General features: G+C 70.9%; 51 protein-coding genes (1 of these 51 running past the window's edge). 13 read left to right on the top strand and 38 right to left on the bottom strand.

Translation table 11 applies throughout. From position 1 onward, the window contains the following. A protein-coding gene (locus ABD340_RS12010) for a long-chain-fatty-acid--CoA ligase (protein ID WP_344588873.1) crosses the window boundary here: on the top strand, positions 1 to 911 show its 3' portion. It extends 631 nt beyond the left edge of the window; only the last 911 of its 1,542 coding nucleotides appear in the window; its start codon lies beyond the left edge, outside the window; the stop codon is at positions 909 to 911. A 37-nt stretch (positions 912 to 948) separates the two neighbouring features. On the opposite strand, the gene ABD340_RS12005 is transcribed toward ABD340_RS12010, so the two are convergent. The 7 genes from ABD340_RS12005 to ABD340_RS11975 form a co-directional block, all read right to left on the bottom strand. Then, positions 949 to 3,084, bottom strand: coding sequence for a glycosyltransferase family protein (locus tag ABD340_RS12005; protein WP_344588872.1), 2,136 nt, complete (start codon positions 3,082 to 3,084; stop codon positions 949 to 951). A 147-nt stretch (positions 3,085 to 3,231) separates the two neighbouring features. Next, positions 3,232 to 4,479: a cytochrome P450 gene (locus ABD340_RS12000; protein WP_344588871.1), complete on the bottom strand. Its 1,248-nt coding sequence runs from the start codon at positions 4,477 to 4,479 to the stop codon at positions 3,232 to 3,234. A 112-nt stretch (positions 4,480 to 4,591) separates the two neighbouring features. Further along, positions 4,592 to 5,488, bottom strand: coding sequence for an alpha/beta fold hydrolase (locus ABD340_RS11995; protein WP_344588870.1), 897 nt, complete (start codon positions 5,486 to 5,488; stop codon positions 4,592 to 4,594). A 73-nt stretch (positions 5,489 to 5,561) separates the two neighbouring features. Next, positions 5,562 to 6,827 carry a class I SAM-dependent methyltransferase gene (locus ABD340_RS11990; protein ID WP_344588869.1) on the bottom strand — a complete coding sequence of 422 codons (1,266 nt, stop codon included), beginning with the start codon at positions 6,825 to 6,827 and terminating at the stop codon, positions 5,562 to 5,564. A gap of 101 nt (positions 6,828 to 6,928) precedes the next feature. Continuing rightward, complete coding sequence (locus ABD340_RS11985) at positions 6,929 to 8,296, bottom strand: FAD-binding oxidoreductase (RefSeq protein ID WP_344588867.1); 1,368 nt, start codon at positions 8,294 to 8,296, stop codon at positions 6,929 to 6,931. A 770-nt stretch (positions 8,297 to 9,066) separates the two neighbouring features. After that, positions 9,067 to 9,579, bottom strand: a complete 513-nt coding sequence (locus tag ABD340_RS11980) for a DUF1707 and DUF4870 domain-containing protein (protein ID WP_344588866.1) — start codon at positions 9,577 to 9,579, stop codon at positions 9,067 to 9,069. A gap of 148 nt (positions 9,580 to 9,727) precedes the next feature. After that, on the bottom strand, positions 9,728 to 10,669 hold the full coding sequence (locus ABD340_RS11975) for a polysaccharide deacetylase family protein (RefSeq protein WP_344588865.1): 942 nt from the start codon (positions 10,667 to 10,669) through the stop codon (positions 9,728 to 9,730). A 189-nt stretch (positions 10,670 to 10,858) separates the two neighbouring features. On the opposite strand from ABD340_RS11975, the gene ABD340_RS11970 reads away from it, so the two are divergent. Further along, positions 10,859 to 11,230, top strand: a complete 372-nt coding sequence (locus tag ABD340_RS11970; RefSeq protein ID WP_344589603.1) for a hypothetical protein — start codon at positions 10,859 to 10,861, stop codon at positions 11,228 to 11,230. A gap of 372 nt (positions 11,231 to 11,602) precedes the next feature. Here ABD340_RS11970 and ABD340_RS11965 read toward each other — a convergent pair whose 3' ends face one another. The 14 genes from ABD340_RS11965 to ABD340_RS11900 form a co-directional block, all read right to left on the bottom strand. Next, a complete protein-coding gene (locus ABD340_RS11965) occupies positions 11,603 to 12,667 on the bottom strand; it encodes a DUF4192 domain-containing protein (protein WP_344588864.1) in 1,065 nt (354 codons plus the stop codon). An 80-nt stretch (positions 12,668 to 12,747) separates the two neighbouring features. Then, positions 12,748 to 13,284 (bottom strand): hypothetical protein, encoded by a 537-nt coding sequence (locus ABD340_RS11960; RefSeq protein WP_344588863.1) that lies wholly within the window; start codon positions 13,282 to 13,284, stop codon positions 12,748 to 12,750. A 10-nt stretch (positions 13,285 to 13,294) separates the two neighbouring features. Further along, positions 13,295 to 13,936 (bottom strand): hypothetical protein, encoded by a 642-nt coding sequence (locus ABD340_RS11955; RefSeq protein WP_344588861.1) that lies wholly within the window; start codon positions 13,934 to 13,936, stop codon positions 13,295 to 13,297. Positions 13,937 to 13,955: 19 nt separating this feature from the next. Next, positions 13,956 to 14,462 carry a hypothetical protein gene (locus ABD340_RS11950; protein WP_344588860.1) on the bottom strand — a complete coding sequence of 169 codons (507 nt, stop codon included), beginning with the start codon at positions 14,460 to 14,462 and terminating at the stop codon, positions 13,956 to 13,958. 8 nt (positions 14,463 to 14,470) lie between these two features. Beyond that, positions 14,471 to 15,043: a hypothetical protein gene (locus tag ABD340_RS11945; RefSeq protein WP_344588858.1), complete on the bottom strand. Its 573-nt coding sequence runs from the start codon at positions 15,041 to 15,043 to the stop codon at positions 14,471 to 14,473. Next, positions 15,040 to 16,290: an MCE family protein gene (locus ABD340_RS11940; RefSeq protein ID WP_344588856.1), complete on the bottom strand. Its 1,251-nt coding sequence runs from the start codon at positions 16,288 to 16,290 to the stop codon at positions 15,040 to 15,042. The genes ABD340_RS11945 and ABD340_RS11940 overlap by 4 nt, the downstream gene beginning before the upstream one ends. Continuing rightward, positions 16,290 to 17,543, bottom strand: a complete 1,254-nt coding sequence (locus ABD340_RS11935) for an MCE family protein (RefSeq protein ID WP_344588855.1) — start codon at positions 17,541 to 17,543, stop codon at positions 16,290 to 16,292. The genes ABD340_RS11940 and ABD340_RS11935 overlap by 1 nt, the downstream gene beginning before the upstream one ends. Further along, positions 17,540 to 18,790, bottom strand: a complete 1,251-nt coding sequence (locus ABD340_RS11930; protein ID WP_344588854.1) for an MCE family protein — start codon at positions 18,788 to 18,790, stop codon at positions 17,540 to 17,542. Before ABD340_RS11930 ends, ABD340_RS11935 begins: the two co-directional genes overlap by 4 nt. Continuing rightward, positions 18,787 to 19,998, bottom strand: a complete 1,212-nt coding sequence (locus ABD340_RS11925) for an MCE family protein (RefSeq protein ID WP_344588853.1) — start codon at positions 19,996 to 19,998, stop codon at positions 18,787 to 18,789. Before ABD340_RS11925 ends, ABD340_RS11930 begins: the two co-directional genes overlap by 4 nt. Then, a complete protein-coding gene (locus ABD340_RS11920) occupies positions 19,995 to 21,047 on the bottom strand; it encodes an MCE family protein (RefSeq protein WP_344588851.1) in 1,053 nt (350 codons plus the stop codon). Before ABD340_RS11920 ends, ABD340_RS11925 begins: the two co-directional genes overlap by 4 nt. Further along, on the bottom strand, positions 21,044 to 22,324 hold the full coding sequence (locus ABD340_RS11915; RefSeq protein WP_344588850.1) for an MCE family protein: 1,281 nt from the start codon (positions 22,322 to 22,324) through the stop codon (positions 21,044 to 21,046). Before ABD340_RS11915 ends, ABD340_RS11920 begins: the two co-directional genes overlap by 4 nt. Before the next feature lie 21 nt (positions 22,325 to 22,345). After that, positions 22,346 to 23,182: an MlaE family ABC transporter permease gene (locus ABD340_RS11910; RefSeq protein WP_344588849.1), complete on the bottom strand. Its 837-nt coding sequence runs from the start codon at positions 23,180 to 23,182 to the stop codon at positions 22,346 to 22,348. 3 nt (positions 23,183 to 23,185) lie between these two features. Continuing rightward, entirely contained in the window at positions 23,186 to 23,971 is a 786-nt protein-coding gene (locus ABD340_RS11905) for an MlaE family ABC transporter permease (RefSeq protein ID WP_344588848.1), read from the bottom strand. A gap of 37 nt (positions 23,972 to 24,008) precedes the next feature. Beyond that, positions 24,009 to 24,989 carry an ABC transporter ATP-binding protein gene (locus ABD340_RS11900; RefSeq protein ID WP_344588847.1) on the bottom strand — a complete coding sequence of 327 codons (981 nt, stop codon included), beginning with the start codon at positions 24,987 to 24,989 and terminating at the stop codon, positions 24,009 to 24,011. Between the two features lie 558 nt (positions 24,990 to 25,547). Here ABD340_RS11900 and ABD340_RS11895 point away from each other — a divergent pair. Beyond that, positions 25,548 to 26,600 (top strand): methyltransferase domain-containing protein, encoded by a 1,053-nt coding sequence (locus ABD340_RS11895; protein ID WP_344588846.1) that lies wholly within the window; start codon positions 25,548 to 25,550, stop codon positions 26,598 to 26,600. 5 nt (positions 26,601 to 26,605) lie between these two features. Here ABD340_RS11895 and ABD340_RS11890 read toward each other — a convergent pair whose 3' ends face one another. The 4 genes from ABD340_RS11890 to ABD340_RS11875 form a co-directional block, all read right to left on the bottom strand. Continuing rightward, the gene (locus tag ABD340_RS11890; protein WP_344588845.1) at positions 26,606 to 27,166 is read right to left on the bottom strand and encodes a Uma2 family endonuclease; all 561 of its coding nucleotides are present in this window, start codon (positions 27,164 to 27,166) and stop codon (positions 26,606 to 26,608) included. Between the two features lie 138 nt (positions 27,167 to 27,304). Beyond that, entirely contained in the window at positions 27,305 to 28,093 is a 789-nt protein-coding gene (locus ABD340_RS11885) for a VOC family protein (protein WP_344588844.1), read from the bottom strand. Between the two features lie 88 nt (positions 28,094 to 28,181). Then, positions 28,182 to 28,583 carry a DUF4440 domain-containing protein gene (locus ABD340_RS11880; protein WP_344588843.1) on the bottom strand — a complete coding sequence of 134 codons (402 nt, stop codon included), beginning with the start codon at positions 28,581 to 28,583 and terminating at the stop codon, positions 28,182 to 28,184. After that, on the bottom strand, positions 28,580 to 29,449 hold the full coding sequence (locus ABD340_RS11875) for an SDR family oxidoreductase (protein WP_344588842.1): 870 nt from the start codon (positions 29,447 to 29,449) through the stop codon (positions 28,580 to 28,582). The genes ABD340_RS11880 and ABD340_RS11875 overlap by 4 nt, the downstream gene beginning before the upstream one ends. Before the next feature lie 69 nt (positions 29,450 to 29,518). Between ABD340_RS11875 and ABD340_RS11870 the strand changes: the two genes are divergently transcribed. Together ABD340_RS11870 and ABD340_RS11865 are read left to right on the top strand one after the other, a co-directional pair. Beyond that, positions 29,519 to 30,478, top strand: a complete 960-nt coding sequence (locus tag ABD340_RS11870; protein ID WP_344588840.1) for an AraC family transcriptional regulator — start codon at positions 29,519 to 29,521, stop codon at positions 30,476 to 30,478. Between the two features lie 454 nt (positions 30,479 to 30,932). After that, on the top strand, positions 30,933 to 31,604 hold the full coding sequence (locus ABD340_RS11865; protein WP_344588839.1) for a hypothetical protein: 672 nt from the start codon (positions 30,933 to 30,935) through the stop codon (positions 31,602 to 31,604). A gap of 153 nt (positions 31,605 to 31,757) precedes the next feature. Here ABD340_RS11865 and ABD340_RS11860 read toward each other — a convergent pair whose 3' ends face one another. Both ABD340_RS11860 and ABD340_RS11855 read right to left on the bottom strand, forming a co-directional pair. Continuing rightward, positions 31,758 to 33,806, bottom strand: a complete 2,049-nt coding sequence (locus ABD340_RS11860; RefSeq protein ID WP_344588837.1) for a DUF6801 domain-containing protein — start codon at positions 33,804 to 33,806, stop codon at positions 31,758 to 31,760. 303 nt (positions 33,807 to 34,109) lie between these two features. Further along, positions 34,110 to 34,727: a hypothetical protein gene (locus ABD340_RS11855; protein WP_344588836.1), complete on the bottom strand. Its 618-nt coding sequence runs from the start codon at positions 34,725 to 34,727 to the stop codon at positions 34,110 to 34,112. 631 nt (positions 34,728 to 35,358) lie between these two features. Here ABD340_RS11855 and ABD340_RS11850 point away from each other — a divergent pair. The 3 genes from ABD340_RS11850 (at position 35,359) to ABD340_RS11840 (ending at position 39,518) form a co-directional block, all read left to right on the top strand. Beyond that, positions 35,359 to 36,570, top strand: a complete 1,212-nt coding sequence (locus ABD340_RS11850) for a PucR-like N-terminal domain-containing protein (protein WP_344588835.1) — start codon at positions 35,359 to 35,361, stop codon at positions 36,568 to 36,570. Between the two features lie 253 nt (positions 36,571 to 36,823). Continuing rightward, on the top strand, positions 36,824 to 38,245 hold the full coding sequence (locus tag ABD340_RS11845; protein WP_344588834.1) for a PucR-like N-terminal domain-containing protein: 1,422 nt from the start codon (positions 36,824 to 36,826) through the stop codon (positions 38,243 to 38,245). Positions 38,246 to 38,372: 127 nt separating this feature from the next. Next, positions 38,373 to 39,518, top strand: a complete 1,146-nt coding sequence (locus ABD340_RS11840) for a hypothetical protein (RefSeq protein ID WP_344588833.1) — start codon at positions 38,373 to 38,375, stop codon at positions 39,516 to 39,518. A 97-nt stretch (positions 39,519 to 39,615) separates the two neighbouring features. Here the strand turns inward: ABD340_RS11840 and ABD340_RS11835 are convergent, their stop codons facing one another. Further along, positions 39,616 to 40,113 carry a phosphoribosyltransferase gene (locus ABD340_RS11835; protein ID WP_344588832.1) on the bottom strand — a complete coding sequence of 166 codons (498 nt, stop codon included), beginning with the start codon at positions 40,111 to 40,113 and terminating at the stop codon, positions 39,616 to 39,618. Positions 40,114 to 40,257: 144 nt separating this feature from the next. Here ABD340_RS11835 and ABD340_RS11830 point away from each other — a divergent pair, with 144 nt between their 5' ends. Further along, entirely contained in the window at positions 40,258 to 42,375 is a 2,118-nt protein-coding gene (locus tag ABD340_RS11830) for an ATP-dependent DNA helicase (protein WP_344588830.1), read from the top strand. 20 nt (positions 42,376 to 42,395) lie between these two features. Here the strand turns inward: ABD340_RS11830 and ABD340_RS11825 are convergent, their stop codons facing one another. Together ABD340_RS11825 and ABD340_RS11820 are read right to left on the bottom strand one after the other, a co-directional pair. After that, positions 42,396 to 42,839, bottom strand: coding sequence for a pyridoxamine 5'-phosphate oxidase family protein (locus ABD340_RS11825; protein ID WP_344588829.1), 444 nt, complete (start codon positions 42,837 to 42,839; stop codon positions 42,396 to 42,398). Positions 42,840 to 42,935: 96 nt separating this feature from the next. Continuing rightward, positions 42,936 to 44,147: a pyridoxal phosphate-dependent aminotransferase gene (locus ABD340_RS11820; RefSeq protein WP_344588828.1), complete on the bottom strand. Its 1,212-nt coding sequence runs from the start codon at positions 44,145 to 44,147 to the stop codon at positions 42,936 to 42,938. 144 nt (positions 44,148 to 44,291) lie between these two features. Between ABD340_RS11820 and ABD340_RS11815 the strand changes: the two genes are divergently transcribed. After that, the gene (locus ABD340_RS11815; protein WP_344588827.1) at positions 44,292 to 45,017 is read left to right on the top strand and encodes a TetR/AcrR family transcriptional regulator; all 726 of its coding nucleotides are present in this window, start codon (positions 44,292 to 44,294) and stop codon (positions 45,015 to 45,017) included. Continuing rightward, positions 45,014 to 46,060, top strand: a complete 1,047-nt coding sequence (locus tag ABD340_RS11810) for an AurF N-oxygenase family protein (protein WP_344588826.1) — start codon at positions 45,014 to 45,016, stop codon at positions 46,058 to 46,060. Before ABD340_RS11815 ends, ABD340_RS11810 begins: the two co-directional genes overlap by 4 nt. Here ABD340_RS11810 and ABD340_RS11805 read toward each other — a convergent pair. From ABD340_RS11805 to ctaD, 6 genes are all read right to left on the bottom strand, one after another. Beyond that, positions 46,042 to 47,370, bottom strand: coding sequence for an ABC transporter substrate-binding protein (locus tag ABD340_RS11805; RefSeq protein WP_344588825.1), 1,329 nt, complete (start codon positions 47,368 to 47,370; stop codon positions 46,042 to 46,044). The genes ABD340_RS11810 and ABD340_RS11805 overlap by 19 nt on opposite strands. After that, the gene (locus ABD340_RS11800; RefSeq protein WP_344588824.1) at positions 47,351 to 47,749 is read right to left on the bottom strand and encodes a DUF742 domain-containing protein; all 399 of its coding nucleotides are present in this window, start codon (positions 47,747 to 47,749) and stop codon (positions 47,351 to 47,353) included. The genes ABD340_RS11805 and ABD340_RS11800 overlap by 20 nt, the downstream gene beginning before the upstream one ends. Beyond that, a complete protein-coding gene (locus ABD340_RS11795; RefSeq protein ID WP_344588823.1) occupies positions 47,749 to 50,229 on the bottom strand; it encodes a sensor histidine kinase in 2,481 nt (826 codons plus the stop codon). The genes ABD340_RS11800 and ABD340_RS11795 overlap by 1 nt, the downstream gene beginning before the upstream one ends. A 166-nt stretch (positions 50,230 to 50,395) precedes the next feature. Continuing rightward, positions 50,396 to 51,535, bottom strand: coding sequence for a PP2C family protein-serine/threonine phosphatase (locus tag ABD340_RS11790; RefSeq protein ID WP_344588822.1), 1,140 nt, complete (start codon positions 51,533 to 51,535; stop codon positions 50,396 to 50,398). 145 nt (positions 51,536 to 51,680) lie between these two features. Next, a complete protein-coding gene (locus ABD340_RS11785) occupies positions 51,681 to 52,358 on the bottom strand; it encodes an SAM-dependent methyltransferase (RefSeq protein ID WP_344588821.1) in 678 nt (225 codons plus the stop codon). A gap of 75 nt (positions 52,359 to 52,433) precedes the next feature. Further along, on the bottom strand, positions 52,434 to 54,077 hold the full coding sequence (gene ctaD / locus ABD340_RS11780) for an aa3-type cytochrome oxidase subunit I (protein WP_344588820.1): 1,644 nt from the start codon (positions 54,075 to 54,077) through the stop codon (positions 52,434 to 52,436). A 99-nt stretch (positions 54,078 to 54,176) separates the two neighbouring features. Here ctaD and ABD340_RS11775 point away from each other — a divergent pair, with 99 nt between their 5' ends. Then, on the top strand, positions 54,177 to 54,677 hold the full coding sequence (locus tag ABD340_RS11775; RefSeq protein WP_344588819.1) for a 2-thiouracil desulfurase family protein: 501 nt from the start codon (positions 54,177 to 54,179) through the stop codon (positions 54,675 to 54,677). Here ABD340_RS11775 and ABD340_RS11770 read toward each other — a convergent pair. Next, positions 54,667 to 55,347, bottom strand: coding sequence for a hypothetical protein (locus ABD340_RS11770; RefSeq protein ID WP_344588818.1), 681 nt, complete (start codon positions 55,345 to 55,347; stop codon positions 54,667 to 54,669). The genes ABD340_RS11775 and ABD340_RS11770 overlap by 11 nt on opposite strands. Positions 55,348 to 55,383: 36 nt before the next feature. Between ABD340_RS11770 and ABD340_RS11765 the strand changes: the two genes are divergently transcribed. Continuing rightward, positions 55,384 to 56,046, top strand: coding sequence for an NUDIX hydrolase (locus tag ABD340_RS11765; RefSeq protein ID WP_344588817.1), 663 nt, complete (start codon positions 55,384 to 55,386; stop codon positions 56,044 to 56,046). Between the two features lie 11 nt (positions 56,047 to 56,057). Here the strand turns inward: ABD340_RS11765 and ABD340_RS11760 are convergent, their stop codons facing one another. Continuing rightward, on the bottom strand, positions 56,058 to 56,540 hold the full coding sequence (locus ABD340_RS11760) for a pyridoxamine 5'-phosphate oxidase family protein (RefSeq protein WP_344588816.1): 483 nt from the start codon (positions 56,538 to 56,540) through the stop codon (positions 56,058 to 56,060). Between the last annotated feature and the right edge of the window lie 108 nt (positions 56,541 to 56,648).

Below are 56,648 nucleotides of genomic sequence, written 5' to 3'. Positions count from 1 at the left end.
ACGACGTGCTGCTCGTGACGCTGCCGATGTTCCACGCGTTCGGGCAGTCCTGCGTGATGAACGTGGGCCTGCGGCGCGGCGCCACGCTGGTGCTGCAGCCGCGCTTCGAGGCGGCGGAGGCGCTCAGGCTGATGGCCCGGGAGAAGGTCACGCTCTTCGCCGGGGTGCCGACGATGTACTGGGCGCTGCTGTCGGACCCGGGCACCGTCCCGGCCGAGGAGGCGGCGGCCGCCCTGCACACCTGCGTGTCCGGCGGGGCGTCGCTGCCGCTGGAGGTGCTGAACGGCTGCGAGGCCAAGTTCGGCGTCAAGATCCTGGAGGGCTACGGGCTGTCGGAGACCTCGCCGGTGGCCTCGTTCAACCAGCTGGACCGTCCGACCAAGCCGGGCTCGATCGGCACCCCGATCTGGGGCGTGGACATGAAGCTGATCGACGACGAGTGGAAGACGGTCGAGGGCGAGGGCCCGGGCGAGATCGCGGTCCGCGGCCACAACGTGATGAAGGGCTATTACGGCCGCCCGGAGGCGACCGCGGAGGTCGTCCGGGACGGCTGGTTCCGCACCGGCGACATCGCGCGCCGCGACGAGGACGGCTTCTACTTCATCGTCGACCGCTCCAAGGACCTGATCATCCGCGGTGGGTTCAACGTGTACCCGCGGGAGATCGAGGAGGTGCTGATGACCCATCCGGCGGTGTCGCTGGCCGCCGTGGTGGGGGTGCCGCACGACCGGCACGGCGAGGAGATCAAGGCGTACGTGATCCGCGAGCCGGACGCCGAGGTGACCGAGGACGAGCTGCTCGCCTGGGGCCGGGAGAACTTCGCGGCCTACAAGTACCCGCGGATCGTGGAGTTCCGGGACGACTTCCCCATGACCGCCACCGGCAAGATCCTCAAACGCGAGCTGCGGTGACCGCGCGAACGGCGACGGTCGATGAGGGCGGGGACGTTCAGAAGAGGATGTGCTCCTCGGCCATTCCGTAGTGGGCGACGCGGGCGTCGGCGAGCAGTTCCAGGTCGCTGGGCTGCCAGGTGTGCCGGTCGGGGTCGGCGTGCCGGATGGTGATGAACGAGTAGCGGTCGGCCGCGTACACCTGCACCCCGTCCTCGCGGAGCCGGTGGAACAGGTCGGTGTCCTCTCCCCTGCCGACCTCGGCGAAGCGGTACTCGCGCAGGAGGTCACCCTCGGCCAGGAGCGCCCCGCCGCGCAGGACGTTCACGTAGCGGTGCTCCAGGCCGGGGTGGCGCAGGACCATGGCGTCGATGGATTCCAGGTGCGTGTAGTGCGCCAGCTTCCCGACCACCGACGCCTCCGTGTAGGAGAAGGCCGGAACGAGATCGGAGACGTAGTGCGGGCCGTACAGCTCGTCGTCGTCCATCTTGCCGATGTACGCGCCGTCCGCGGCCTCGATGCCGAGGTTGAGGCACTCGCCCAGGGAAAGGGAGCGGTCGGCGGGCAGCGCCACCACATCGTCGAGGCCGGCCGTGCGGGCCTGCTTCTCCACCTCGGACGGGTCGACGTCGATGCCGTGCAGCACCATCACCAGTTGCAAGGGCCGCCAGACCTGCCGGGCCGCGTGCTCGATGGCCTGGGCTATCTGCTCTGCCCGGCAGGTCGGCAGCACCAGCGAGACGAGCGGCGGCGCCGAAGGCGTCGCGGCCGGCCGTGAGGGCTTGAGGGTCTCCAGGACGGTGTCGATCCGGTGCCGGTAGGTGTGCGCCGCGTGAACGCGACGCAAGGCGAGATGTGCCTGCCGGTCGCGCATCTCCGGGCCGGCGAGCAACGCCGGTAGGAGCCGGGACGCGTCCTGGACGTCGCTGACGGCAGGGCCGAATTCCACATGGCCGTCCTGCTCGCCAGGCTCCTGCTCTCGCGGCGCGACGTGAACTATGGGAATGCCTGCGGCCGCCGCCTCGTATGCCAGGCGGGGATGGGGCGCGAGCAGGACTTGGTAGCGCTTGCGGGCCGTCAGGGCCTTTTCGTACGGAAGTGCTGGGACGACCCTTTGGCGGTAGAGGGCAGGGAATCCCGTCCCCTGGAAATGTGCTCCGAGCTTGGGCGCGGGGCCGAGCAGAGGCTCCGCGCCGGCGTCGTACTCCCCTTCGTACAGGAGCGGGTACCTGCCTTGGTCCTCGGCTCGTACGGGATGGTGCAGGCGGGGCTGTGCAGCGAACGGCAGGACATGGACGCGGTCGTGGCCGAGGGCTTCGCGCAGCTCGGGCACGCGCGCGGCGTCCGCGGTGAAGACCTGGTCGAAAAGCCCGGCGACGTCGCCGGGGACGCCCGCCCCTTCTCCGGTGCCGGTGTCCCAGAGCACGGTCGGGACGCCTCGTTCACGGCACCATTCAACCGGCTCCTCCACCGGGACCGCGATGCCGTCCCCCGTTCCGGCCTCGACGAAGAGAAGGTCCGGTTCCTCGGTCTCGAACAGTTCACGCCAGTCGTCCAAGCCGAACCCCTCGAGTTGGCGCCACTCGTATCGGAGCGCTGCCTCGACGGGACCGCTCGCCAGGACGGCCGCGGTGAGCCCGGGACGGTTGACCGGGACGTCCGGGAAGTCCAACGCCGGAACCTCGTCGTAGGGCTCGGTGTCGACCACCCGAACCTCGGGGTGCTTGGGCAGCCGGGGCCGCTTCGGCGGGGCCTCGGGCGCCGGACTGGCGCGCAGCGCCCCGCGCAGCCCCCGGTACGAGCCCGGCGACAGGGGCCGCTGCCGCACCCCGCCCAGCGCCGTGCCGAGCCGGTTCCAGCGCCGCCGCCGCAGCACCTCGGCCTGCCATTCGGCCTGGTCGGCGCGGTGCGCCTCGGTGGCCCTGGCACGGTCGGCCTCGCCGAGCCGATGGGCCGTGTCGGCCAGTGCGCTGCGCAGGCGGGCGATCTGCCGCTCGCGTTCGTCGCGCTCACGCTCCGCTTCGGCCAGTTGCAGCCGCAGCCCCTCGGCGACGGCGGCCAGCCGGTCCGTCCGCGCCTTGTGGGCCGTGCGGGCCCCGTCCCGGGCGGCGGGTGCGCGGCGTGGCGGCGGAGCCGACACCGACGCCGGCGCGGGCCCCGACTTGGGAACTGACGCGGAGTCGGTCTCGGTCATAGAGCACCCCCAACGGCAAAGGCTCCAACCCGACCACGCTAGTCCCCGCCGTTATCGCCTCCCAACGCTCTCGCCAGGCCGCCACGCGTTGTTCATCCGGACGTCGGATTGCGCACGGCCGGATCGCGGTGGTTCGGCGTGTCGTGCTCAGTATGTGTAGGGAAGTCGTTTGATGCCGTTGATGAAGCTGGACTCCAGGCGGTCCGGCTCGCCGGCCGCGCGGATCTCCGGGAGGCGCTTCAGCAGCTGCCGGAACATCACGGTGATCTCGCGGCGGGCCAGGTGGGCGCCCAGGCAGAAGTGCGGGCCGGGGCCGCCGAAGCCGACGTGCGGGCTCGCGTCGCGGGTGATGTCGAACCGGTCGGGGTCGGTGAAGACGGTCTCGTCGCGGTTGGCCGACCAGTAGTACAGGACGAGCTTGTCGCCCTCCTTGACCTCGTGGTCGTTCAGCATGGTGTCGCGGGTGGCGGTGCGCCGCATCCAGATCACTGGCGAGACGTACCGGACGAGCTCCTCGACCGCGCCCGGCATCCGCGCCTCGTAGTCCTCCACCAGCAGCGCCCGCTGGTCGGGGTTGCGGGTGAGCAGGTCCAGGCAGTGCGCGATGGCGTTGCGGGTGGTCTCGTTGCCGGCCACCACCAGCAGGATGAAGAACGAGCCCAGCTCCTGGTCGGACAGCGACTCTCCGTCGATGTTGGCGCTCACCAGGGCCGAGGTGAGGTCGTCGGCGGGCTCGGCGCGGCGCCGCCGCCCCAGGTCCTCCACCAGGTCCTTGAGCGTCTGGCCCGCGGTGAGCAGCGCCAGCACCAGCTGCTCGGGGTCGGCGTTGGGGACGAATTCCGGATCGTTCCCGGCGAGGATGACGTTGGTCGCGTCCAGGACGGTGCCGTAGTGCTCCTCGCCGATGCCCATCAGATCGCAGATGATCTTCAGCGGGAGGCGGGCGGCCACGTCCGCGACGAAGTCTCCGCTGCCGCGGCCGGCGGCGACGTTCTCGACGATCCCGGCGGCGACCTCCTCCACCTTGTCCTCGAACCGCTGGATCATGCGGGGCGAGAAGGCCCGGGACACGATCCGCCGGATCTTGGCGTGCCGCGGATCGTCCATGTTGATCATCGATCCGAAGTATTCGTGCATGTCGCCCGGCATGTCGGGGATGTTGATGGCGCCCCTGCCGGAGCAGAAGTCCTGCGGACGGCGGGAGGCCTCCACCACGTCGGCGTGCCGGGTCAGCGCGTAGAAGCCGGGGCCGCGCGGCACGACCACGATGTCGGGCTCCTCGAAGCGCATCAGGCGCGGCTCCCCGCGCAGCGTCTCGAAGGCCTCGTGCCGCTGGTCGAGCGGCCGGCGCCAGAACTCCCAATCCGTGAGGTCGATGTCTTCGGCCTTGAGCATCGCGCTGCCACCGCCCCGCAACTAGAACATCATTCAGTTACCTGCACCATCTCAGAGCCGGACGGCGGAGAGCGGGCAAGATCCACTGGAGTGACCCACATCACGGGCCCGGTCACCCCGCCAGCCAGTCAAGGATGCGGGCGTTGACGTCACCGGGCCGCTCCACCTGCATGAAGTGACCGACCCCGGGCACGCACTCCACCCGCGACCCCTCCGGCAGATGCGCCAGGACCGCCGAAACGTCACCGCCGGGGACGACGACATCCGCTCCCAGGCACCCGTCGTCGGCACCGTGCAGATACAGGACGGGACGCTCCCCCTTGGCCGACACCGCCTCCTGCTCGGCGGCATAACGCTCGACGTGGCGCGCAGGGTCGAACATCGCACGGTAGTAGCCGATCGCCGCGCCGAGGTTCTCCGGAGTCCCCAGGCACGCCATGACGTGGTCGACGTCCACCGCGCGCGCTTGCGCCCCGTGGCCGGGAGACCAGTCCCGCCACAGCCCGTCGACGAAATCCCGGTTCCACGCCATCTCGGCCAGTGGCGTCTGGAACAGGAACATGTAGAACGACCGCTTGAGCTGCTCGTAGCCGAAGAAGCCCTCCATCAGCGCGTTCAGCGGCGGCACCGCGATCGTGACCACCTTGCTCCACAGCTCCGGCGCGTGCGCGGCGGCGCCGTAGGTGGCGAACGCACCCCAGTCATGACCGATGACGACCGCGTCGGAGCCGCCGCCGAGCGCCCCGTGCAAGGCCACGGCATCGGCGGCCAGGGCCCCGGTCTGGTACACGCCGTCGTCCGGGACCTCTGTCGGCGCGTACCCGCGCATGAACGGCGCCACCGCGCGGTACCCCGCCCCGGCCAGCTCTGGCAGCAGCTCACGCCAGGTGTACGCCGAATCCGGAAATCCGTGCAGGCACAGCGCGAGCGGCCCGTCCTCCGGCCCCGCCGCCAGATACCCGAACTCCAGACCGTTCGCCCTGACCGTTCCGCGTGCCGGCTCCGCCATGACCCCTCCTCGAAGTAAGGGAGCCATTATCCCCACGAAAGGCCCCGCGGACGCGGGGCCTTTCGGGAGACGTTCACGAACCCCAGTCGGGCCGCAGCGGCATATGCGCGTTCCCGTCCGAGTCCAGCCTGACGCCGAGCGTCTGGTGCAGCTGGATCCAGTTCTGCTCGAAACCGAGCCGGCAACCGGCCATGTAGACGCGCCACACCCGCGCCGTGCCTTCGCCGACCTCCGCGACCGCCTCGTCCCAGTGGTCTTCCAGGTTGCGGCACCAGCCCGCCAGCGTCCGGGCGTAGTGCTCGCGCAGATTCTCCTGGTGCCGGATCTCGAACCCCGAGTCGTTCATATTCGCCTGGATGAACCCGGGACCCTCCAGTTCCCCGTCAGGGAACACGTACCGGTTGATGAACCCGCCCGGCTTCATCGCCGGGGCGAGGTTGTCCGGACGCGTGATGGTGTGGTTCAGCATCCGCCCGCCCGGCTTCAGCTTCCCGTGCAGGAACGCGAAGTAGGAGCTGAGATTGGCCTTGCCGATGTGCTCGGTGAGCCCGATCGAGCTGACCGCGTCGAACTCCGACTCCTTCACGTCCCGGTAGTCCAGATGGCGCACCTCCGCCAGCTCGGACAGCCCCCGGTCCGCGATCGCCTTCTGCGCCCACTCCGCCTGCTGCTTGGACAGGGTGACGCCCAGCGCCTTCACCCCGTACTCCTTGGCGGCGTGCATCACCATGCCGCCCCAGCCGCAGCCCACGTCAAGCAGCCGCATCCCGCGTTTGAGGCCCAGCTTCCTGGCCACCAGGTCGTGCTTGTGGAACTGCGCCTCCTCCAGAGTCGACCCCTCCTCTGGATAACACGCGCACGTGTACGCCATGGACGGCCCCAGCACCCACGCATAAAAGGTGTTGGACACGTCGTAGTGATGCGAGATGGCCTTGGCGTCACGCCGCTTGGAGTGCCGCAGCCACGCCGGCACCCTGCTGAAAGGCGCCTCCTGCGGCGGCGGGGCCGGCCGCCTGCTCACGGCCCCGCGCAGGAGCGGATCCCGCATGACCTCCGACATCAGCCGGAACTTCGCGCCCGGAGTCACGTCGTCGAACATCTGCTGCATCGTGGACAACGCGGTGTACAGGTCCCCGCTGACGTCGAGGTATCCGCTGACGTACGCACGGGCCAGTCCCAGCGAACCGGGCGAGTGCACCAGACACGACACCGCGTACGGCGACCGTACGTCGACCCGGATACCAGCGCCGGGCACTCCCGCTCGAGACCCGTCGTACGCCGCGAACTCCACTGGCGCCTCAGGCCCGACGAGTTGCTCGAAGACCTTGGCCAGCGTCATGATGCTTCCTCCTTCTTCCCGCCCCCGTGGCAGGGGACACCGGCGTCACCACCGAGCCCCACCCGGTGGGCTCCCCCCGATACGCGGACGCCGCCGGCCGGCTAACGTCCGCGCACGCACTTGTCGTAGAGGTCCAGCAGTCGCCCGCGGGGGTCGTACGACTCCTTGAGCCGCCGATAGGTCTCCCCGTCGTAGTTGCGCCAGAACTCGTCACGGCTGTAAAAAGCAGTCGAATAGAGGGACTTGTGCCCGTCAAGGGCCGCGACCCTGCTTTCGATGAGCCGGTTGTGATATTCGGGGATCTGCCCCGGTGGAATCCGGACCGTTCCCCAGAAACCGGCATTCACGTACGTGCGGCCCTGCTCCAGCGGATACAGCGGCCAGCTTTCGCGCGCGCGCAGTGGGCACAGCCAGATCGGGCTCATCCCCACCTTCTCGTGGAAGAACTCCAGGAACTCCGGAAGCCGCTCGACCGGCACCTCGATGTCCTGAATGACGTCCTCCCTGGGACGCTGCCCCCTCCAGCGGTCCACCCGCGCCACGAACTGGAAGCGCCGGTCGTACGCGACGAGCTTGCGGTAGACGTCCGACCGCTTGGCCTTGTCCGGCCACAGCCGCCGCACCACCGGATGCTGCACTCCGAAGGCCCCCGAGCACCAGAACCAGTCGGTGTCCCAGCGCCAGATGTAGTCGCGCACCGTCAGGAAGTCCACCGAGCGCGCCTGGATGGACCGGTAGTAGATCCTCTGCCCGGTGTAGTCCGACGTGTACGGCGCGGTGTCGGCGAACGTCCCCAGGCTGATGTACTGCTCGCGGGCGCTGAAGACCGTCCCGTCCATGAAGTCGACCGGCTCGCCGTCGTACGCCCCGGCCTCGCTGATCTCCCCCATCACCCGTGCCAGCTCGGCCGCGTCCTCGAACCGCAGATGGCGCAGCCGCACGTACGGCTTCACCGGCACCAGCTCGATCTTCAGCCGCACGCTGTACCCGAGCGTCCCGTAGGAGTTGGGGAACCCGAAGAACAGGTCACGGTGCTCGTTGTCCCGCGTCGCCGTGACGACCTGGCCGTCCCCGGTGAGCACGTCCATCTCCAGCACCGCCTCGTGCGGCAGCCCCAGCCGGAACGAGGTCGACTCGATGCCCAGCCCGGTCACCGCCCCGCCGAGCGTGATCGTCTTCAGCTGCGGCACCACCGTCGGCATCAGCCCGTGCGGCAGCGTCGCGTCGACCAGGTCCTCATAGGTGGTCATGCCCTGCACGTCGGCCGTGCGCGCCTCAGGGTCCACGCTCAGCACCCGGTCGAACCCGGACACGTCCAGCCCGGGCGACTCCGACGGATCCCGCCAGCGGAAAAGGTTGGACGTCCGCTTGGCCAGCCGCACCGGCACCCCGGGCGGGATCGCCTCGTACGACCTGCGCAGCGCCTCGACCGCCCGCTGGTGATCGCCCTTGGCCAGAAGCTCCGTCATCTGCCCCTCCCGTTCCACCAGTAAAGCGAGGATCCTATGTATCTTCCACATAATTCCGGCGAGAGTGTGATCACAGGTACGTAAGGGAATAAACCCCCTTCACCATCCCACTCGACGGCCTCCTGAACGCTTCCCAGGACGCCCCCCTCCGACACCCCCAGAACCACACGGGCGCGCGCGAAACCACCGTGCCCGCCCACTTCCAACGCCTCTCCGTATTCGACCATGAACCAAGAGTGAGATCACAGTCTGCCGCCCCGGTACGACTTCCGCCTCTACCCGACGCGCCCGCGAGGTGTTCAACGACGCCCCGCGGATAAGGCGACGAGCGCGCACAGACGGGCCGCGGCACATTTCGAACCTGGTGATCAACCAAGGCGAAGAAGACGGGCACGAGCCGCAGCAGGCCCTCGCGGACCTGAACACCGCCTACCGCGACTTCTCCGGCCGCGCACCGGCCGTCACCAAGACGCGCAGGTCACCGGTTACGGTCTTGGGCTCAAGGGGTCACCGCTTCACCCACGACGCCCGGCGGGAGGCTGCGGCTGCCGAAAGATCGGGGACCTACGGGTCCGCCGGTCGCGGGATCTGCCGCCGAACCCGTCGTCGGCGACCGTGGTCAAAGACGCCTCGCCGGCCGGCGTCGCACCGGCCGGTGAGCACGCCCGCGGCGGGATCGACAAACCCCGGTTCCTGCGGGCAGGCCCCAGGAAGCCACAGAGATGCCGCACAGCACGCATGCATCCCCGACCGTCAGGCCAGGAAGCGCGTCATTTCACGATGCGGAGGATCCAGGGGTAGCGGAAGGGCTTGTCCGTGAGGCCGACCACGGCCGCGACCGCCGCCACGGCCCAGCTGATCGCGTACACCACGCCGCCGATGCCGAAGGTGACCATGGTCACCAGCAGCAGCGTCAGCTGGAAGTTCAGCGCCTCCACCGCGTGCTGCCGTACGTACGGCGAACGCTTTCCGCTCAGCAGCATCAGCACCAGCGGGCCCACGAACAGCGTGGGCACTCCGGACGCGTGGGAGAGGGCCGCCAGCATGCGATCCTCGCCCGTGGGCGCGAGGCCGGTCCCCTTGAGGGCCGGGGCGGGGGCTAGGTCCTGCAGGACCGCCGCCAGATCCCCCCGCGTCTTCGCCGTCATGGCCAGGTGCATGCGCGTGTCGAACTCGGCGTGCTCCAAGCGCCCTTCGGCATACGCCTCTTGGAGCCGTTCGATGACCGGCTCCCGCTCCGCGTCCGAAACCCGCAGCTCAGTAGCCGCGTATCCACCGTTCATATATCGATCCTCACTCCGAGCGCGTGCACCCACCATCGGGGAAGCCCCTGAGTCGCCCCTGAGATTCGGCACCCTCTCGGGGACGACGCGACCGCCGGGACGAGTCGAAGCCCCGAACGGCCGTGTCCCTTACAACGAACACGCGATGTCAGGGTTCCGTGTCTCCCTGTTCCGTATCCGAAGGACGTTCCTCCGCGGCCTTCTTCTCCGGGACCGGTTCGCGCTCGGTGTACTCCTTGCCGGGTGCCAGGGGCTTGCCGTAGAGCTGGGAGACCGTTACGAAGACGTACCCCTTCGCCGCCAGGCGATCGATGATGTGGGGGACGGCCGCGACCGTGGTCGGGTGGATGTCGTGCATCAGCACGATGTGGCCGTTGCCCGTGCCGCCGATGACCTTTCGCTGCACCTTCTTGGTGTTGCGGACCTGCCAGTCGAGCGGGTCGACCGTCCACAGGACCTGTGCCAGCCCCAGCCGCTTGGTGACGGCGGCGACCTGCTTGTCGGTCGACCCGTACGGCGGCCGCATCAGGGTGGGGGTTACCCCTGCGACCCGATGGATCGCCTGCTGGGTGCGCATGAGCTCTGAGGTCACCTTCGCGGTGGACGAGCGGCCCAGGTCGGAGTGGGAGAAGCTGTGGTTGGCCAGTTCGTGGCCCTCGGCCGCCTCCCGGCGGACGAGCTGTGGATACTCCTCCACATTGCGGCCGACCAGGAAGAACGTCGCCCGGACCTTGCTGGCGGCCAAGGTGTCGAGCAATTTGGCCGTGACGCCCATCGGTCCGTCGTCGAAGGTCAGGGCTACGCACTTCATCCGCTTGCAGTCGACCGCGGGAGCCGGCGGGTGCGAGGGGCTCGGGCTCGCGCCGGCGGACGGGCGCGGCGACGTCGGCTGAGGGCTCCGGCCCGCCTTGGCGCCAGTGGCCGCGCCACTGCCGTTGACCACCGCAGTCTGCGGGGGGCGTTCGGCCGTGCGGGCCGCGAAGGCGGCCGGCGGGGCGGGCGCCAGCGTGCTCAGCCAACCGCACAGCGCGAGCCCGGCCGCCACCGCCGCCGAACGCCGCACCACGACCGTTCCGCGCCGCCCCGTCATGAACGCTCCCTCGGCTCGTGCGCCCATTTGTTGATCAGTTCGAGCCGACAGTGTAGGGGTGCGGCACCTGTCGTCCTGGCACATTTCGCCTGTGTCGGGAACCCGTTTACTCCCAGAACTCGTTATCGTCGTACGCGCCCAATGTCTCCGGAGCGGTTCCGGGGCGGCATCAGAGGACGGGACATGCCGATGAGGTTCCGGGACCGATTCGGGATTCGCAAGCACCGCGGCTCTTCGGTGACCAGGCTCGACCGTGAGGCGACCGACGCCGACATCGAGGCGCTCATCGCGTTCGCGCGCAGCCGCAAGGGTGTGGAGTTCTTCGTGGAGCCCGAGACGTTCGCCACCGACACCACCGCGGTCGCCGTGGCCCACGACGGCGAATGGACCCGGCGCAGGGTGGGCTCTCCACAGGTCATCGGAAAGGTCGCGCACAACCTCGGCCTGCCCGTCTACGACGTTCAGATCGTCGGGTACCCGCCGCGCATGAGGGCGTGGAACGAGCGCAACCGCGACCGCCGAATAGACCCCGGCTCCCCCGGCGAAGCCGTCAGCTCTTGACTTCCTCCCTCTCGTGAATGCGAGGTGGACCGCACGATCGCCAAGGGCTCGGACATTCCCGGGTGCGTGACTGGGGTCTGTCTCGAAGTGGCCCCAGGTACCACGCGAGCGCGCTACCTGGCCGGCGAGGCGACGCCGGAGGCCAGCCTCACCGGCCAGATCGCGAAGCGACGTCGCGCTCGCCAAGGCCCGGTTAGGGCCCGTCTCGAAGTGGCCCCAGGTACCGCGCGAGCGCGCTACCTGGCCGGCGAGGCGACGCCGGAGGCCAGCCTTACCGGCCAGATCGCGAAGCGATGTCGCGCTCGCACTAAGCACGGTCAGGGTGCGAGCCGCTAGGCGAGCCCCTGGGCCGGGATTGAAATAAACACAGCGTCATAGGTCCAGACGTTCCTCCCCTCCTATGGCGCCATCGGTGAGGCGTTCGTCCTGTGCCGCATGGGCGGCGGCCAGATCCTCCGGTGTCATGTTCAGTCGGACGACCGACGGGGGCGCGCCGGTCTCCATCGCCCAGCCGAGAAGGTTGGCCATCGAATACTCCGGATCGGCCCGTTCCAGGGCTACGTTGGCCAGGCCGCCGTCCCCAGCCACATAGGCGACGTACGCCAGCAGGCAGGCGGGGGCCGTCGCGTACGCCTCGTCGACGCGGCGCAGCACGTCGCGCCAGAAGTCGATCTCATGGTCGGGGTGGTCGTCGTCGATGCGCACCCATGCCTCGTCGCGGACGCGCAGATTGGTCAGCAGCACGCCGAGCCAGGCGATGTCGTCGTCCGTCCCCGCGCCGGCGTGTAGGCGGCGCAGCAGAGATCGGCCCTCTTCGGTCATCCGTCTGTGGAACCCGGACCGGGTCAGGCCCTCGCTCACCCAGGACCTCAGCCGTTCCTCGGCGCGTGCTGTGGCCTGGCGCATGCGGGTGCGCGCGGGGCCCGTCAGGGGTGCCACGGAGCGGGCGAGTTCGGAGCGGTCGGCCAGCGCCACCTTGCCGGAGAGGGTGGCCTGGGCCGCGACGACCGTGGTCGAGCTGTCGTAGGGGTTGCCGGACGGGACGCAGCAACCGCTGTCGACGCAGGTGAGCGACCACCAGCGGCCGGCGGCGACGCGGGCGGCGTCGGTGAGGGCGAGTCCGTGCGCGGTGAGGTGGTCACCGATGGTCGAGGCGGCGGGGTCGACCCGGTCGGCCGGACCGTAGCCGAGGACGAGGGCGCGCCGGAACCGGTTCCCGGCGAGGACGTCCGCCACCCGTTCGGCGGTCGCGGCGAGCTCGGCCCGGTCATCGGGTGCGGGTAAGTTCACCCGGATGGCGCACATGTTGTGCGGGCCGTCGTGGCCGATCACGACGAGGTCGTCGGTGGGGTGGTAGCCCAGGAGATAGGGGACGGCGGCGATGGCGTCGGGGATGGACCGGATCACCATGGGGGTCCGGCCGGTCGTTCTGCTCATGCCTTCGACTTTGACCGGCCGGTCGGGGGTGCGGAAGGGGGGCGACGGAGTGTGGATAACTCACCGCCCGGCAATTCTGACTATTTAGCGAAAGTATCGATATTTTCTATCTGCCAGCGTTTGTTGCGGTGCACGGCACCGACGGAGAACATCGCCGCGGAATAGGCCGTCTGGTTCTTGTCGGTACGGGTGCTGCGCTGGTCGGCGAAGATCAGCAGGCGGGCGCGGTCTCCGGTCAGCATCCGGACGCCGCTGCCGGTCACCGTCGTCGTGAGCACGATCTTCTGTGCGGGCGCCTGCTTGCGGACCAGGGCGATCATCTCGTTGTACTGCTGGACGGCCTTGCCCGTCAGGAGGGTCTGGGCGGCCCGCTCGGTCTTGCCGACGTCGGTGTAGTTGTACGAGAAGACCGTGTTGACGATGTCGTTGACCTCGCCCTTGAGCGCGCTCGTCCGGGCGTTGTCGGTCAGTGCCGTGTTGTCGGCGGTCGTCCCGCTGTCGATGGCGTGCGCCTGCCGTGCGGACCAGGCGGCCACGCCGCCCAGGAGGATGGTGAGCGCGGCCAGCGCGGCGGGCAGCCTGGGGTGCCGCCAGAGAGCGTGAAGCCTGTCCTTCATGTTCGTCCTTTCACCCATTGGCGCCGACCGGGGCCTGCGAAAGGGCGCTGAGCTTCCATCCCGTAGCGGTACGGGTGAGCTGGCCCACGAGGCGGGTCTTCTTGATGGCCGGTTCTCCCTTGGGCGGGGTGACGGTGATCTGGAGGGCCACGATGACGCTCGCCTTGCCCGCGTGCTGGTCGAGTTCGGTGACGGCCGCGTCCAGGACCTTGGCGGAGGTGATGGTCTGCGCCTTGCGTACGGCCTGTTCGAACTGGGGCCGTCCCTGCACGATCTCCTGGTACAGCTCGCTGGTGGACGAGTCCTGCCACAGCTTCAGGCCCTCGTTGAGGGACCGGTAGTCGAGGGTGTTGAGGTTCTGTACGGCCTGCTCCCCCGTCCGCAGGACCTCGTCGCGCGCGGTTGAGTAGTGCAGGGTTTCGTCATGCGCCGCCCCGTACCAGGACCATCCGAACCATGCCGCGCAGACGGCGGCGACCACTGCGAGGGCCAACGCGACCGTGCGCTGACGGTTCGGCGCGGCTTTCTCAGCCTCCTCAGAGTCGGTCTCCTTGCCCGGCTTCTCGTCCGTGTCCTCGGCTTCCGTGGGCTTGGCGTCCGTTTCGGGCTGCTCGGACTCGGGGACGTCGGTCGTGCGGTGCTTCGTCTTCACCACTGTCACCTCGTGCTCGTCAGCTCGACCGGATCTCGGCGATGCGCCACTGGCCGCCGCGCAGGTGGGCGGTGACGGCCAGTTGGGCGGCCGCGGTGCCGCCCGCCGGTTTGCCCTGGCGGGTGCTCACCTGGTCGAGGAAGACCAGGAGATGGGCGGTGCCCGCGGTCATCCGGGAGACACCGGCCCGGACGACGCGGCTGGTCAGGGTGAGGCGCTGGGCCGGGGCCTGCTGCTTCACCTGGGCGAACAGGCCGCGGTACTGCTGGGCGGCCTTGCCCTCCAGCAGTTCGGTGGCGGCCTTCTCGGTGGCGGCGACGTCGCCGTGCTCGTACGAGAAGATCTTGACCAGGGCGTTGCTGACGTCGCCGACCGCCTTGGTGGTGGCCTGCGGGTCGAGCAGCGCCCGGTTGGCGGACGGGGCGTCCGCGCGCCGCGCGCCGGTGAAGGCCAGCACGCCGGCCGCGGCCAGCGCGAGCGCCAGGGCGACGGCCAGCGGGCGCCGGACTCCCGGCGGTGTTCTCACGGCGGTCCTCATTGGGTGTTGGCGGGCAGGGCGGTCAGGGACTTGAGCTTCCAGCCCGCCGCGGTACGGGTCAGCGCGGCGTCGAAGCGCTTGCGCTGGACGGTCGGCGCGGCGCCGGGCCGGGTGATCTCGATCCGCACCGTGGCGATGATCCGGGCGGAGCCGGTGCGGCGGTCGAGGGCGGTGAGGGCCGCGTCGGAGACGGTCCCGGTGGCGCCGGTGCCGGCCCGCTGGATCTTCTGCCTGCTGTCCGCGCGGGTGCGTTTCAGCTCCTCGTGCAGGGCGCCGGTGGAGGAGTCCTGCCAGCGTTGCAGGCTCTGGTCGATGCGTTTGGCGTCCATGGAGTTGAGCTCGGCGATCTGCTGCTTGGCGGCGACGACGGCGCGGTCGCGGTCGCGGGCCATGTCCTGGTCGGCGCCCTGCCGCAGGTCCCAGAACTGCCAGCAGGCCCAGCCCAGGAACAGCGCGGCGGCGGCGACCAGGGCCCAGCAGGCGGTACCGGCGCGGGAGCGGGGACGAGGCGACGGCGGGTCGCGGTCGTCGTCGGAGGTCGCCGGGTGGTCCTGTGCGGTCTCGGTCATCGCTGGTCCCCCAGTCCGAGGAGGTCGCGCATGTCGGGCTGCCGTCCCTGGACGCCCGGGAGGCCGAGCGCGCCGGGGAGTTCGGCGCCGGGTCCGGCGGTCAGGCCCACCGAGCCGGGGCGGGCCGGCTCGGGGACGCCGCGGCGGGGGGCGTTGGCGGCACCGCGGACGTTCACCCCGCTCCCGGCGGCCATGGTGCAGCGCGCGCCGGTGTTGAGGGGCGGGCCCTCGGAGGTGTTGAGCCCGCTGCGGTAGGTCGTCCCGCCGTACCCGCGGGTGCAGGGCAGCGGATTGAAGAACGTGGTGGCCATGCCGAAGCGCAGTTTCCCGTCCTCGACGACGGTGGAGCCGGCGGCGACGACGCCAGGCAGCCGGACCAGGAGCTCCTCCAGGCCGTCCACTCGGGTGACGGTCAGCTGGGAGACGGTGAGGAGGTTGGCGATGACGACGCTGAGGCTCGGGTCGAGGTCGCGCAGCAGCCCGGTGATCTCTCCGGACGCCTGCGGCGCGACGGCGATCAGTTTGCGCAGGTCGGCGTCGGAGGTGCGGAGCTGCTGGGCCAGCAGCCGGGCGTCGCGGCCGAACGCCTTGAGCGCGGCGGCCTCCTCGTTCTGGGTGCGCAGGGCGAGTTCGCCGTCGCGGATGAGCCGGGTGGTGGGGGCGATGCTGGCGTCGGCGGCGCGGATGAACTCGTTCTGCGCGTCCATGAGGGCCTGCAGGTTGGGACCCTGGCCGTTGAACGCCTGGTAGAACTCGTCCACGACGACGCGCAGCGACTCCAGCGGGACCGAGCCGGTGAAGTCCTTGGTGGCCTTGAGGAGGTCGGTGACGGGCGCCGGGGTGGCGGTGACCGAGCGCGGGATGACGGCGCCGTCCTCCAGGTAGGGGCCGGTGCTGCCGGCGGGGCGCAGGTCGACGTACTGCTCGCCGACGGCGGACAGGTTGGCGACCACGGCCTGCAGGTTGGACGGGATCCGCGGCGCGTCGTCGTCGATCTTCAGGTCGGCGACGACGCCGTCGTCGGTGAGGCGCAGCTCGCCGACCCGGCCGACCGAGACGCCCCGGTAGGTGATGTTGGAGCCGGTGAACAGTCCGCCGGTCTGGGCGAGTTCGAGCTTGGCGACGTAGTAGCCGCGCAGGCCGACGAGGCGGCCGAGGTCGGCGTACCGCGCGCCGATGTAGGCGATGATCGACAGCGAGATGACCAGGAAGGCCAGCGTCCTGATCCGGGTTCCGAGGGTCAGCATCAGCCGCCTCCTCCCTGGCCGAGGTCGGGGAAGATCCCGCCTCCGCCGCCGGACGGGGTGCCCGGAGCGGTCGGCGCCCGGGTGCCGGAGGGCGCGGGCGTGCCGGGGACGACCGGCGGCTGCACGATCGACGGGGTGTCGGCGGGCGGGAGCGGGAGCGTCGGGGCGTTGCGCACCTCGCGGGTCCGGGCCTTCTCGGAGCCGTTGGACGGGGACGGCGTGATCGGCGGGATGATCTCCGTGCCGGGGACCGCCGAGACCGCCAGGTAGACGTTGAGGTAGTCGCCCTTGATGGTGTTCAGCGCCTCGTCTGTGAACGGGTAGGTGAACAGCACCTGCAGTGACTTGGGCAGGTCCTCTCCCGCGTCGGCCAGCTTGCGCAGGGTCGGGGCGAGCGCGCGCAGGTCGGCGACGAAGTCCTCCTTGGACGCGTTGATGGTCCGTACCGCTATGTCCGACAGGTCCTCGAACTGGCGGAGCATGGTGATGAGCGCGCCGCGCTGGTCTTCCAGGACTTTCAGCCCGGGGCTCAGGTCGTCCAGGACGGTGCCGAGTTTCTGGCGCCGTGTGGTGAGGGTGGCCGACAGCCGGTTGAGGCCGTCCAGGGCGGCGACGATGTCGCCCTTGTTGGAGTCGAGGCTGGAGGTCAGCTCGTTCAGGCGGCGCAGGAGCGATTTGATCTCTGGCTCGTTGCCGGTGAGCGCGTTGTTGATTTCGCGGGAGATGGTGCGCAGCTGCGGCAGGCCGCCGCCGTTCAGGAGCATCGACAGGGCGCCGAAGACTTCCTCCACCTCGACGTTGCGGTTGGTTCGGTCCGCGGGGATGCGGGCCCCGTTGGCCAGGGTTCCGCTGGCGCCGGACTTCGGCGGGGCGAGCTGGATGTACTTCTCACCGAGCAGGCTGGACTGCTCCAGATGGGCGGTGGCGTTGGCGGGGAGCCGTACCTTGCCGTTCACCTTCATGGTGACTTGGGCCGTCCAGCCGTTCAGGGGCAGCGACACCTCGGAGACCCTGCCGACCGCGACGTCGTTCACCTTGACGGCGGCCTGCGGTACGAGGTCGAGCACGTTCCTGAACTCGGCCGTGACCGTGTAGGGGTGGTCCCCCAGGTCGGCGCCGCCCGGTAGGGGAAGGTCCTCCACTCCTGTGAAACCGCCGCCGCAGCCGCTCAGGAACACCGCGCCTGCGGTGACGTAGAGCGCGGCCCGCCCCAGCCTCCCCGCGCGCGGGGTTTTCCTGTCCGGGTGGCTCATCGGCCGCCTCCCTTGGGGGACGTGGGCGAGCCGTACGTGTCGCCTACGGTGGGCAACGGCATCGGGGGAAGGATGCCCGTGGCCGATTCCGGTACGGGGGTCAGCGTCCCGGCCCGTTGTTTGTCGCACAGCGCCTTCAGCGTTTCGTTGGACGCGGCGGACGAGGCGCACGCCGGGTTGGCCGTCCCCTGCCCGAGTGCCGCGAGCGCCGAGCCGGCCGCCGAGCCAGAGCCAGAGCCCGTGCCGGTCCCCGAGATGGGGCCCATGCTGATCTCGTTCAGGTTCCCGCGTCCCATCAGCGTCCGGGTGGACGGGTCGTAGCTGTTGAGGAGGTTGGTGGCGTTCAGCGGCAGCACGTCGAACGCTTCCGCGAGCGAGGCGCGCTGGTCGACCAGCACCTGGGTGAGGGAGGCGAGCTTGTCCACGTCCTTCTTCAGCAGCGCGCGGTTGTCGCGGATGAAGCCGCGGACCTGGCCGAGCGCGACGGCCAGCTCGCGCAGCGCGGCGCCGAGCTCGTCGCGGTCGGCGGCCAGGAAGCCGGTCACGTCGGCCAGCTGCCGTTCGGCCTGCCGCACCTGCGTGTCGTTCTCCTTGATCATGGTGGTGAACTTCTGCAGGTTGGCGATGGTGGCGAACAGGTCGCCGCTCGATCCGGCCAGCGTCTGGCTCGCCTGCCCGAACTGCGCGATCGTGTCGTTGATCGCCTGCCCGTTGCCGCCGAGGTTCTCCGCGCCGACCTGCAGCGCGCGCGACAGGGCGCCCTTGGAGTTGACGCCGTTGGGGCCGAGGTCTCCGGCGAGGCGCTTCAGGCTCTCGTAGAGCTGGTCCAGCTCTACGGGCGTCCTGGTGCGGGTGACGGGGATCTCGGCGCCGGCGGCCATCCGCGGGCCGCCGGTGTAGGCGGGGGTGAGCTGGATGTAGCGGTCGGCGACGACGCTGGGCGCGATCACCACGGCGCCCGCGCCCGCCGGGACGGGCACGTCCCGGTCCAGGGTCAGCCGGGTGCGGACCCGGGTGCCCATCGGGGTGACCTCGTCGATGGAGCCGACCTTGACGCCGAGGATCCGCACGTCCGAGCCGGGGTAGACGCCGACGGCCGCGCCGAAGTAGGCGGTGACGCGCTTGCCGCCGCCGTCGCCGGCGACCGCGGCGAGCGCCACGGCCATGAGGACCAGCGCCAGGAACAGCGCGATCACGGTGCGGCGGCGCTCCTGCCACATCCGGCGGCGCCAGGACGTCTCGATCATCGGCCACCGCCTCCTCTCACCGCACGGGCGCTCGGGCCGGCGCTCGGGCCGGCGCTCGGACCGGCGCTCGGGCCGACGCGGGGACCGGCGCTCGGGCCGGTTCCGCCGGGTTTGGGCGGCCGGCAGTCGTCCTTCGGCGGCGCGTTCGGGGCCAGGTACTCCTTCGGGACGACCCCGCACAGGTAGCCGTCCATCCAGCGGCCGTTGCCGAGCGCGTTGCCCAGCAGCCGGTTGTAGGGTCCCGCCACGGCCAGGGCCCGGTTGAGGTTGTCCTGGTTGCGTTCGAGCACGTCGGTGATCCGGTCGAGGGCGTCCAGCGTGGGCTGGAGCTGCCGCTGGTTGTCGGCGACCAGCCCGGACAGCTGGCGGGCCAGCGCCTGCGACCCGACCAGCAGCCCGTGGATCGCCTCGCGGCGGCGGCGCAGTTCGGCCAGCAGCAGGTTGCCGTCCTGCAGCAGCTTCTGGAACTCGCCGCTCTGCTCCGCCAGCACGCCGGTGACCTGCTTGGCGTTGGCCAGCAGCCGGGCCAGCTGCGCGTCCCGGGTGGAGATCGTCTGGGAGAGCGCCGACAGCCCGTCCAGCGCCTTGCGGACGCTGGGCGGCGTGTTGGTGAAGGTGTCGGCCATCGTCTCCAGGCTCTGCGCGACCTTGACCGTGTCGAGCCGGTCGATGGTGCTCGACAGCTCCTGGAACGCCTTGGTGACGTCGTACGGCGACTTGGTGCGGCGGAGGGGGATCCGCCGGTCGGGGTCCTGGGCGGTCTCGCCGAGCGGGTCGACGGCCAGGTACTTGGCGCCCAGCAGCGTCTTGATCATGATTCCGACGCTGCTGTCGTTGCCGATCCAGGTGTCCCGGACCCGGAAGGTGACCTTGACCTTGGCACCGTCCAGCTCCACGCCGGTGACCTCGCCGACCTTGACGCCGGCGACGCGCACCTCGTCGTCGGGCTTGAGCCCGGCCGCCTCGGTGAAGTCGGCGGTGTAGCTGGTGCCGCCGCCGATGACGGGCAGGTCGTCGGCGCGGTAGGCCAGCATCGCCAGCACGAGGATGATCGCCAGCCCGACCACGGCCACGCCGATCGGGTTGCGCTCACGGATCGGCTTGCCGCGCAGCGGGCCGGAGCGCGGGCGCTTCAGCGGCGGCAGCGCGGTCGCGGCCGGACGCGCCGTCACCGGGCGTCCCGGGCCCTGCTTCTCGGGGCCGCTCATCGACGGACCTCACATCTCATCGCGTCGTCCGGTCCCATCGGGACACCGGTCGGCGGCTTGCTGCCGTCGGTGTACCGGGCGCCGGTGACGGTCGCCTGGCACATGTAGAAGTTCATCCACGACCCGTAGGAGCCGAGCCGCGCGATGGTCGCGCTCTTGCCGGGCAGCGTCCGCAGGAAGCGGTCGACGGTCGGGGACTCGTCGGCCAGGCCGTCCGACAGGCGGCCCAGCTCGGCGATGCTGTCCTTCAGCGGGGCGCGGCCGACCTGGAGCAGGCCGGCGGTGCTGTTGGTCAGCTCCGACATCGCGCCGATCGCCTCGCCCAGCGGCCTGCGGTCGGCGGCCAGCCCGGAGGTCAGCCGGCGCAGCGTGACGATCAGGTCGCCGAGCCGGTCCCCGCGCGCGTTGACGGTCTCCAGCACCTCGTTGAGGTTGTCGATGACCTGCCCGATGACCTGGTCCTTGCCCGCCAGCGTGCTGGTGAGGGACGCGACCGTGCGCAGCAGCGAATCCATCGTCGGGCCCTCGCCCTGGAGCACCTGGATGATCTCGCCGGCGAGCTGGTTGACGTCCGCCGGGGACAGCGCCTGGAACAGCGGCTGGAAGCCGTTGAACAGCTGGGTGAGGTTGAGCGCGGGCGTCGTCCGCTCCACCGGGATGGTGCCGCCGCGCGGCAGCATCCGCCCGGGCGCCCCGGCGCCCCGGTCCAGTTCGATGAACCGCTGCCCGACCAGGTTGCGGTACTTGATCGTCGCCGTGGTGGAGGCGGGCAGCCGGCGGCCCTTCTGCACGCTGAACCGCACCCGCGCCTGCCGCCTGGCGACCACGCTGATGTCGGTGACCTGGCCGACCCGCACCCCGGCGATCCGGACGCTGTCGCCCTCGTTCAGCCCGGCGACGTCGACGAAGCGCGCGTCGTAGCGGTCGGCGTCGCCCACGCCGGTGTTGGCGATGCTGATGGCCAGCACGGCGGTGGCGGTGACGGTCACGACCACGAAGAGGATCGACTTGGTCAGCGGGCCGCCCAGGCCCTTCACGTTCATCCTCATCCGACGCTCACCTTCGCCCCCCGGTAGACCGGGCCGACCAGGACGCTGCTCCAGTCGGGCAGGGATTGCGGAACCTCCCGCATCCCGGGCGCGATCAGCTCGTTCACCAGCGTGTTCTCCTGCGGCGAGTTGGGCAGGCCGAGCCCGCCGGGCGCGACCGCGACCGGCGCCTGCTGCCAGGGAGGGGCGGCCTGGCCGCGGACGGCGGCGCCGCCGGACGGGTCGTACGGCACGGGATAGCAGCGCGGCCCTCCGCCCGCGGTGTAGCGCGGGGTGTCCCGGCCGGGGATGTAGCGGCCCTTGGACGGCACGGCGGTGATCTGCACCCGCAGGCCGGGCCGGTCGGTGCCCTTGCCCAGCGCGCGGTTCATCTCCGGGATGAAGTCGGTCAGCATCGAGAACACGCAGGGGAACTCGGGCGAGTACCGGGCCAGCACCTCAAGCGACGGCCGGCTCGACGACGCCAGCTGGATCATGTTGGCCGAGTTGGCGCGCAGGAACGTGGTGAGGTCCTGCGCGCCGGAGGTGACGGTGGAGTACAGCTCGCTGAGGTTGCGGCGCTGGTCGACGACGGTGCGGCTGGTGGAGGTGAAGTCGTACAGCGCGTCCAGGATGTCGGGGGTCGCGTCGGCGTAGTTGTGGGAGAACGCGACCAGCTCGTGGATGTTGCGGTTGAGCGCGGGCAGCTCGGGGTTGAACTTCGCCAGGTACGCGTCGAGCGTGACGAGCGTCTGCCCCAGCTCGCCCCCGCGCCCTTCCAGCGCCTGCGACATCGCGGTCAGCGTCGCCGACAGCTTGGCGGGCTGGACGGCGGTGAGCAGCGGCAGCGTGTTGTTGAGGACCTCCTGGAGCTCCACCGCGTTGGCGGTGCGGTCCTCGTTGATCACGCTGCCCTCGGTGAGCCGCGCCGCGGCCGGCTGCGCCGGCGGTATCAGCGCCACGAACCGCTGCCCGAACAGCGTCGTCGGCAGCATCTGCGCGGACACGTTCGCCGGGATCCGCCGCACCGTGCCGGGCTTGAGCGCCAGCGTGAGCCGGGCGCCCGACCCGTCGGCGTCGATCTCGCGGACCTCGCCGACGACCACGCCGCGCACCTTGACGTCGGCGTGCCGGTGCAGCTCGTTCCCGACCGAACCGGTGCGCAGCGTCACCATCGTCGCGTCCGTGAACCGCTTCTGGTAGATCGCGACGGCCAGCCACACCAGCAGCGCGGGGACCAGCAGGAACACCACGCCCTGCAGCCGCCTGGAGACCGTCGCCATGGGCCCGTCACGCATCCGCGCCCACCTCCCCCGCGCTCATCCGGCGACCTTCACCGTCGTGGTGGCGCCCCAGATCGCCAGGCTGAGGAAGAAGTCGGTGACGCTGATCAGCACGATCGCGGTGCGCACCGCCCGGCCCACCGCGACGCCCACGCCCGCCGGGCCGCCGGTCGCCCGGTAGCCGTAGTAGCAGTGCGCCAGGATCACCATCACGCTGAAGATCAGCACCTTGAGGAACGACAGCACCACGTCGGTCGGCGACAGGAACACGTCGAAGTAGTGGTCGTAGGTGCCGGCCGACTGCCCGTTCACCCAGATGGTGACCTGCCGGGACGCCAGATAGGAGCTGAGCAGCCCGATCCCGTACAGCGGGACGATCGCCACCGTGCCGGCGATGATCCGGGTGGTGACCAGGTAGGGCAGCGACGGGATGCCCATGCCCTCCAGCGCGTCGACCTCCTCGTTGATCCGCATCGCGCCGAGCTGGGCGGTGAAGCCCGCGCCGACCGTCGCCGACAGCGCCAGCCCCGCCACCAGCGGCGCGATCTCGCGGGTGTTGAAGTAGGCCGACACGAACCCGGTGAACGCCGAGGTGCCGATCTGGTTGAGCGCCGCGTACCCCTGGAGGCCGACGACCACGCCGGTGAACAGCGTCATCGCGAACATGACGCCGACCGTGCCGCCGATCACCGCCAGCGCGCCGGACCCGAACGCCACCTCGCCCAGCAGCCGCTGCACCTCCTTGAGGTAGCGGCGCAGCGCCCGCGGCGTCCACAGCAGCGCCCGCACGTAGAAGCCGAGCTGGTCGCCGGGCTGGTCGAGCCAGGCGAACCACGAACCGGGACGGCGCAGCCTGGAACTGGAGGAGACCATCGGCTAGGCCCCCTTCGGCGGGACGACCTGCAGGTAGATCGCGGTCAGCACCAGGTTGACGAAGAACAGCAGCAGGAAGGTGATCACCACGGACTGGTTGACCGCGTCCCCGACGCCCTTGGGCCCGCCGCTGGGGTTGAGCCCCCGGTACGCCGCCACCACGCCCGCGATGAACCCGAACAGCAGCGCCTTGAACTCGCTGATGTAGAGGTCGGGCAGCTGCGCCAGCGCGGAGAACGAGGCCAGGTACGCGCCCGGCGTGCCGCCCTGCAGGATCACGTTGAAGAAGTAGCCGCCGAGCACGCCGACCACCGAGACCAGGCCGTTCAGCAGCACCGCCACCAGCATCGTCGCCAGCACCCGCGGCACGATCAGCCGCTGGATCGGCGAGACGCCCATGACCTCCATCGCGTCCATCTCCTCGCGGATCGTCCGCGACCCGATGTCGGCGCAGATCGCCGAGCCGCCCGCGCCGGAGATCAGCAGCGCCACGATGATCGGGCTGGCCTGCTGGATCACCGCCAGCACGCTGGCGCCGCCGGTGAACGACTGCGCGCCCAGCTGCTGCGCCAGCGACCCGACCTGCAACGCGATCACCGCGCCGAACGGGATGGACACCAGCGCGGTCGGCAGGATCGTCACCGAGGCGATGAACCAGAACTGCTCCAGCAGCTCGCGCGCCTGGAACGGCCTGCGGAAGATGTGCGTGAGCACGGTCGCGCCGAGCGCGAACAGCCGGCCCGTCTCGCGCAGGGCCCCCGTCCCGGGCACGCCGGACTGCGAGACCATCACCACCACCCCCGGGGTGGGCGACGCTGCGGAACGGTCATCGGCGGCCGTCCCTTGCGGGCGGCAGCAGGCTGTTCAAAATCGCCTCCTGGGCTGCGGGGGGAAGCTGCGCCAGCATGGACAGCACGCGCTCGCGACGCCGGTTGACCGCCCCGCGGTCGGGCATCCCGGGGCTCGGCTCCAGCTGCGGGACGATCTCCGGCACCCGGGCCGCCGGCAGCGACAGCCGCGCCTCGGCGGCCAGCGCCGTGGCGTCCTTCTCCTCGCTCATCCCGATCGGCCCGTGCCGGTTGCCCCGCAGGAACTGCGCCACCACCGGCTCGTCGCTGGTCAGCAGCACCTCGCGGGGGCCGAAGGTGACCAGGTCGCGGCGGAACAGCATGCCGATGTTGTCCGGAACGGTGCAGGCGATCTCGATGTTGTGGGTGACGATCAGCATCGTCGCGTCGATCCGCGCGTTCAGGTCGATGAGCAGCTGGGACAGGTACGCGGTGCGGACCGGGTCCAGGCCGGAGTCGGGCTCGTCGCACAGGATGATCTGCGGGTCCAGCACCAGCGCCCGGGCCAGCCCGGCGCGCTTGCGCATGCCGCCGGAGATCTGCCCGGGCAGCTTGCGCTCCTGGCCGGCCAGCCCCACCATTTCCATCCGCTCCAGGACGATCCGCCGGATCTCCGACTCCTTCTTGCGGGTGTGCTCGCGCAGCGGGAAGGCGATGTTGTCGAACAGGTTCATCGAGCCGAACAGCGCGCCGTCCTGGAACATCAGGCCGAACCGCTTGCGCGTCTCGTAGACCTTGCGGTCGGGGTCGTTCACCATGTCGACGCCGTCGATCAGCACCCGGCCGCGTTCGGGCTTGAGCAGCCCGATCAGCGACTTGAGGAAGACCGTCTTGCCGGTGCCCGAGGGGCCCAGCATCACGCTCACCTCGCCGGCGGGCAGCGTCAGCGACACGTCCCGCCAGATGGTCTGCCGGCCGAAGGACTTGGTCAGCCCTTCGACGACGACTTCTAGTCCCATTCCGCAGACTTGAACATCGGAGAACTCCCAAATCCGGCCCGGAAAATCGGCGATCGCCCACCGGGTGAAATGACGATTGCCGATGAATCGTCGACAGGGCCATCCCTACTGGCGGGTACGCTACTTGCGGGACGGCGGCGCGCGCAAGCAAACGCACCGGATCGAATGGCACCCCCGACGGCGTTGTCACCGCATGACAATGCCTACCAGAGGGTTTATCTCCGAGTGCGCACACCCGCCATCGAGCCAGGTCCGGCCGGGACGCCCGGACCGCGAAAGAAAGAGACCGGCACACCTCGGCAGCGTCGGAGCAACCGGCCGACACGCTTTTATCCAAACGCCGCGGCGACGAAGTGAGTTTTCTCGATTAAACCGCCGGAGAACGTCCCGGACGGACGGCGCGCCTCCGGGCTTTAGATCATGGTGCTAGCATCGCGTCCATGAACTTCTTCTTCCTGCGGTGAGGATCCGCCGGCGAGGCGAGGAGCCCCCGTCGCCGGCGATGCGGGGCGGCGCCGGCGCCGTCCCGGGTCCTGACGCGGGAGAAGAACGATCATCATGCGCACCCGTGCGCTCACCTCCACCGCCGCGCCCCTGGTGGCGCGGTGCGTCCGCGGGCTCGAGCCCGCCCTGTCCGCCGAGATCCTCCAGTACGGCCTCGGCACGATCACCCGTCTCGGGCATCGCGAAGTCCACTTCGGCACGCATCGCCCCGTTGCCGACGCGACCCGGCTGCGCACCGCCGACGACGTGTTCCTGCTGGCCGCCCGCATGCCCGACCCAGGTCCGGCCAAAGCCGGGCTCAGCACGCTCGCCGAACTGGCCGACCAAGCCGACGTACGGCACGCGTCACCCATCACCGGTGTAGAGGTGTCCGCCTCGTTCCTAGGGCGGCGCAACTACAACCGTCACGACGCGGAAGACGCTGTAGGCCGCGCCCTAGCGGACCGCTTCGACGTCCAGTACCACTCGCGGCGGGACGGCACCGCACCCCCGCCGTCCCACAACGGGTGGCGGCTTACCCTGGACGGCACACACGCCACGCTCATGCTGCGGATCGCAGACCAGCCCTTGCACCGCCGCCCCTACAAGCGCCAGACGATCCCCGGCACACTGCATCCACCCGTGGCCGCGGCCATGGCCCAACTGGCCGACATCGATCCGGGCCAGACCGTCCTGGATCCTTGCTGCGGCGCGGGCACGCTCCTCATAGAAGCCGCCCACCTACGGCCCGGAGCCCGCTACCGCGGTTTCGACACCGCCCACGCCTCGCTCCAGGCCGCCCGCACCAACGCCAAGGACATCGGCGCCATCGACATCCGACGAGGCGACGCAGGCTCCCTGCCTCTCAAGGACGCGAGCATCGACCGCGTCATCTCCAACCCGCCCTGGGGAACACAGGTCAACCCGTCCGGCCTGCTGGCCCGCCATCCCTCGCGCCTGTGGTCGGAACTGCGCCGCGTACTGGCCCCCAAGGGAATCGCCGTCGTCCTCATCTCCGACCCCAGTGCACTGACCGCCGCCTTCAAGCACGACCTGACCCCCGTCCACCTGCAACAAGTGAGAGTCTCCGGGATCCACACCCACCTAGTGCAACTACGCCCTTGCTGAGCCCATCAGAACTCGTGCGTCGGCAGCACACCTTCCAGCGGCGCCGGAATGGCCAGGTCCTCCCCCAGGACGACCGAGGCACTGTGGGTGTAGTCGTCGCCGCGCGGCTCGGAGAAGATCGTGACCTTGCCGTCCAGCCGGTCGACCAGCAGGTAGAGCGGGATCTCGGCGGCCGCATACCCGCGCCGCTTGGGCCCGCGATCGCGTTCGGCACCCTTGCGGTTCCAGCCGTCTTTGGAGGTCACCTCAAGCACCATCACCACGCCGTCCGGCTTGCTGTGCCACTCTCGTCCGGCGAACGCGCCCTTGGGCGCGGCGATCCCGTCGGGCACGTACTCGCCCTCGGGGCTGATCAGCGTCAGGTTGCGGTGCAGCCGCAGATCATGAGCCGCACGCACCCAGTCGTCCACCGCCACGACGACGGTCTCGTGCTGCCCATCAGGGGTCGGCGACACAATAATCTCCCCGTCTACCAGTTCCGCACGGAAACCGGGCATCACCTCGAGCGTGGCGAACGCCTCGCGGAGGTCATCACGGACGAATGGCGGTTCCGCCGGCATCGCCATCGCAGGTCTCCTCGTGATCATCAGCGGTGGTAGGCCCCGTATCAACAAAGTAGCACCGACCACTTCGCGACCACATAGAGCTTCCATCGTGCGACTAACTGTAGCGAGCGGTAGAACCGTGCTGGGACGCGCGCGGGGCTAACCGGTTTGTTCCGGCGGGATGGTCTGGCCTATGCCGTGCATGTTGCCCTCGCTGTCGCGGAACCAGGCGGCGCGTTCACCGCCGCCGCCCGCCGACGGGTAGTTGCCGTCGACCTCGGCGATCCCGTCCACGGTGCGCAGGCCGGGGACGTCGACGTACTCGAACTCGACGCCCCGGCGGCGCAGCTCGGCGACCACCGCGCCGATGTCGTCGACCTGCCAGGCCATCTGGGTGTGGTCGCCGGTGGGCCGGCCCGCGGACTGGAAGACCGCGAAGCTCCCGCTCCGGCACTGGTAGCGCAGCCCGCCGGGACGGGTCTCGGCGGGTTCGAGGCCGAGCTTGTCGGCGTACCAGCGGCGGGCGCGGTCGAGGTCCTGGGCGGGCAGCCGCGTCGACACGGCCGCGCCGGCGAGCGACCCCTCGGCTACCGCGGGGGCCGCCTCGACGATCTGCAGGTGGTTCCCGTCCGGGTCCTGCGCGACGCCGGACCACGCGCCCTCCCGTGCCCGGTGCTCGGGCCGGGAGACCCAGGCCACGGCGAGGGAGTCCAGGTGCCGCGCGACCGCCCGCGCGTCGTCGACGTGCAGCTCGATGATCGCCCGCCCGGGTTCGGCGGCGAGCGCCGCCACGTCGTCGATGCCCTCGATCTGCAGCGCGATCCCGCCCAGCCACAGGATCCCGCGGGCGTCCGCGCGGACGCCGAACGCCCGCTCGTACCAGGCCCGCAGCCGTTCCGGCTCCCTGCTGCCGAGCCGGATGCCGCCGATGGCGGGGGTCGATCCCATGGGTGCCTCCTGGTGGCCCTGTCCCCGGTTGTGACCCCGTGAAGCGCGCGGACTCACCGGCCTCCGTAAATCTCCGTCCAGGAGCCGATCAAGCGGGGGCGGCGTCGTGGATCCACGTCTCGTGCAGATGGCGCCAGCGCAGCCCGTTCCGGGCCCCCGCCTCCGGGACGAAGATCGCCACAGCGCGGCGGGCGGTGGACGACCCGGGCGTGCGCTGGTGCTCCTCGTAGGTCGCCACCACCAGGCCGTCGCGGTCCAGGAGGACGCGCGGCGCGCGGATCTCCAGGACGAGGCCGGGGGCGGAGCCGTGCGCCTTCGTCATGACGTCCGCCAGTGCGGTCCGGTCCGCCGACGAGCCGTCCGGGTCGTACCAGGTGAAATCGGGCGTATGCCTGTCGAGAAAAGCCGAGACATCGGAAGGGTTCTCCTCGCCGCGCAGCCAGCTCTCGATGAAGCGGTGATGCTGGACGATCTCGTCTACGGCGCTCACGCGGCACCTCCGGCGTGCCGCTCGATCCAGGTGCGCAGCGGGGTCAGTCCGACTCCGAGGAGCGCTTCGACCTTGCCCGCGTCCCCCTCGTAGAGACCGGCGCCCTCCGGGGTGGCGAGCCATCGGTACGTGCTCGCCACCCCGGCCGCGACCTCCGCGCCGAGCACGGGCGCCAGACGTTCCTCGAACGCGGCGGGGTCCACCGGCACGTACCGGATCTCGCGGCCGAGCACGCCGGCGAACGCGGACGCCAGTTCCGGGCCGGTCACCTCCTCCTTCCCGCCCATGTCGATCGCCGTTCCGGCCAGGTCGGCACGGTCGAGCGCGGCGGCCGTGAGCGCACCGAGATCGTCATGGGGCAGCCAGGCGACCCGGCGGTCCTCCGGAAGCGGGTAGGGCAGGACGCCGCCGGCGAGGGCCTCCCGTGCCCACGGGGCGGCGAGATTGTCCAGGTAGACGGGGGGACGCAGCACCACGGCCGGGACGCCGCACGACAGCATCGCCGCGGCCGCGTCCCGCTTCGACTCGAAGGCCGCGATGCCGGTCGCACTCGCCGGGACGCGGTTACCGGTGTTGAACACCAGACGTTCCAGACCGCCGGACGCCGCGACGATGTTGTCCACGAAGCGGGCCACCACCGCCGGGTCGAACTCCATGGGGAGCGTCACCGACGCCCGCCGCACCCCGTCGAACGCCGCCCGCACGGCTTCGCGATCGGTGAGATCCCCCTGTGCCCATTCGATGCCGGACGGCCCGGCCGCGGTCCGGCCGAAGCCCCGGACGCGGTGCCCGTCCCGCAGGAGCCGCCGCGCGACCGCTCCGCCCTGCGCGCCGCCGGCGCCGATCACCAGGTATGTGTCGCTCATGCCTCCAGGCTGCCGGGCCCGCCTTGTACGTTCTATAAGCATGAGTCCGGCTTCGTTTAAGGATCGTCCATGGGCGTGACGGTGCGCGAGAGGTCGGTGCCGGGCGCCGATCTGCTCGGCGAGTTGCTGGCGCCGCTGCGCCTGGAGGGCGTGTTCGCCAGCCGCTGGACGGCCCGCGCGCCCTGGGGCCTGCGCGGCGACCGGGAACGGAACGCGATCCTGCACTACGTGCACGCGGGCGAGTGCGCGATCACGATGCCCGGACCGTCCGCCCCGGTCGTCCTGCGCGCCGGCGAGCTGGCGGTGTTCCCGCACGGCACCGCGCACGAAGTGGCGGACCGTCCGGGCCGTGCCACCCGCCCGCTCGACCTGCTGCTCCCCGGCCGCCCGGCCGGGACGGTCAGCGAGGTGCGCGTGGACGGCCCCGGCCCGGCGACCGAGCTGCTGTGCGGCGGGCTGCACTACGACGAGGCCGCCGTGTCGCCGCTCTACCGGGCGCTGCCGGAGATCCTCGTGCTCGACCGCGACATGCTGGCCAACGAGCCGCTGCTGGCCGGGACCCTCGACCGGCTCGCGGACGGGACGCGGGACGGCGCGCCCGGCGCCCGGCTGGTGGCGCTGCGCTCGTTCGAGCTGGTCTTCGTCCTGGCGCTGCGCGTCGCGCTGAGCCGCCTCAGCGCCGCGTCGCCCGCGCTGGAGGCGTTGCGGCATCCGGCGATCGGCCGCTCCCTGCTGGCGATCCAGACCAGGTTCACCGAGCCGTGGACGCTCGAATCGCTCGCACGGGAGGCGAACATGTCGCGCTCGGCGTTCGCGACCGCGTTCACCCGCCTGGTCGGCGAGCCCCCGGCCCGCCATCTGACCGGCCGCCGCATGCGCGAGGCCGCCCGCCTCCTGGTCGAGACCGCCGCACCGCTGGGCACCCTGCCCGAACGCGTGGGCTACCGCTCCGCCGTCGGGTTCCACCTGGCCTTCCGCCGCCACTTCGGCACGACGCCGGGCGAGTACCGGCGCCGCCGCCCGGAATAACCGGCATACCCGAATCGGCGAATGGCGGCGGTCACCGAAATGGACGGCCGCATCCACAGCCCGTGATTCCCGCGGCGCCGTCCAAAAGCGGCCGCAGGCCATGAACGGCCGGCACCGCGGGCGCACCGCTGTCACCAGGAAACAAAGAAAAGCATCCGCTTATATTGCGGTGACAACAATCCGCAACATTTATGCAGATGGCAGGAAATTGCCACGCCGAAACCTTGTCTCCTATTCCGGGCGGAAGTAATCTTCGGTTCGTTGGATGATCCGCGGATATGCCGTAAAGGTGTGCCCGCGCCCGGACCACGCACTTCCCTTTCGCCCGGGTGAATCGACCCCGCCCGGGCGGCGGCGCTGACCGTCACGAGCGATCATCGCCAGGCGCTGCGGTATCGACGTGCGCGCCGCTCACCGGTCGAATCCCGTCCCGCCCCCTCAGGAGGCAACAGTGGTGCGCCCGACTTCCCTTCCCACCAAGACCCGGCGGATCGCGACGTTCGCGGCCGCGGGGCTGGCCGCGGCCGCCCTGGGCGTCGCGGTCCCGTCCGCGGCCAGCGCCGACCCCGTCATCAGGGTGGACTACCCGGTGAACGGCACCACGGCCATCAAGGCGACCGGCTCGACCCTGCAGCTCGGCCCCGGGGCCCTGAAGGCGTCCCTGGACCTGGGCACCGGCGACCTCACCGCGGACCTCGAGATGCCCCCCGCGCACGGCGAGTTCAAGCAGTTCGGCATCATCCCGGTCTCGGTGACGACCACGATGATCGAGGAGACCCCGACCACCGGCAAGGTCGACCTCGCCACCGGTGCGACCACCTCCACCTCGAAGGTCACCCTGAAGCTCAGCAACCTCAAGGTGGCGGGCATCCCGGTCCCGGTCGGCAACAACTGCAAGACCAAGTCGCCGGCGAACATCAACCTGACCTCCGGCGCCGACTGGGACGTGCTCAACGGCGGCACGATGTCCGGCACCTACACGATCCCCGAGTTCCAGAACTGCCTCCTGGCGGCACCGCTGATCAACCTCACGGTGCCCGGCCCCGACAACACCATCTCGCTGAAGCTGGGGGCGGCGACGGTTCCCCCGGAGATCGCCAAGAAGCTCGCCGCTATCGGCGACTGACGTACCACCGCGCTGAGGCCCGCCACCCGACCCCCGGGGTGGCGGGCCTCGTCATGTGCGCGCAAGTGCCGGAACCGACCGGCCGCACGCTTCGGGCCGGCCGCCCGAGGGGCGACCGGCCCGAGCCCGCGTCGGCTGGTGACGGCTACCCGATCACGGGCTGATGCCCCCGTACTTGAACGTCTGCGGGATGTCGATCGTGTAGACCCCGGCATCCGCGTATGTCGTGGCGTTGCGGAAGAAACCGAATGACGTGCCCGGTGTAAGAGTCGACGGGCAACCGGCCGAGACGTCGAGCAGGCTGCCGATGGTCGTCGTCCGCACCGTCCATCCGGTACTGCCGTTCGGGTATCCCGCCTCGAGGCCCACCTCAGAAGAGTTCGAGGATTCCACATCGAACGAACAGCCGGCGCTCGAGACTTTCAGGCGCGGCGTCAGGAACTGCAGCTCCAGCATCCCCGTCGTCCTGTCCAGGCCCAGCGTAGGATGATGCGACACGGTCATGGGCAGCCGCGACGGTTCGATGGTGAAGGAACCGAGGCTCGCCAGGCTCCCCGCCCCCACACAGCCGTTGTACTTCATGCTGGTGATCGTGCCGAGCCGGATGGGGTCTATCCCGGATCCGGACTTCAGCCTCCCGCGGATCTCCGAGGACGGGCACTCGATCCTCCGGGTGGGAACGCCGATGGCGGGGCCGGCCCTGAAGACGACCCGGCCCGAGGTCGCCCGGAAGTCCCCGCCGGGCGTGATCGTGTAACCGAAGTCCTCGGGCGGGCACGGGAAGATGTTCGGGTTCTTGGCGCCGGTGAGGTAGCAGACCGGTCCCTGTATCAGCCTGATGTAGTTCCCCGGCCCCGAGACGGAGGCCGTGAAGAGCCTGTCGAGATCCTCGCCGACCCCGCATCCGCTGAACTCGGGGATGGTCGCCGTGCCGGCGAGCTGCCCGCCGTTCTCGACCCGATAGGAAGGGTCGGCCTTCGCGCTTCCGGTCAGCACGATCCGCATCGGCTTCGCGCGGCAGTTGGGGCCCACGTCCATGGGCGTCCCGTTGACCTTGACGTTGTGCAGCCGGATCGACACGTCCGCCGTCACCGTGGTGACGGTGTCCTTCTCGCTCTTCGACCAGACGGGGCCGATCGCGACGGCGTTGGCGTTCCCGATCTGGGTGACCTCCATGGTCGCCGTGGTCGGCATGAACCCGAAGGTCAGGAACGTCGCCTGCGATGAGTCCAGGTACGTCATCGCCACGTTGCGGGACTGGAGGTAGCCGTCGGGATCCTCCGGTGGGTTCGGGTTGCGAAGGAACGACTGCACTCCCAGGATGACCGCGGCTTCGCCGCGCTGCGGCGCGGCCCCCTTGAGCTTCTTGACGTTGGAGTGCCCCTTGACGCGCGCGCAGCTCGGGTCAAGGGCTTGGGGCAATTCCTGGACGTCGTCCGGCACGGGCGGCAGCGGGAGGTTCATGTTGAGCTTGGGCTCGGACATCGGCGGGCACAGGTCGTCGTCGGCCTTCTTGCCGGACGCCCGGGGCGACGGGGCGCCGCCGCCGGCGCCGGGCGCGGTGGTGCCGGGGGCGTTCCCCGGCCCCTCGACCGGAATCGTGACCAGCGTGGTGTCCTCGCCGAGGTCGGGGACGCAGGACACCGACTGAGCCCGCGGCCCGGTCGCGCTCCCGTCTGCCTTGCGCGGCTCCAGGGCCAGCGCGAGCTCCCCGACGGACACCACGATGTCCCCGGCCGCGGTCACGTTCGCCTGGGGAACCGGCCCGGACGCGCGGAGCACCACGGGACCGGTGCCGGGGACCCTCGTCCGCGGGACGGTGAGCCCCGGCCACTCGGTCGCGGCCGGGACGCCGCCGCGCGTCCAGAGGGTCTGGAGCGTCACCGTGCCACCGACCGTGGCCGCACCCGATGCGGACAGGCCCTCCAGGGCCGTCCGGGGAAGTGTGAGGGTGACCTCGACGCCGTCCGGCCGCACTGGGGAGCCGGGCTTCCCGGTGGCGGGGAAGGCGGCGGACACCTTGACGTTCGCCCTGATGGGACCGGAGGGCAGACGGCAGGTGTAGCCGAGCGAGACATCGGCCTTCTGCTCGTCCCCCAGGGCGGCTCCGGCGCCCGGGATGAGCCCGGCCACGACGATCAAGGCCGCGATCGCCGCCGCCCGCGCGGTGCGGACCGTGTTCCAGCCCCTGCCACCGCTCATGGTCGCCCGTCCACTCCGAACGTCCCTTCGTCCATCCACTCAACACCCGGCACGCTTCAACGCCCGAAATCCAACGTGTCGGCCGTGGCCGCCATCCGCATATCCGATCAACCCCATAAAATGGCAGAGAGAGCCTAGTCCCAGGGCCGCTTCACCACAAGGGATCAGGTCGTTGACAATGGTTTGCGAGCCGCCCATTGTCGACGAATGATAAATTGCTTTCTAATTTTGTCGCGGAACCGCAAGGTGCCGCGCGGCGGGCACAGGCCGGCCGCGCGGCACCGAGGGTTCGGACTCGCGTCCTTACGGGCTGTAGACCACGTCGACGTTGTTCGGGTCGGTGGCGAAGGTGCCGGAGAACAGGGCCGTGTCGTTGGCCTGGATGATGCCGAGGCATCCGCTCACGCTGGTGGCCTTGAGTTCGGAGGCGACGGACACAGCCGGGTCGAGAACGAGGTTGCCGTTGCTGTTGTCGTAGTAGCCCCGCACGCTCCCGGTGAACGTGGCCGTGCAGCCGGCGCCGTTGATGGTGGCGTTGATCCCGCTGATGGTGGCGAAGTTGGAGGTGGCGTTGCGGGGACCGACGGCGTTGATCGCCCAGGAGCCGGACTGGGCCACGCCGAAGGTGAGGTTGAGCGGCCCCCTGCAGGTTTCCCACGCGGTTTCGCTGATCGAGCCGATGCCCGGGCCGGCGTGCCCGGAGGTGGTGGGAATGCTCGCCGCAGCGGCGACGGAAGCGCAGGTCAGAGTGGCGTTGTTGCGCACCACGCGCAGGCTGGTGTTGGTCGATTCGGCGGCGATGTCACCGCCGTTGACGACGGCCCAGCTGGCGTCGGCGGCGGACGCCGGGGACGCGGAGACGCCGATGCCGGCGGCGACGACGGCGGAGGCGACGAGGGCCTTGCGAAGGGTCTTGCGCATTGGATGTGCCCTTTCGAGAGGGGGGTCCCGGTGAGTGCCGGTACTCGTTGGGGTGGGATCCGGGGACGGGGTGGCCAGGGTCCTTCTCTGGGCGGCTCCTTGAGGTGGAACTGCGACGAAACTGCGGTCGGGCAGGATCGACCGGGAGATTTTCGCCGAATCCGGAGACCGGGACGGTGGATTCTGCTAACCTGCCCCGTTCCACTTCGGCGTCTCCTACCGATGAGTAAGCTAAGTGCCGACTTCGCGTCCGACAAGGGCTCATTCCGGAAAATCTTCAGCTCGCTCGTTTTCTTGTCACCCGATGATGAAAACACCGGCCGTTCTGTCCTGAAGTGAGCGGCCGGATCGTCTCCCCACACACCGCGTACAGATCATCACGGCTGGTCAATGACCGCCCGGTGGGATCATTCGCGTTCCCGCCGGAAACTTCCATGGATCGGTGCACGGTCCGCCCGATTGGGTTACGTTTGACGCGTCGTAGATCACCCGGGGGACCGGTGAATGCTCTCGCAGACCGGGTGGAATGCACGCGATATCGCTGACCGTAATGGCCCTACCGCAGCCGGGAGGCTCCCCGCCGCCACCCGTGGCGACGCGCGGCCCGCGGGGGCGGGAAGGAGCATCGACGATGGCGCGCACCCTCGATTCCGCCGGGCGGGATCGGCGTCCGGGACGGCTTCCGCCGCGGGTGGCCGCCGTTCTGCGGCCGGAATTGGAGTCCCTCGCCGAGGACATCATGACCGAGATCCGCGGGACGATTCCGGAGTACGCCGAGCGGCGGCACTCGGGCGCCCGGGCGGAACTGCGGTCGATCGTGGACCAGGCGCTGCGCACCTTCGTCGACCAGATCTCCGGATCGGACGAGTCGCGGGACCGGCGCGACGAGCTGTGCCGGGCGCTGGGCCGCGGCGAGGCGTACCGGGGGCGGAGCCTGGACGCGCTGCAGGCCGCCTACCGCACCGGGGTCCAGGTGGCCTGGCGGCGGGTCGCCGAGGTCGGCCGTCGGCACGGGCTGTCCTCGACGGTGATGTCGCAGCTGGCCGACGCGCTGTTCGCCTACATCGACGAGCTGGCCTCGCTGTCGGTGGAGGGCTTCGAGGAGGCCCGCTCGCGCACCGACGACGAGCGGACCGAGCTGCGGAGGCGGCTGCTGCGGCTGCTTCTCGAGCGCCCGCGGGCGTCCCGGAGCGCGCTGGAGCGGGCCGCCGAGGCGGCGGCGTGGAGCGTGCCCGCTGAGGTGACTCCGGTGGCGCTGCCGGTCCGCGCGCGCTGCGTGCGCGCCGCCCTGGACGACGACGTGCTGGCCGATCTCGGCACCGCCGAGCCGCATCTGCTGGTGCCGGGTCCGCTGACCGCCGCGCGGCGCGAGCGGCTGCTGGCGGCGCTGCCGGAGCGGCGCGCCGCGACCGGGCTGGCCGTCCCGCCGGGCGAGGCGGCCGACTCGCTGCGCTGGGCGCGCCGGACACTGGCGCTGGTGGACGCCGGGATCGTCGAGGACGCCGGGCTGACCTCCGCCGAGGACCACCTGCTCGAGCTGTGGCTGCTGGCCGACGGCGCGCTGCTGGACCAGGTGGCGCGGCGGCGGCTGGCGGTGCTGGCCCGGATGGCCGGCACGCAGCGGCTGCGGCTCACCGAGACGCTCGGCGCGTGGCTGGAGACGCAGGGGAACGCGGTGGAGACGGCCAAGCGGCTCCGTGTGCATCCGCAAACGGTGCGCTACCGGCTGCGGCAGATCAACGAGGCGTTCGGGGAACAACTGACCGACCCCGATTCCAGGTTCGCCCTGGAAGCGGTGTTGCGGGCGGGCCGAATGAGGGAGCGCAGCCCGTCCCTGCGCTGATCGCCGGACGCCTCACCATTTGTGTCAAGATGATGACGGAGGGCGGTTTTATGCATTCTTTATATAAAAACGGACCTCCCTGATCTACGTTCGGTGTGCTTCAGCTCACAACATTCCTGCCGGGGGGCGCGCAGGGGTCCCCGCTCGGCGCGCTGCTCCCGGGAAGGCCGTACACCGAGGTCGACGGTTCGCCGGCGGCCCCGCCGGCGTGGGAACGCTTCCATGACCTCGGTGTTCTCGGAGAGGTGCACCGATGACGCGTACGCTCGAACCGGGCGGGCCGACGAAACTGTCGGCCCCCCTGCCGCGGCAGCTGGCCGCCATGATGCGGCCCGAGCTGCCCAGCCTGGCCACGGAGATCATCGAGGAGATCCGGCGGGCGATCCCGGAGTACGGGCGGCCCATCCGGGGCCCCTACGTGCAGGCGCTGCAGATCGGTGTCGAGCGCGCCCTGGCCCACTTCGTCGAGCAGATCGCCGACCCGTCCGCGCCGCGCGACCGGCATGAGGACACCTACCGCCGGCTCGGGCGCTTCGAGGCGCAGGAGGGCCGCACCCTGGACAACCTCCAGGCCGCGTTCCGGATCGGCGCGCAGGCCGCCTGGCGCCGCGTCATGCGGATCGGGCCGCAGCGCAACCTGTCCTCGGCGGTGATGGCGCAACTGGCCGACGCGCTGTTCGCCTACATCGACGAGCTGGCCTCGCTCGCGCTGAAGGGCTACCTGGACGCGCTGCCCGCCGAGGAGCTGGAGGAGCACCGGCGGCGGCTGCTGCGGCTGCTGCTGCGCCGTCCCGCGGCGTCCCGGCGCGCGGTCGAGGAGCTGGCCGAGCCCGCCGAGTGGGACGTGCCGGAGGAGATGACCCTGGTCGCGGTACCGCCCGGCGCGCGCGTCCTGCGCACCGCGCTGGACCGCGACGTGCTGGCCGACTTCACCGGCCCCGAGCCGCATCTGCTGGTGCCCGGCCGGATGACCGCCGACCGGCAGCGGATGCTGGCCGAGGCGCTGCCGGAGGGCCGCGCCGTCTCCGGGGTGAGCGTCCCGGCGGCCGGCTGCGCCGACTCGCTGCGCTGGGCCCGCCAGGCGCTGGCGCTGGTCGACTCGGGGATCCTGGACGACGGCCCGGTGACCCGCTGCGAGGACCATCTGATGGAGCTGTGGCTGCTGAGCGATCCCGCGCTGATCGACCAGATCGCCCGGCGCAACCTGGCCGGGATGGCCGCGCTCAACCCCGGGCAGCGGCACCGGCTGCTGGAGACGCTGCGCACCTGGCTCACCACCCGCGGCACCGCCGCCGAGATCGCCGAGGAGCTGCACGTCCACCCGCAGACCGTGCGGTACCGGATGCGCAAGCTGGAGGGCACGCTGGGCGAGGAGCTCGCCCGGCCGGACTCGCGGTTCTCGATCGAGGTGGTGCTGCGCGCGATGTGGCTGCGCCGCCACGCCGACGACGACGGACCCGGACCGCGGGCCCCGGAGGTACTGGAGCCGGCGGACACCGGGCCGGCCGACACCGGGCGGACAGACACAGGGCCGTCCGACACGGGGCCGGCGGACACGGGGCCGCTCGCCGCGCCGCCCGTGCGCGGCTCGATGACCGCGCTCGATCTCGGCCGAGAGGGCCGGGCCTCCCTGGACGGCCGCGAGGTGATGGAACCCGGAATGCGAACCCGGTGATAATCGCGACGAGCGATTACGCATTCGACAATAAGTCTGTTCCGCCCGGGTTGATTCGACCATTCGTTCCATGCTCCCATGCCTATTCGGAGCATTCTTGTCGGCGTCGCGGTGGAGGTGCGTGCAGGTGCGCTCAAGATCGGCGGGCGGTTCCCTGCTGGCCGGGCTCGGCGCGGTGGCGGTCTTCGCGGTGGCGGCCGCGCCGCCGGTTCTGGCCGAACCGGAGCCCAGCCCGAGCGGCGAGTCCCCCACCGGAGCGGCCACCGATCCGCCCGCGGACCCGCCGACCGACCCGCCGACGGATCCCCCGACCGATCCACCCGACCCGTCAGACCCGCCCGATCCGTCAGACCCGCCCGATCCGTCAGACCCGCCCGATCCGTCAGACCCGCCCGATCCGTCAGACCCGCCGGATCCGTCCGACCCGCCGGACCCGTCCGACCCACCCACCGACCCGCCGACGGACCCGCCCGGCCCCGGTAATCCAGGTAACCCAGGTAATCCGGCTCCGTCCAAGCCGGTGCTCTCGCTGAGCCTGTCGGCCTCGGCGTCCACGGTGAAGCCGGGCGGGACGATCACCGCGACGGTCCGGGTGGCGTCCGCGAAGGCCACCGCGCACGGCACCGTGCTGCGGCTCTCGGCGACCGGCGCGTCGGTGCGCCCAAGCGCGCAGGGCATGGGCAGCGTCGGCGGCGGGGGGCGCACCGCCGCGGCCGCGATCACCGCCCCGGCGAACGCCCGGCCGGGCACGATCAAACTCAAGGCGTCGGTGTCGGCGGCCAAGGCCGGCACCGTGTCGCGCGGCTACACGCTGATCATCACCAGCGCGTCGGGGGCGCTGCCGCCGGGGATCTCGCTGTCGAACCTGCCGCCGGACGTGCCGCCGCTGACCAACTCCGCGTTCAACGCGGTGGCCGGTATCCCCGCCCCGCAGGTCGCGCTGCCGCCGGTCGCGTCCCCGCAGATCGCGCCGAGCGGGATGCCGATCACCCCGAACGCGGCCCTGCGCGCGGGCGTGGAGGAGGCCATGGACGCCGAGGACCTGGCGGCCCTGCAGGCGGGCTGGCTGGCGGCGATGACGGTGTCGGTGGCGCTGCTGCTGGCGCGGACGCGGATGGCCCGGCGCCAGGAGGTCCCGGCGCATGTGCGGCAGTGGCTGGCGGGCCGTCGGCTCACCGCCGCGCGGCTGCGCACCGTACCGCCGCAGCCGGCCCCGGTGCCGGTGCGCCTGGTCTGGCTCCGTCCGCGCCCCCACGGCACTGTGCGCCCCTGAGACAGAGCCGGGGGTCTGGGGGGCGCCTCCCAGGTCAGCAGAGCGGGGGTCTGGGGGTCGCCCCCCAGGTCAGCAGAGCGGACGCCGGATGGCCGGGTCAGGCGTCCAGGACCTGGTTCTCCGACCGCACCACGGGCGGCAGGGTCGACCACGGGAAGTTGATCCACCGGTCGGTGTGCCGCCACACGTACTCGCACTTCACCTCGGAGTGCGGTTTCTCGTACACGACGGCGCAGCGGACGTCGGCGACGTGGTCGGCGCAGAAGTCCCGGACCAGCCTGAGGGTGGCGCCGGTGTCGGCCACGTCGTCGGCGACCAGGACCCGGGCGCCCGACAGGTCGACGGCATTGGGCACCGGCGGGAGCATCACCGGCAGGTCGAGCCGCTCGTTCACGCCGGTGTAGAACTCGACGTTCATGACGTGGAGGTTCTTGACGTCCAGCGCGTAGCCGAGGGCACCGGCCACGAACAGGCCGCCGCGCGCGATCGACAGGATCAGGTCGGGACGGTAGCCGTCGTCCGCGATCGCCTGGGCCAGCGCCCGGCCGGCCGCACCGAACGATTCCCAGGTCAGGACTTCTCTTTCGGCAGACACGGGCACCATCTTCGCCGATCGGCCGGGATGCTCGGCACGGCCCCGGGGGGACGGCACCCCAGGGCCGTCACGCCCCGTGATGATGTGATTCCTCTCACGAACCGGGGACGCGCGCGGTCGCCGCGGACGGTAGCGTTGGGCGACGTGCCCGCCCCTGATCTGCTGACCGACAGCGATACCCAGATTCCGGACACGGCGACGCTGCTCGCCGCCGCCGTCGAGGCCATCGGAGGGGCGGAACGTCCCGGCCAGGTGGAGATGGCCCAGGCCGTGGAGAAGGCGATCGCCGCCGGGGAGCATCTGGCCGCGCAGGCGGGCACCGGCACCGGCAAGTCGCTGGCCTACCTGGTCCCGGCGATCCGGCACGCCGTCGACAAGGGCACCACGGTCGTGGTCTCCACGGCCACGATCGCGCTGCAGCGCCAGCTGGTCGACCGCGACCTGCCGCGGCTGGCCGAGACGCTCGGGCCGCTGCTGGGCCGGGAGCTCAAGTTCGCGATCCTCAAGGGCCGCCGCAACTACCTGTGCCTGAACCGCGTGCAGACCGGCGCCCTGGACGATCCCGAGGACGGCACGGGCGGCCTGTTCGACCCGCAGCAGCTGTCCGCGCTGGGCCGCCAGGTCAAGCGGCTGAACGAGTGGGCCGAGGAGACCTCCACCGGCGACCGCGACGAGCTGGTCCCGGGCGTCCAGGAGCAGGCCTGGCGGCAGGTGTCGGTGACCGCGAAGGAGTGCCTGGGCGCCCAGCGCTGCCCGCAGGGCACCGAGTGCTTCGCCGAGCTGGCCCGGGCCGAGGCGGGCGAGGCGCACGTGGTGGTCACCAACCACGCGCTGCTGGCGATCGACGCGCTGGAGGAGTTCCAGGTCCTGCCCGAGCACGACGTGGTGATCGTGGACGAGGCGCACGAGCTGGTCGACCGGGTCACCTCCGTCGCGACCGGCGAGCTGAGCGCCGCGGCCGTCGAGGCCTCGGCGCGCCGCTGCGGGCGGCTGATCGAGGACGGGCTGGCCGACCGGCTCAAGGAGTCCGCCGAGGGCCTCGGCCTGCTTCTGGAGGACCTGCCGGGCGGGCGCATGGACGTGCTGTCCCCCGCGCTGGGCAACACCCTGGCCGTCGTGCGGGACGCCGCGCACGCCTGCCTGACCGCGCTCGGCCCGGAGAAGAAGGACAGCGACCCGGGGAACATGGCGGCGCGCAAGGCCGCGCGGTCCTCGCTGGAGGACCTGCACGAGACGGCGGTGCGGCTGCTGGAGTCGTTCCAGCCGGAGATCTCGGCGCGCTTCGACGTGGTGTGGCTGGAGAAGCCGTTCGTCCAGGACGGCAAGCCCAAGCGGCCGCCGGCGCTGCACGTCGCGCCGATCGGGGTGGGCGGGCTGCTGCGCACGACGCTGTTCGAGCAGCGCACCGCGATCCTCACCTCGGCCACGCTCACGCTGGGCGGCTCGTTCGAGCCGCTGGCCCGCCAGTGGGGCCTGCCGTCCCTGGACGCCGCCGCGGGCCAGACCCCCCAGGACGCCAAGGCGGCCGCCGAAGGGCTGGCGCGCACGGCGACCAAGGACGGCGAGAAGGAGAAGGAGGTCGTCTGGTCCGGCCTCGACGCCGGGTCGCCGTTCGACCACCCCAGGTCGGGCATCCTCTATGTCGCCCGCCACCTGCCCCAGCCGGGGCGGGACGGGCTGCAGGACGCCTACCTCACCGAGATCACCGAGTTGATCGAGGCGGCGGGCGGGCGGGCGCTCGGGCTGTTCTCCTCGATGCGGGCGGCGCGGCAGGCGGCCGACGAGCTGAAGGACCATCTGACCCATCCGCTGCTGTGCCAGGGCGAGGACTCCACGTCCCTGCTGGTCAAGCAGTTCGCCGAGGACGAGCGGACCTCACTGTTCGGCACGCTGTCGCTGTGGCAGGGCGTGGACGTCCCCGGCCCCTCGCTGCAGCTGGTCATCATGGACCGCATCCCGTTCCCGCGCCCGGACGACCCGGTCTCCTCGGCGCGGTCGCGCGCGGTGGCGGCCGGCGGCGGCAACGGCTTCATGGCGGTCGCCGCGACGCACGCGGCGCTGCTGCTGGCGCAGGGCGCGGGGCGGCTGCTGCGCTCGATGGACGATCGCGGCGTCGTCGCCGTCCTGGACCCGCGCCTGGCCACGGCCCGCTACGGGTCCTTCCTCAAGTCGTCGCTGCCGCCGTTCTGGCCGACGACCGACCCCGACGTCGTGCGCAACGCCCTGCGCCGCCTGGACGCCGCCGCCTCCGCGACCGACTAGGGCCGCCTAGGCGGGCGAGGCTAGGCGGGCGCGGGGCGCAGGTGGCGGCCGGAGATCTCCTGCGGTGCCAGGCGGATGTAGACCGGGCGCTCGCCGCCCGGCCACGGCTGGACGGTGGCCGCCGGGGGCCGCTCGTGGTCGGGCAGGAGGTGGCCGCCGCCGCGCAGCAGCACGCTCCAGCCCTCGTGCCGTTCCGCGTCGATGTCGTCGACCTCGAACGCGATCCGCACCGCCGCGCCGGTCATCGCGGTCGCCAGGCTGTGGGTGAGCCGTCCCTCCAGGCTGGTGCGGAACACCACCGCTTCGCCGTCCAGGGTGTAGTTCACCGGGATGACCGTCGGGCCCTCGCCGTCGTCGAAGGCGACCCGGCCGACGCCGCCGGGCCTGATCAGGGCCAGGCACTCGGCGCGCTCCAGCTCCTCCAGGACCGGGCCACCGGACGGTGCCCCGCCGGATGCGGTCATGTTCATCGCCCCCTCGGCGTGCGCTGACTCCCCAGGGGGGACCTTCCCGGATCGGGGGCTCTCACGCGGCCCGGCCCGGCGGTTCCGGCGGGACGGTCAGCGGCGGCGGGTCTCCAGGAAGTCGCCGATACGGCCGATGGCCTCCTCCAGGTCGTCGGCGTACTGCAGGGTCACCACGCGGAAGTGGTCGGTGGCGGGCCAGTTGAAGCCGGTGCCCTGGACGATCAGGATCCGCTGCTGTTCCAGCAGGTCGAAGGCGAACCGGACGTCGTCCTCGATCGGGTAGACCTCGGGGTCGAGGCGCGGGAAGACGTACAGGGCGCCGCTCGGCCTGGCGCAGCTGACGCCGGGCAGGTCGTTCAGCAGCTTCCACGCCCGGTCGCGCTGCTCGCCGAGCCGCCCGGTCGGGAGCACCAGGTCCTCGATGCTCTGCGAGCCGCCGAGCGCGGCCTGGATGGCGTGCTGGCCCGGGACGTTGGGGCACAGCCGCATGTTGGCCAGGATGTCCAGGCCCTCGATGTACGACTCGGCATGCTCGGTGGGCCCCGACAGCACCACCCAGCCGGACCGGAAGCCCGCCACCCGGTAGTTCTTGGACAGCCCGCCGAAGGTGAGGCACAGCAGGTCGGGGGCCAGCGAGGCGATCGAGACGTGCTCGGCGCCGTCGTAGAGGATCCGGTCGTAGATCTCGTCCGCGAAGATGATCAGATTGTGCCGGCGGGCCAGTTCCACGATCCGTTCCAGCACCGGGCGCGGGTAGACGGCCCCGGTCGGGTTGTTCGGGTTGATGATCACGATCGCCCGGGTACGGTCGCCGATCTTGGCTTCGAGGTCGTCCAGCGCGGGCGCCCAGTCGGCGGCCTCGTCGCACAGGTAGTGCACCGGGGTGCCGCCGCACAGCGAGACGCCGGCCGTCCAGAGCGGGTAGTCGGGCGTGGGGATGAGCACCTCGTCGCCGTTGTCGAGCAGCGCCTGGAGGGTCATGACGATCAGCTCGGACACGCCGTTGCCGAGGTAGACGTCCTCCACGTCCACCCCGGCCAGGCCCTGCTCCCGGTACCGCTGCACGACGGCGCGGCGGGCGGGCAGGATGCCTTTGGAGTCGCTGTAGCCGTGCGCCTCGGGAAGGTTGCGGACGATGTCCTGGAGCAGTTCGGGCGGGGCCTCGAACCCGAAGGGGGCGGGGTTGCCGATGTGCAGCTTGAGGATCCGCTGCCCCTCCGCCTCCAGCTGTTTGGCCCGCTTGAGCACCGGCCCCCGGATGTCGTAGCAGACGTTGGTCAGTTTGGCCGACTGGTTGACCTGCATGGACACACCTTAGCGGCAGACGATCACCAAGGTCGGCCGGATGCCGGACGCGGTTCGCCAGCAATAAGACAGACCGTCCAATTGTGATGTGCGCAACATACAAGCAGGCTTGCTTGCTTGTATCCGCGCTTCTACCGTCGAAGCGTGACAGCAGGCAACCGGCGACGGCCCTCCACTCCTCCCGGGGCCGGCGGGCGGCGCACCCAGGAGCAGCGGCGCACGCAGACCCAGCAGCGGCTGCTGGACGCGACCGCGGAGGCGCTGGCCGACCTTGGCTGGTCCGGCCTGTCGACCACCGAGGTGTCGCGCCGGGCCGGGGTCTCGCGCGGCGCGCAGCAGCATCACTACCCGACCAAGATGACGCTGGTCGCCGCCGCGCTGGAGCACCTCCTCGAACGGCTCCGCGCCGAGTACGTGCGGGCGTTCGCCGAGCTGCCCGCCGAGCGCCGCGACGTCGCCGGGGCGCTCGACCTGTTCTGGGACACCCTCCAGCAGCCGCCCGCGCTGGCGCTGCTGGAGCTGACCCTGGCCGGCCGCACCGACGAGGACCTGCGCGAGCTGGGCATCGACCTCAGCGAGCGGGTCGTGCAGATCGTCAAGGAGGTCTTCCACGGGCTGTTCCCCGAGACGCTGCCCGAGGACCTCGTCGACACCCTCATCCGCGGCCTGTTCGCGCTGCTGGTCGGGCTCTCGCTGCAGAACTCCCTGGACGGCGACGCCCACGGCCACCAGGCCGCCGTGCTCGCCCGGCTCAAGGAGTTCGCGCGGGTGCTCGTCCCCGACCAGGGGACCGTCCCAGAAACCGGCACTGAGGCCGGCGCGGCGCCGGCCCCTCCGACACCCCCAGATCCGAGGGAGCGTCCGACATGACGAAAACCCCCACCGAGCTCGCCGAGGAAGTCCGCGAGCAGGTCAAGGACCGCAAGTCCTACCTGGGCGTCATCGACCGCCTGAACAAGGCGTCGGTCGACAAGCACTGGGAGGCCTACGCCGACATCCCCTGGGACGACCCCGACTTCGCCGTCGACCCCGACGACCCGCGCTGGATCCTGGGCGAGGTCGACCGGCTGGGTCGCACCGAGTGGTACCGGTCCCAGCCGCCGGAGGTCCAGGCGCGGATCGGGCTGTGGCGGGTGGCCACCGCCATGAAGATCGGCCTGCAGTTCGAGAACCTGCTCAAGCGCGGCCTGCTCAACTACGCCTACCGGCTGCCGAACGGGCGGCCGGAGTTCCGGTACGTCTACCACGAGATCACCGAGGAATGCCACCACGGGATGATGTTCCAGGAGTTCGTGAACCGCACCGGGCTGCCGATCCGCGGCATGCCCCGCGCGCTCACCGCGATCGCGCAGGCCGCCCCCTGGATCCCGGTGGTCGACACCGAGCTGTTCTTCGTGTTCGTGCTGGGCGGCGAGGACCCGATCGACCACGTCCAGCGCAAGACCCTCAAGGGCGGGCACGTCAAGCACCCGCTCGAGCGGACCATCATGAAGATCCACATCGCCGAGGAGGCGCGGCACATCTCCTTCGCCCGGCACTACCTCAGGCACCGGGTGCCCGGGCTGGGCCGCGGCCGGCGCGGCATCATCGGCCTGACCGGCCCGCTGATCCTCGGCCTGATGGCCCGGATCATGCTGTCCCCGCCCGGGCCGATGATCCGGCACTTCGGCATCCCCCGGGACGTGGTGCGCGAGGCGTACAAGGACGGCGCGCACCGGGACGAGATCAGCGACTCGGTCGGCAAGGTCCGCGACCTGCTGCACGAACTCGGCCTGATCACCCCGGCCAACCGGTGGCTGTGGAAGGCGCTGGGCATCTGGGACGAGCCGAAGGCGCGCCGCGGCACGACGTCACCGGCGCGCCGCCGCGCAGGCCCGGCCGCGGGCGCCGCGGGTCAGGAACCCGTCTCGTAGCAGGGGCTCTCCAGCCGGTAGGCCTTGGTCGTGGGACCGGCGGCGAAGTCGGTGACCACCTTCACCCCGGTCAGCTCCCGCTCGTCCGGCCGGGCGATCACCGACTCGCGGAACGCCGCCGCGTTCGGGGTCCCGGAGGTGTTGCCCGCCTGGGCCGGCAGCATCCCCTCGTAGTCCACGTTGGTGATCTGGCCGAGCGCCTCGTACAGGCCCTCGCGGGTCAGGTTCCGGTTCGCCGCCGCCTTCTGCAGCACCGCCTTCAGCGGGTACGACAGCACCCAGCCCGAGGTGTAGGCGTCGTCGGGCTCGACCCGGCCCAGCGCCTGCCGCATCGCGGTGTGGCCGGGCGAGTCGGTCGCGAACGGCTTCCACGCCGCCACCTGCAGGTAACGCTCCTTCAGCGCCCCGGCCGCCGAGGTCCGCAGCAGCGACTTGGTCCAGGTCGGGCTGCTGCCCATGAAACGGCCCTTGAAGCCGGCCTCGACGGTCTTGCCGATGATGGTCGCGGCCTCGGAAGGACCGGTGGTCAGCACGACCAGATCGGGCTTGCGCGCCAGGACGGCCTGGACCACCGCGTCCTGCGCGGCCGCGCCCTGCTTGGTCTCGATCTGCGAGTACGCGAGCTTGCGCGCCGCGGCCGCCGCCTTCGCGCCCGCCTCCGCGTCACCGCCGTAGTCGCCCGCGTAGTGGACGGCCATCACGCGCTTGGCCCCGAACTCGTCGGCCGCGTAGTCGACCGCGTTCATCGCCGCGAGACAGTAGGAGGCGCCCGATTCCAGGATGACGTTCTCGAACTCCCACTTGGACGGGTAGGACCCGGGCACCGCGATCGTCCGGGTCGCGCGCAGATCGTCCAGGATCGCCTCGGTGGTCGGCGACCCCAGGCTCTGCGCCAGCGCCAGCACCCGGTCCTTGATCTCGTTGTACGCCCGGCGCTGCGTCGCCGGGTCGTACCTGTTGTCGCGGACGTAGGTGTGCGCGTCGATGTCGTACCCGCCGATGCCGCCCTGCCGGTTGACCCGGTCCCAGAACGCCCGCTGCGAGGCCACCATCGGCACGCCCAGCCCCTTGAACTGCGACGAGCTCAGGTCGGAGATGATGCCCAGGTAGATGCAGCCGTGGTCCTTGTTCACCGCCTTCGGGCAGGGGCGTTCGGTGATGCCGGGCACCCCGGCGGCGGGGACCGCGTCGTCCTGCGTTCCGCCGCAGCCGGCCGCCGCCACCGCGGCCAGCAGCGCGGCGCCCGCCAGCAGGGCCCTCGTCTTCAATACGGCCCTTCCGCCCGGCAGGTCAGAGCGCTCGGAGACCATCGATCACTTCCTTGAGAATGCGCACGTCCGGGCGCCCGGCCGACACGGCCGGACGCTGCACCTCCACCAGGCCCCGGTCCAGCAGATCGCCCACCAGCACCCGGACCACGCCCACCGGCAGGGCGAGGTCGACGGCCAGTTCGGCGATCGACACCGGATCGAGGCAGAACTCCAGGATCCGCTCGTCCTCGGGGCCCAGCGTCACCGGATCGGGCATCGGCACCTCGGCCGTCACCACGACCGCGATCAGGTCGAGGTCGCCGCCGTGCCGCCGGCTCCGGGTGCGGCCCCGGGTGACCGCGAAGGGACGTACGACGGGGCCCGCGTCCTCGTCGACCCACAGGTCCTCCGGCGGCCCGTCCGGCCGATCCTGGGACATCACTCCCCGCCACCGGAATCGCCGGCGCCGGACCCATCGGATCGATCGGCCCCGTCCTCCGCTCCGGAGGCGTCCGCGCGGCCGCGCCGCCAGCCGCGCTGCATCGTCGACATGAGGTCGCGCGCCGATTCCGGCGACCGCGGCCGCCCCGGCTCACCGCCGGACGGCTCGTCCCGCTTCGCCGCGGACGAGCCCTTGAGCTGAGGCGCGAGATGCGTCTGGCGGCGCCGCACGGGCAGCGGGAAGGCGCCGGTCGCCAGCGTCGGGGACTCGACCGGGGGCTCCGCCGGAGCCTCCGCCGGAGCCTCGGCCGGGGACTCCGCGGGAGGGTCCGCACGATCCGCCTCGCCCGAACCGCCCTTGCCGGAGCGTGAACCGGAGCCGAAGCCGGAACCCTGCCCGGCGACGGCCTCGACCGACTCCCTGATCGCCGACACCGGCGACGACCCGATCAGCTCGCGCTCCTCGCCCGCCTCGCGGCGCTCCCGCTGCGCGCGCCGCTCACGCCGCTCGTCCGAACCGCCGTGCGCCTCCTCGGGCTGGACGACCAGCTCGTGCGGGATCAGCGCGATCGCGATCACGCCCCCGTACGGCGACTTCCGCAACGTCACCTTGATTCCGTGCCTGGCCGCCAGCCGCGCCACCACGAACATCCCCAGCCGGGCGCTGTCGTCCAGATCCAGCTCCGGGTCGGTCTCCAGCAGCCGGTTGTAGGCGTCCATGTCGTCGTGGGCGATGCCCAGGCCGCGGTCCTCGACCTCCAGCGCGAAGCCGTGCGCGACCTCCTGCCCGCTCACCCGGATCGGCGTCTTCGGCGGGGAGAACGCGGCCGCGTTCTCGATCAGCTCGGCCATCAGGTGGATGGTGTCGGCCACGGCGGGACCGCGCAGCGCGATCCGGCCCATCGGCACCACCTCGACCCGGCTGTAGTCCTCGACCTCGGCCACCGCGGCGCGCGCCACGTCCACCAGCCGGACCGGGTTGCGCCAGCTGCGCCCGGACGGCCGGCCGGACAGGATCACCAGGCCCTCGGCGTGCCGCCGCATCCGGGTCGCCAGCGAGTCCAGCTCGAACAGCCGCTCCAGCTCGTCGGGGTCCTCGGTGCGCCGCTGCATCGATTCCAGCATCCGCAGCAGCCGTTGCAGGAGCGACTGGTTGCGGCGGGCGAGGGTCACGAACACCTCGTTCAGCCGCCGGTGCGCCGCCGCCTCGCGCCCGGCCGCGGCGACCACGGCCCGCCGCGCCTCGGCGAACGCCCGGTCGATCTGCGCGATCTCGGTCACCCGGAACCGCGCCGCCCCGAGGTCGTCGGCGGCCTGGACGTCCTCGCCGCGGCGCGCCCGCTCGCCGATCAACGGCAGCCGGTCCTGGGCGAACGCGGTCACCGCGGCGGCCATGCCGCGGCTCTCCGCGATCAGCCGGCGCCCCGCCCGCGCCGCGATGAGGATGGCGGCGAGCACCGCGACCAGCCCCAGCCCGCCCATCAGGCCCAGCCGCAGCAGCACCGCGCCCGCCTCGTCCCGGGCGCCGCGGGTGTTGCCGGACCGGATGTCGGACGACAGCCCGGCCAGCTGCGCGTCGACGGTCTCGGTGGAGGTGCGCCAGGCGCCGGCGTCCACGACGGGCCGTCCCTCGGACGCGCCGCCGGCCATGAGCCGGTTCTCCATGTCCTGGAACCGCCGGGCCTCCGGGCTGCCGACGATCCGATCGAACCGGGCCTGGTCGGCGGCGGTGAGGCCGCGCGCGGCGTCGGCGTACATGAACCGGTGCGCCCCGACGAGCTGGACCAGCTGCAGATGCTCGGCCTGGTCCAGCCGTCCCGCCGCCAGCACGCCGGTGACCAGCGCGTCCTCCCGGGACAGGCTCTCCCTGGCACGCTCCAGCGTGCGCAGGATCCGGTTCGCCCGCACCAGCTCCGGGTCGAGCGCGTAGACCTCGTCGTAGATCTCGGCGGCCAGGTCGATGTACTCGGTGTACCGGACGAGCGCCCGGGCGCGGTCGAGGGACCGCCCGTCGACCGCCGCGCGCAGCGCCTCAAGCCCGCCCAGCGCGCCCACCAGCCGGGTCATCCGCTGCCGGGTCGCCGGCCGGGTCGCGCCGCGGGTGTCGCCGTCGGCCGCGGACCGGCGGAACTGCGCGCGGGCCCGGTCGGTCACCGCCCGCTGGGCGTCGAAACCGGCCCGGCCGATCGTCGCGTCGTCGCCGAGGAAGGACAGCGACATGCGCCGCTCGTCCTGCAGGGCGGCGATCACCTCGTCGGTCGGGTTCAGGACCTTCTGGGTGAAGGTCTGCGCCCGCGTCTGCCGCAGGTTCTCGCGCAGGGTCCCGGTCGCCGCGACGCCCCACACCACGACCAGGGCGGTGACCAGCGGAACCATCAGGAACACGATCCGGGAGCGGACCGAGCGCGTCCTGGACGCGCCTTTTCGCGGACGGGACCCGTCGCGGCGCGGCAGAGCCGAACGCAGGCGCCCCGCCATCAGCCCCTCCCGCTGGCACGCACGACGCTCATAACGACCCCCAGCGTTCCTGTGACCCAGCTCACCCGATAGTCAAGGCACGTTACTGCATCCCCCCGAGACACTCGGATCGTTTGCCTCACATGCGTGGATTGTTACTTATGCGTGACTTGTGACCCTGCAACCATCACAAATGATCAACAAGCGGGGCCGGCACGGGCTCCAACCGCACCAGCAGGAGCGCGGCGTCGTCGTGCGGCACGCCCCCGACATGCGCGCGCAGATCCCGCTCGAGCCGCCGCACCAGATCGTCCCGCCCCTGACCGCTCAGCAGCGCGACCCGCTCGGCGAGCGGATAGAAGCGCCCCTCATGATCACGCGCCTCGCCCACCCCGTCGGTGTAGAGCAGCAGGAGATCGCCCGGACCGAACGGGACGGCCGCGGGCGAGCGGGGCCCCTCGCCGCCGGCGATGCCCAGCAGCCCCAGCGGCGGCGCCGACGCGGACGCGGGCAGATCGGCGAAGGCGACCTTGCCGTCCGAGATGAGCAGCGGCGGCGGATGCCCGCAGTTGACCAGCCGGACGATCCCGCCCTCCCCCGGGATCTCGGCCAGCAGCACGGTGACGAACTCCTCCTCCCGGGCCCGCGTGGCCAGGAAGGCGTCCAGCCGCACCGCGACGTCCGCCAGGTCGGGCTCGTGCTGGGCCAGCTCGCGGAACGCGCCGAGCACGTCGGCGACCGCCTCCACCGCGGCCAGGCCCTTGCCCATCACATCGCCCACGATCATCCGGACGCCGAACGGGGTGCCGACCAGCTCGTACAGGTCACCGCCGACGCCCTCCTCCGCGTCCGCCGGCGCGTCCGCCTCGGTGACCGCCGCCAGATAGCGCACCTCGGCCGCGACCGGCCCGACCCGCCCCGGCACCGGACGCAGCACCGCCCGCCGCATCGTCGCGGCGACCCGGCGCAGCCCGGCCCGGTCGCTCTCCCCGTGCTCGTGGCGGCGGCACGCGATCCAGGTCATCACGGTGGTGAACGCGATGCCGAACAGGCAGGTCGAGACGGCGATCGGCCGCTCCGGCCACTGCTGGACCGCCGACGGCAGCGCGGCCGCCAGCACCACCAGCGCGATCGCCGGCACCCGCCGCGGCGGCACCGGCCTCAGCACCGCCAGCGCGGGCACCGCCACCAGCAGCGGCATCAACGTGTAGTGCCGGGGGAGCAGGAGATCAAGAACACCGATCACGACCGCGGGGAGCGCGGGCACCGGCACCGCCGGCAACGCGTTCCCGTCCCCGGCGGGTGAGGGGAGATCCGACCAGAGCATGGAGGTTCGCCGTTCTGGTTGGGCGGGAGGACGACGGCACGAGTCATGCCTGTGGCCGAGTGTAGTCGAGCGAACACGAACTGAAACACGTTCCGGTGGGAACATCCCATCCGGGAACGTCCGATCGCCCCTGACGGCCGAAGCGTCACCGAACCCGCGCGGCCTCCCCGGGCGGATCGTCGTACCCGCCGAAGGTGAACAACCGCACCCCCGCCTCCAGGCGGACGGGACGGCCGGCGAACCGGTACACCCCCACCGCGTAATCCTTCTCCTCAGGGCCGGACAACCAGCGCCGCTCGAAACCGCGCCCCTCGAACATGGCGCAGACCTCGTCCGTACGGTCCACGTCGGTGCGGCCCCGCGTCCAGATGACCTGCGCGCCCTCCCCGCACAACATCGGCAGCAGCGAAACGGTCCGTTCGACATCCGAGAAGGCGATGTTGCCGAAGACCCCGCAGACCAGCACGAGCGCCGCGGGCACGGCCCCCACATAGGCATCGGTGACCGAGGCGTCCCCCTCCACCACCTGGATCCCGCCGAGGCCCGCCATGCGCGCCGTCGCCCGGGCCACCCGCACATTGGCCGCGTCCTTCTCCACCAGCCGGGCCACCACGTCGCGCTGCCGCGGATGCCCCGGCAACGCCCCGAGCAGGTCGCGCCCCTGCCCCGCGCACACGCTCACCGTACGGATCCGGCCGGAACGGGAGACGTCGAGCGCCGCCCGGACGCGCTGCTGGACGATCCGCAGCCGCCGCGCCAGGGGACTGGAAGGGTCGTCGTAGGCGCCGTGCCAGACGTTCCAATCCCGCTCTCGTCGCTCCATGAGTTCAGCCTATGGCGGTGCGTAACGACACTTTCCCGAAGTTGAGGACGTGACCGCACCCGGCCGTGCCGGACGTCAACGCGGCCCCGACAGCGTCCTCGGATAGTGAAGATCGAACGCGGGCCGCTCCGAACGGATCCGCGGAATGGACTTGAAGTTGTGCCGCGGCGGCGGCGACGAGGTCGCCCACTCCAGCGAGTTCCCGAAGCCCCACGGGTCGTCGGCGTCCACCCGTTTCCCGTGCCGGGCCGTCCGGTAAACGTTGTAGAGGAAGAACAGCGTGGACACGCCCAGAATGAACGCCCCGGCGCTCGACACGCGGTTCAGCGTCGTGAACTGCTCGGCGTAGTCGGCGTACCGGCGCGGCATGCCCTGCGCTCCCAGGATGTGCTGCACCAGGAACGTCGTGTGGAACCCCACGAACAGGAACCAGAAATGCACCTTGCCCAGGCGCTCGTCCAGCATCTTCCCGGTCATCTTCGGCCACCAGAAGTAGAAGCCCGCGAACATCGCGAACACCACCGTGCCGAACACGACGTAGTGGAAGTGCCCCACCACGAAGTAGGAGTCCTGCACCTGGAAGTCCAGCGGCGGTGACGCCAGGATGATGCCGGTCAGACCGCCGAACAGGAACGTCACCAGGAACCCGACCGAGAACAGCATCGGCGTCTCGAAACTCAGCCGGCCGCGCCACATCGTCCCGACCCAGTTGAAGAACTTCACCCCGGTCGGTACCGCGATCAAAAACGTCATGAACGAGAAGAACGGCAGCAGCACCCGGCCCGTGGTGAACATATGGTGCGCCCACACCGCCATCGACAACCCGGCGATCGTGATCGTCGCCCCGACCATTCCGAAGTAGCCGAACAGCGGCTTGCGGCTGAACACCGGAATGACCTCGGTGATGATGCCGAAGAACGGCAGCGCGATGATATAGACCTCGGGATGGCCGAAGAACCAGAACAGATGCTGCCAGAGCAGGGCGCCGCCCACCGCCGGGTCGAACACGTGCGACCCGAGCCGCCGGTCCGACTCCAGCACCAGCAGCGCCGCCGCCAGGATCGGGAACGCCATCAGCACCATCAGGCTGGTCAGCAGGATGTTCCAGGTGAAGATCGGCAACCGGAACATCGTCATGCCCGGCGCCCGCATCCCGACGATCGTGGCGATGAAGTTGACCCCGCTCAGGATCGTCCCGAACCCGGACAGCACCAGCCCCATGATCCACAGATCGGCACCCACCCCCGGTGAGCGGATCTCGCTGTTCAGCGGGGCGTACCCGGTCCAGCCGAAGCTCGCGGCGCCGCCCGGCGCGACGAACGAGGCGAACACGATCAGCCCGCCGAACAGGAACACCCAGTAGCTGAACATGTTGAGCCGGGGAAAGGCCACGTCCGGCGATCCGATCTGCAACGGCATGATCACGTTCGTGAATCCCACGAACAGGGGCGTCGCGAACAGCAGCAGCATCACCGTCCCGTGGATGGTGAACATCTGGTTGAACTGCTCGTTGCTCACCAGTTGCCGTCCCGGCTCGGCCAGCTCCGCCCGCAGCACCATGGCCATCAACCCGGCCAGCAGGAAGAACGCGAACGAGGTGATCAGATACAGGTGGCCGATCACCTTGTGGTCGGTGGTGGTGGCCCAGGAGACCAGCATCGAACCCCGGGGGCGCTCCCGAGCCTGCGCCTCCGGGATGGGACGGCCGAGAAGGACCATGCGCGAGCTCCCTGCGAAACCGGATCACTTCAACTATTCGCCTACGTCCTGACCAGGTGCAAGGCGGAGCCGCGCGGCTTGCCGACATAGGCTGGAGACGTGGAACGGATTTTGGTGAGCGCTTGCCTGACCGGCCGGCCGGTGCGCTACGACGGCGCGGCCAAGCCGGTCGGCGCGGCACTCTTCGAACGCTGGCGCGCCGAGGGCCGCCTGATCCCGTTCTGCCCCGAAGTGTCCGGCGGCCTGCCCGTCCCCCGCCCACCCGCCGAGATCATCGGCACCGCGGCGGACGTCCTGGACGGCGCGGGCGGCCAGGTCCGCACCGGCACCGGAACCGACGTCACCGCGGCCTTCGTACGCGGCGCACGCCTCGCCCTGGAAACCGCTGAACGCGCCGGCGCCCGCATGGCGATCCTCAAGGAGGGCAGCCCCTCCTGCGCCACAAGCCACACCTACGACGGCACCTTCTCCGGCACCCGCACACCCGGCGCGGGAATCACCACGACACTGCTCGAACGTGCCGGGATCCGGGTCTTCAGCGAGAACGACCTGCCCGCGGCCGCCGAGTACCTGGCCGAGCTGGAGAGCACTACCCGTTGATCCAGTCCCCCGGCATCCGATGCCGCACCCGCTCCAGGGCCTCTTCCGTGCGCGCCCGGACGCTGAGCCAGTCCAGTCCATCGTCCCGGAGGATGACATCCGGCCCGGCGAACCACCGTGCCTCACCCTGGAGCGGCATACGGCTGAAGTCCCGCTCCAGGATCGCGGCGTCCTCCTCCACCTGGTCCCGCTCATCGGCCAGCTTCATGTCGTGCACCGACTCCGCCAACACGATCTCGACGCACACCTGCGAGAACCGCCCCTGCCAGCCCTCCCAGCGCTCCTGCTCCCGCATCGCCAGGTCGGGCTTCATGTACACGGGCGGGTCCTCGGCGGCGAGGTCCTCAAGGAGGACGCCCCATGTCGCGGCGCCCTGGTTCTCGTCCCGAAAGACCAGCGCCTCGCCGCGCTCGTCCACCTCCAGTTCGCCGGGCGGGCGCAACCGGTCGTGATTGGACGTGAGGTCGTCCCGACGGCCGAACAGCTGATACGCCCGCCGGAAAGCGACCGGCAACGCGAACCCGAGCCGCTCCTCCGCGGCGTCCAGCTCCGAGTCGGAGTATCCGTCACCGTCCACCAGCGGCCGGGACCAGTACTCCGCGAACTCCCGGACGAACTCCCACGGCCCGAGCACCTCAAGCCGCCGATCAGCCTCATAAACGTCGATCACACTGGACAACCTTAGAGGTGCGGTTGAATACCGCTCGTGACCGTCCACGATGTCGCCCGCCTGCTGCCGAATATCCCCCGTCTCCGAGACCTCAGCCGCGCCATGGCCGTCCTGGAGGCGATCCTCAGCCCTGATTGGAACACCCGCTACCACTCCTTCTCGGCCGACTGGTCACCGGAAGAGGAACTGGCGTCCATGAGGAACGGGTCCGGGGACGAGTACTCGATCGTGTTCTCCCCGGCCGGTGCCTGTATCCGCGGCTTCGACCACGAATCGGTGATGAGCCCGTACGTCAACGACGTACCGTGGCCCGGGGTCTTGGACGACGTCCCCGCCGTCTTCCGCCAGTTCTTCGAGGAGTCGGCCTTCTGCGACGATGGGATCCCGATCGTCACAGCGTGCCTCTGGCGGCGGATCGAGGACGACCTCTGGCACGCGGGTGAGATCGACTTTCCGGAAGGCGGGAGCGATCCCGACGGCGCCAGCTGGCGCTTCGCGCTTCTCACCGACCCCGCTCCCGAGGCTTTCCAGCGCTTCGCCGAGGACTACTACGAGGTCTCCATCGACGTGGCGGCGGTGCGACACGTCTACACCCTGCGACCGCTCACGCAACAAGTGGTCTCCGCCCTGAACCCGGACCTCTCCCTGATGGACCTGGCAGAAGACCTGAAAGCAGCCCACTACCCGGCCAAAGTTTGAGAAGTATGTGCTTACAGCGAGACCTGGCGGCGTGTGTCGACTCCGATTCCGTACACCGGATCCCGCCCCGGAATATGCACCTCGTGGCCGGTCGCATGACCATGATAAAGCCGCAGTTCGGCGTCGCCGCTGAGTTCGTGCGGCTGGAAAGGCCTGGCTTCCGGGTCCATCCGAGCGAACGCCTTGGCGCAGTGCCGCGGGAGTTCGTCCGCGGCGATCACTGACCCGTGCGCGGAAATGTAAACGGCCTGCCCGCGTCCGATCGGCGCAGTCGAGTCGAAGACCACGAAAGTGATCTCCGGGCGGTCCGCGATGTTCGTCGAATGGCGCGCGGTGGGCGAGGACACCCAGTAGAAGTCGCGGTAGTCGGCATGGGTGAAGTAGACGGGCGACAGTCGAGGCCGGCCGTCGGGCTCGGAGGTGCCGAGCGTGAGATAGGAATTGGTGTCGATGACGCGCCGCGCCATCTCACCCAGGTCGCTGGTTCCGCTCATGACGCAACTCCCTACGATGGGCCAAGATCGTCGGAAAGTCCTTGAAAATGAGTAAGGCCCCGCCAGTTTCCTGGCGGGGCCTTAAACCCTAATATAAGTCCGGCGGCG

The sequence above is a fragment of the Actinomadura vinacea genome (assembly GCF_039532545.1).
In the GTDB taxonomy this organism is placed as follows: Bacteria; Actinomycetota; Actinomycetes; order Streptosporangiales; family Streptosporangiaceae; genus Spirillospora; species Spirillospora vinacea.
Note: the sequence above shows the minus strand (reverse complement) of the source record. Positions and strands in the feature narration are given on the sequence as shown.

Coding starts and splice junctions, on each gene's coding strand:
- ABD340_RS11985 (WP_344588867.1), bottom strand. CDS start 8,296: ATGACGGAGCTTCTGGCCAAGGGCGATCACCAGCGGGCGGTCGAGGCG.
- ABD340_RS11930 (WP_344588854.1), bottom strand. CDS start 18,790: ATGATCGAGACGTCCTGGCGCCGCCGGATGTGGCAGGAGCGCCGCCGC.
- ABD340_RS11820 (WP_344588828.1), bottom strand. CDS start 44,147: ATGCAGGTCAACCAGTCGGCCAAACTGACCAACGTCTGCTACGACATC.
- ABD340_RS11940 (WP_344588856.1), bottom strand. CDS start 16,290: ATGCTGACCCTCGGAACCCGGATCAGGACGCTGGCCTTCCTGGTCATC.
- ABD340_RS12005 (WP_344588872.1), bottom strand. CDS start 3,084: ATGACCGAGACCGACTCCGCGTCAGTTCCCAAGTCGGGGCCCGCGCCG.
- ABD340_RS11825 (WP_344588829.1), bottom strand. CDS start 42,839: ATGACCGCATCCGGCGGGGCACCGTCCGGTGGCCCGGTCCTGGAGGAG.
- ABD340_RS11995 (WP_344588870.1), bottom strand. CDS start 5,488: ATGGCGGAGCCGGCACGCGGAACGGTCAGGGCGAACGGTCTGGAGTTC.
- ABD340_RS12000 (WP_344588871.1), bottom strand. CDS start 4,479: ATGCTCAAGGCCGAAGACATCGACCTCACGGATTGGGAGTTCTGGCGC.
- ABD340_RS11975 (WP_344588865.1), bottom strand. CDS start 10,669: ATGACGGGGCGGCGCGGAACGGTCGTGGTGCGGCGTTCGGCGGCGGTG.
- ABD340_RS11795 (WP_344588823.1), bottom strand. CDS start 50,229: ATGGCGGGGCGCCTGCGTTCGGCTCTGCCGCGCCGCGACGGGTCCCGT.
- ABD340_RS11855 (WP_344588836.1), bottom strand. CDS start 34,727: ATGCGCAAGACCCTTCGCAAGGCCCTCGTCGCCTCCGCCGTCGTCGCC.
- ABD340_RS11925 (WP_344588853.1), bottom strand. CDS start 19,998: ATGAGCGGCCCCGAGAAGCAGGGCCCGGGACGCCCGGTGACGGCGCGT.
- ABD340_RS11900 (WP_344588847.1), bottom strand. CDS start 24,989: ATGGGACTAGAAGTCGTCGTCGAAGGGCTGACCAAGTCCTTCGGCCGG.
- ABD340_RS11895 (WP_344588846.1), top strand. CDS start 25,548: ATGCGCACCCGTGCGCTCACCTCCACCGCCGCGCCCCTGGTGGCGCGG.
- ABD340_RS11805 (WP_344588825.1), bottom strand. CDS start 47,370: ATGGTCTCCGAGCGCTCTGACCTGCCGGGCGGAAGGGCCGTATTGAAG.
- ABD340_RS11980 (WP_344588866.1), bottom strand. CDS start 9,579: ATGAACGGTGGATACGCGGCTACTGAGCTGCGGGTTTCGGACGCGGAG.
- ABD340_RS11945 (WP_344588858.1), bottom strand. CDS start 15,043: ATGACCGAGACCGCACAGGACCACCCGGCGACCTCCGACGACGACCGC.
- ABD340_RS11990 (WP_344588869.1), bottom strand. CDS start 6,827: ATGACGCTGGCCAAGGTCTTCGAGCAACTCGTCGGGCCTGAGGCGCCA.
- ABD340_RS11915 (WP_344588850.1), bottom strand. CDS start 22,324: ATGCGTGACGGGCCCATGGCGACGGTCTCCAGGCGGCTGCAGGGCGTG.
- ABD340_RS11885 (WP_344588844.1), bottom strand. CDS start 28,093: ATGGGATCGACCCCCGCCATCGGCGGCATCCGGCTCGGCAGCAGGGAG.
- ABD340_RS11965 (WP_344588864.1), bottom strand. CDS start 12,667: ATGAGCAGAACGACCGGCCGGACCCCCATGGTGATCCGGTCCATCCCC.
- ABD340_RS11970 (WP_344589603.1), top strand. CDS start 10,859: ATGAGGTTCCGGGACCGATTCGGGATTCGCAAGCACCGCGGCTCTTCG.
- ABD340_RS11870 (WP_344588840.1), top strand. CDS start 29,519: ATGGGCGTGACGGTGCGCGAGAGGTCGGTGCCGGGCGCCGATCTGCTC.
- ABD340_RS11960 (WP_344588863.1), bottom strand. CDS start 13,284: ATGAAGGACAGGCTTCACGCTCTCTGGCGGCACCCCAGGCTGCCCGCC.
- ABD340_RS11810 (WP_344588826.1), top strand. CDS start 45,014: ATGACGAAAACCCCCACCGAGCTCGCCGAGGAAGTCCGCGAGCAGGTC.
- ABD340_RS11790 (WP_344588822.1), bottom strand. CDS start 51,535: ATGCTCTGGTCGGATCTCCCCTCACCCGCCGGGGACGGGAACGCGTTG.
- ABD340_RS11875 (WP_344588842.1), bottom strand. CDS start 29,449: ATGAGCGACACATACCTGGTGATCGGCGCCGGCGGCGCGCAGGGCGGA.
- ABD340_RS11910 (WP_344588849.1), bottom strand. CDS start 23,182: ATGGTCTCCTCCAGTTCCAGGCTGCGCCGTCCCGGTTCGTGGTTCGCC.
- ABD340_RS11935 (WP_344588855.1), bottom strand. CDS start 17,543: ATGAGCCACCCGGACAGGAAAACCCCGCGCGCGGGGAGGCTGGGGCGG.
- ABD340_RS11785 (WP_344588821.1), bottom strand. CDS start 52,358: ATGGAGCGACGAGAGCGGGATTGGAACGTCTGGCACGGCGCCTACGAC.
- ABD340_RS11800 (WP_344588824.1), bottom strand. CDS start 47,749: ATGTCCCAGGATCGGCCGGACGGGCCGCCGGAGGACCTGTGGGTCGAC.
- ABD340_RS11845 (WP_344588834.1), top strand. CDS start 36,824: ATGACGCGTACGCTCGAACCGGGCGGGCCGACGAAACTGTCGGCCCCC.
- ABD340_RS11760 (WP_344588816.1), bottom strand. CDS start 56,540: ATGAGCGGAACCAGCGACCTGGGTGAGATGGCGCGGCGCGTCATCGAC.
- ABD340_RS11890 (WP_344588845.1), bottom strand. CDS start 27,166: ATGGCGATGCCGGCGGAACCGCCATTCGTCCGTGATGACCTCCGCGAG.
- ctaD (WP_344588820.1), bottom strand. CDS start 54,077: ATGGTCCTTCTCGGCCGTCCCATCCCGGAGGCGCAGGCTCGGGAGCGC.
- ABD340_RS11905 (WP_344588848.1), bottom strand. CDS start 23,971: ATGGTCTCGCAGTCCGGCGTGCCCGGGACGGGGGCCCTGCGCGAGACG.
- ABD340_RS11860 (WP_344588837.1), bottom strand. CDS start 33,806: ATGAGCGGTGGCAGGGGCTGGAACACGGTCCGCACCGCGCGGGCGGCG.
- ABD340_RS11850 (WP_344588835.1), top strand. CDS start 35,359: ATGGCGCGCACCCTCGATTCCGCCGGGCGGGATCGGCGTCCGGGACGG.
- ABD340_RS11920 (WP_344588851.1), bottom strand. CDS start 21,047: ATGAGGATGAACGTGAAGGGCCTGGGCGGCCCGCTGACCAAGTCGATC.